The 45,785-nt window shown below is 66.0% G+C and carries 41 protein-coding genes; 13 read left to right on the top strand and 28 right to left on the bottom strand.

Annotated elements, in window-relative coordinates; genetic code table 11:
• Positions 1-190 precede the first annotated feature (190 nt).
• From lpdA to H8S47_RS14420, 11 genes are all read right to left on the bottom strand, one after another.
• The gene (gene lpdA, locus H8S47_RS14470; protein ID WP_187504532.1) at positions 191-1,585 is read right to left on the bottom strand and encodes a dihydrolipoyl dehydrogenase; all 1,395 of its coding nucleotides are present in this window, start codon (positions 1,583-1,585) and stop codon (positions 191-193) included.
• 95 nt (positions 1,586-1,680) lie between these two features.
• Positions 1,681-1,968: a GIY-YIG nuclease family protein gene (locus H8S47_RS14465; RefSeq protein WP_268933084.1), complete on the bottom strand. Its 288-nt coding sequence runs from the start codon at positions 1,966-1,968 to the stop codon at positions 1,681-1,683.
• Between the two features lie 94 nt (positions 1,969-2,062).
• Complete coding sequence (gene odhB / locus H8S47_RS14460) at positions 2,063-3,307, bottom strand: 2-oxoglutarate dehydrogenase complex dihydrolipoyllysine-residue succinyltransferase (RefSeq protein ID WP_187504531.1); 1,245 nt, start codon at positions 3,305-3,307, stop codon at positions 2,063-2,065.
• Between the two features lie 101 nt (positions 3,308-3,408).
• Positions 3,409-6,345, bottom strand: coding sequence for a 2-oxoglutarate dehydrogenase E1 component (locus tag H8S47_RS14455; RefSeq protein WP_187504530.1), 2,937 nt, complete (start codon positions 6,343-6,345; stop codon positions 3,409-3,411).
• A gap of 159 nt (positions 6,346-6,504) precedes the next feature.
• The gene (gene sucD, locus H8S47_RS14450; RefSeq protein ID WP_056047458.1) at positions 6,505-7,389 is read right to left on the bottom strand and encodes a succinate--CoA ligase subunit alpha; all 885 of its coding nucleotides are present in this window, start codon (positions 7,387-7,389) and stop codon (positions 6,505-6,507) included.
• A 34-nt stretch (positions 7,390-7,423) separates the two neighbouring features.
• On the bottom strand, positions 7,424-7,714 hold the full coding sequence (locus tag H8S47_RS14445) for a GIY-YIG nuclease family protein (RefSeq protein ID WP_328805554.1): 291 nt from the start codon (positions 7,712-7,714) through the stop codon (positions 7,424-7,426).
• A gap of 90 nt (positions 7,715-7,804) precedes the next feature.
• Entirely contained in the window at positions 7,805-8,767 is a 963-nt protein-coding gene (mdh, locus tag H8S47_RS14440; RefSeq protein WP_187504529.1) for a malate dehydrogenase, read from the bottom strand.
• A gap of 127 nt (positions 8,768-8,894) precedes the next feature.
• A complete protein-coding gene (gene zapE, locus H8S47_RS14435) occupies positions 8,895-9,986 on the bottom strand; it encodes a cell division protein ZapE (RefSeq protein ID WP_187504528.1) in 1,092 nt (363 codons plus the stop codon).
• 135 nt (positions 9,987-10,121) lie between these two features.
• On the bottom strand, positions 10,122-10,484 hold the full coding sequence (locus tag H8S47_RS14430; RefSeq protein WP_187504527.1) for a PaaI family thioesterase: 363 nt from the start codon (positions 10,482-10,484) through the stop codon (positions 10,122-10,124).
• Positions 10,485-10,708: 224 nt separating this feature from the next.
• The gene (locus H8S47_RS14425) at positions 10,709-11,491 is read right to left on the bottom strand and encodes a succinate dehydrogenase iron-sulfur subunit (protein ID WP_107952059.1); all 783 of its coding nucleotides are present in this window, start codon (positions 11,489-11,491) and stop codon (positions 10,709-10,711) included.
• A 133-nt stretch (positions 11,492-11,624) separates the two neighbouring features.
• The gene (locus H8S47_RS14420) at positions 11,625-12,206 is read right to left on the bottom strand and encodes a ClpP family protease (RefSeq protein ID WP_056484564.1); all 582 of its coding nucleotides are present in this window, start codon (positions 12,204-12,206) and stop codon (positions 11,625-11,627) included.
• A 129-nt stretch (positions 12,207-12,335) separates the two neighbouring features.
• Here H8S47_RS14420 and H8S47_RS14415 point away from each other — a divergent pair, with 129 nt between their 5' ends.
• Both H8S47_RS14415 and H8S47_RS14410 read left to right on the top strand, forming a co-directional pair.
• Positions 12,336-12,587 carry an AbrB/MazE/SpoVT family DNA-binding domain-containing protein gene (locus tag H8S47_RS14415; RefSeq protein WP_187504526.1) on the top strand — a complete coding sequence of 84 codons (252 nt, stop codon included), beginning with the start codon at positions 12,336-12,338 and terminating at the stop codon, positions 12,585-12,587.
• A 7-nt stretch (positions 12,588-12,594) separates the two neighbouring features.
• Complete coding sequence (locus tag H8S47_RS14410) at positions 12,595-12,912, top strand: type II toxin-antitoxin system PemK/MazF family toxin (RefSeq protein ID WP_187504525.1); 318 nt, start codon at positions 12,595-12,597, stop codon at positions 12,910-12,912.
• 101 nt (positions 12,913-13,013) lie between these two features.
• Here the strand turns inward: H8S47_RS14410 and H8S47_RS14405 are convergent, their stop codons facing one another.
• Genes H8S47_RS14405 through sdhC form a run of 4 tightly spaced genes read right to left on the bottom strand, consistent with a single transcriptional unit; the run spans position 13,014 to position 15,884 of the window.
• Entirely contained in the window at positions 13,014-13,286 is a 273-nt protein-coding gene (locus H8S47_RS14405; protein WP_187504524.1) for a hypothetical protein, read from the bottom strand.
• Positions 13,286-15,088, bottom strand: coding sequence for a succinate dehydrogenase flavoprotein subunit (sdhA, locus tag H8S47_RS14400; protein ID WP_187504523.1), 1,803 nt, complete (start codon positions 15,086-15,088; stop codon positions 13,286-13,288). The genes H8S47_RS14405 and sdhA overlap by 1 nt, the downstream gene beginning before the upstream one ends.
• A complete protein-coding gene (sdhD, locus tag H8S47_RS14395; RefSeq protein ID WP_187504522.1) occupies positions 15,088-15,474 on the bottom strand; it encodes a succinate dehydrogenase, hydrophobic membrane anchor protein in 387 nt (128 codons plus the stop codon). Before sdhD ends, sdhA begins: the two co-directional genes overlap by 1 nt.
• Positions 15,474-15,884 (bottom strand): succinate dehydrogenase, cytochrome b556 subunit, encoded by a 411-nt coding sequence (gene sdhC, locus H8S47_RS14390; RefSeq protein WP_187504521.1) that lies wholly within the window; start codon positions 15,882-15,884, stop codon positions 15,474-15,476. Before sdhC ends, sdhD begins: the two co-directional genes overlap by 1 nt.
• A gap of 285 nt (positions 15,885-16,169) precedes the next feature.
• Between sdhC and H8S47_RS14385 the strand changes: the two genes are divergently transcribed.
• The 4 genes from H8S47_RS14385 to H8S47_RS14370 all read left to right on the top strand — a co-directional run bounded on the left by H8S47_RS14385 (position 16,170) and on the right by H8S47_RS14370 (position 20,804).
• Positions 16,170-17,513, top strand: a complete 1,344-nt coding sequence (locus H8S47_RS14385; RefSeq protein ID WP_187504534.1) for a methyl-accepting chemotaxis protein — start codon at positions 16,170-16,172, stop codon at positions 17,511-17,513.
• 20 nt (positions 17,514-17,533) lie between these two features.
• Entirely contained in the window at positions 17,534-18,976 is a 1,443-nt protein-coding gene (locus H8S47_RS14380; protein WP_187504520.1) for a methyl-accepting chemotaxis protein, read from the top strand.
• Between the two features lie 201 nt (positions 18,977-19,177).
• The gene (locus H8S47_RS14375; protein ID WP_187504519.1) at positions 19,178-19,867 is read left to right on the top strand and encodes an SDR family NAD(P)-dependent oxidoreductase; all 690 of its coding nucleotides are present in this window, start codon (positions 19,178-19,180) and stop codon (positions 19,865-19,867) included.
• Positions 19,857-20,804: a 50S ribosomal protein L11 methyltransferase gene (locus H8S47_RS14370; RefSeq protein WP_187504518.1), complete on the top strand. Its 948-nt coding sequence runs from the start codon at positions 19,857-19,859 to the stop codon at positions 20,802-20,804. The genes H8S47_RS14375 and H8S47_RS14370 overlap by 11 nt, the downstream gene beginning before the upstream one ends.
• A gap of 123 nt (positions 20,805-20,927) precedes the next feature.
• Here H8S47_RS14370 and alaS read toward each other — a convergent pair whose 3' ends face one another.
• The 3 genes from alaS to H8S47_RS14355 all read right to left on the bottom strand — a co-directional run bounded on the left by alaS (position 20,928) and on the right by H8S47_RS14355 (position 25,635).
• Positions 20,928-23,579 carry an alanine--tRNA ligase gene (alaS, locus tag H8S47_RS14365; RefSeq protein WP_187504517.1) on the bottom strand — a complete coding sequence of 884 codons (2,652 nt, stop codon included), beginning with the start codon at positions 23,577-23,579 and terminating at the stop codon, positions 20,928-20,930.
• Positions 23,580-23,948: 369 nt separating this feature from the next.
• The gene (locus tag H8S47_RS14360; RefSeq protein WP_187504516.1) at positions 23,949-24,344 is read right to left on the bottom strand and encodes a hypothetical protein; all 396 of its coding nucleotides are present in this window, start codon (positions 24,342-24,344) and stop codon (positions 23,949-23,951) included.
• A 13-nt stretch (positions 24,345-24,357) separates the two neighbouring features.
• Complete coding sequence (locus tag H8S47_RS14355) at positions 24,358-25,635, bottom strand: M24 family metallopeptidase (RefSeq protein ID WP_187504515.1); 1,278 nt, start codon at positions 25,633-25,635, stop codon at positions 24,358-24,360.
• A gap of 71 nt (positions 25,636-25,706) precedes the next feature.
• On the opposite strand from H8S47_RS14355, the gene H8S47_RS14350 reads away from it, so the two are divergent.
• A complete protein-coding gene (locus tag H8S47_RS14350; RefSeq protein ID WP_187504514.1) occupies positions 25,707-27,044 on the top strand; it encodes a dicarboxylate/amino acid:cation symporter in 1,338 nt (445 codons plus the stop codon).
• A 229-nt stretch (positions 27,045-27,273) separates the two neighbouring features.
• Here H8S47_RS14350 and H8S47_RS14345 read toward each other — a convergent pair whose 3' ends face one another.
• From H8S47_RS14345 to H8S47_RS14320, 6 genes are all read right to left on the bottom strand, one after another.
• Positions 27,274-27,897: a glutathione S-transferase family protein gene (locus H8S47_RS14345; protein ID WP_187504513.1), complete on the bottom strand. Its 624-nt coding sequence runs from the start codon at positions 27,895-27,897 to the stop codon at positions 27,274-27,276.
• 19 nt (positions 27,898-27,916) lie between these two features.
• Complete coding sequence (locus H8S47_RS14340; protein ID WP_187504512.1) at positions 27,917-28,750, bottom strand: class I SAM-dependent methyltransferase; 834 nt, start codon at positions 28,748-28,750, stop codon at positions 27,917-27,919.
• A 522-nt stretch (positions 28,751-29,272) separates the two neighbouring features.
• Positions 29,273-30,346, bottom strand: coding sequence for a recombinase RecA (gene recA / locus H8S47_RS14335; RefSeq protein WP_187504511.1), 1,074 nt, complete (start codon positions 30,344-30,346; stop codon positions 29,273-29,275).
• A 357-nt stretch (positions 30,347-30,703) separates the two neighbouring features.
• Entirely contained in the window at positions 30,704-31,642 is a 939-nt protein-coding gene (locus H8S47_RS14330) for a 4-(cytidine 5'-diphospho)-2-C-methyl-D-erythritol kinase (RefSeq protein ID WP_187504510.1), read from the bottom strand.
• Between the two features lie 210 nt (positions 31,643-31,852).
• A complete protein-coding gene (locus H8S47_RS14325; protein WP_187504509.1) occupies positions 31,853-33,238 on the bottom strand; it encodes a tetratricopeptide repeat protein in 1,386 nt (461 codons plus the stop codon).
• 28 nt (positions 33,239-33,266) lie between these two features.
• Positions 33,267-34,928 (bottom strand): electron transfer flavoprotein-ubiquinone oxidoreductase, encoded by a 1,662-nt coding sequence (locus H8S47_RS14320; RefSeq protein ID WP_187504508.1) that lies wholly within the window; start codon positions 34,926-34,928, stop codon positions 33,267-33,269.
• Positions 34,929-35,081: 153 nt separating this feature from the next.
• Here H8S47_RS14320 and H8S47_RS14315 point away from each other — a divergent pair, with 153 nt between their 5' ends.
• The 4 genes from H8S47_RS14315 (at position 35,082) to H8S47_RS14300 (ending at position 38,842) form a co-directional block, all read left to right on the top strand.
• Positions 35,082-35,852 carry a uracil-DNA glycosylase gene (locus H8S47_RS14315; protein ID WP_187504507.1) on the top strand — a complete coding sequence of 257 codons (771 nt, stop codon included), beginning with the start codon at positions 35,082-35,084 and terminating at the stop codon, positions 35,850-35,852.
• A gap of 65 nt (positions 35,853-35,917) precedes the next feature.
• On the top strand, positions 35,918-37,717 hold the full coding sequence (locus tag H8S47_RS14310; RefSeq protein ID WP_187504506.1) for a lytic transglycosylase domain-containing protein: 1,800 nt from the start codon (positions 35,918-35,920) through the stop codon (positions 37,715-37,717).
• A gap of 5 nt (positions 37,718-37,722) precedes the next feature.
• On the top strand, positions 37,723-38,250 hold the full coding sequence (gene moaB, locus H8S47_RS14305; RefSeq protein WP_187504505.1) for a molybdenum cofactor biosynthesis protein B: 528 nt from the start codon (positions 37,723-37,725) through the stop codon (positions 38,248-38,250).
• 343 nt (positions 38,251-38,593) lie between these two features.
• Positions 38,594-38,842 carry a hypothetical protein gene (locus H8S47_RS14300; RefSeq protein ID WP_187504504.1) on the top strand — a complete coding sequence of 83 codons (249 nt, stop codon included), beginning with the start codon at positions 38,594-38,596 and terminating at the stop codon, positions 38,840-38,842.
• 67 nt (positions 38,843-38,909) lie between these two features.
• Here the strand turns inward: H8S47_RS14300 and H8S47_RS14295 are convergent, their stop codons facing one another.
• A complete protein-coding gene (locus H8S47_RS14295; protein ID WP_082445022.1) occupies positions 38,910-39,107 on the bottom strand; it encodes a hypothetical protein in 198 nt (65 codons plus the stop codon).
• Positions 39,108-39,281: 174 nt separating this feature from the next.
• Between H8S47_RS14295 and H8S47_RS14290 the strand changes: the two genes are divergently transcribed.
• Entirely contained in the window at positions 39,282-40,352 is a 1,071-nt protein-coding gene (locus H8S47_RS14290; RefSeq protein WP_187504503.1) for a PA0069 family radical SAM protein, read from the top strand.
• A 516-nt stretch (positions 40,353-40,868) separates the two neighbouring features.
• On the opposite strand, the gene H8S47_RS14285 is transcribed toward H8S47_RS14290, so the two are convergent.
• A complete protein-coding gene (locus H8S47_RS14285; RefSeq protein WP_187504502.1) occupies positions 40,869-42,404 on the bottom strand; it encodes an aminoacyl--tRNA ligase-related protein in 1,536 nt (511 codons plus the stop codon).
• A 203-nt stretch (positions 42,405-42,607) separates the two neighbouring features.
• Between H8S47_RS14285 and H8S47_RS14280 the strand changes: the two genes are divergently transcribed.
• Positions 42,608-43,504, top strand: a complete 897-nt coding sequence (locus H8S47_RS14280; RefSeq protein ID WP_187504501.1) for a DMT family transporter — start codon at positions 42,608-42,610, stop codon at positions 43,502-43,504.
• A gap of 153 nt (positions 43,505-43,657) precedes the next feature.
• On the opposite strand, the gene H8S47_RS14275 is transcribed toward H8S47_RS14280, so the two are convergent.
• Together H8S47_RS14275 and gcvPB are read right to left on the bottom strand one after the other, a co-directional pair.
• Positions 43,658-44,170: a CcdC protein domain-containing protein gene (locus tag H8S47_RS14275; protein ID WP_187504500.1), complete on the bottom strand. Its 513-nt coding sequence runs from the start codon at positions 44,168-44,170 to the stop codon at positions 43,658-43,660.
• Between the two features lie 151 nt (positions 44,171-44,321).
• A partial coding sequence (gcvPB, locus tag H8S47_RS14270; RefSeq protein WP_235982914.1) for an aminomethyl-transferring glycine dehydrogenase subunit GcvPB occupies positions 44,322-45,785 on the bottom strand: 1,464 nt, incomplete at its 5' end.

Here is a 45,785-nt window from a genome sequence, read left to right as displayed (position 1 = left end):
CATCCGCATTTTTTTATAACCCCCCCGCGGGGGCGGGGGTGTGAACCCCGGGCCCCCTCTCAAAATATCAGCTTAGGCTTGGCTTGGCCGGACAGGGGCAAAGCCCCTGTCGTCTGACGCGGCTTTTGGCCGCGCCGGCCGATCCGACCGCTGGAAGCTTGGCCGTAGCTTTCGCTACGGCCTTGCGCGGTCAGATATGGATGGGTTTGCCCTGTACCGCCATCGCGGCTTCCTTGATCGCCTCGGCATGCGTCGGATGCGCATGGCACGTGTAGGCGATGTCCTCGCTGGTCGCGCCGAATTCCATCGCGATGGCGGCTTCGGCGATCAGCGTTCCCGCCAGCGACGAGACGATCCAGACGCCGAGGACGCGGTCGGTCTTGGCGTCGGCGATGATCTTCACGAAGCCGTCGGTGTCGCGGTTGGTCTTGGCGCGGCTGTTCGCGGCGAACGGGAACTTGCCGACCTTGATCTCCGCCTTTTCCTTCGCGGCCTCTTCCGTCAGGCCGACGCCGGCGATCTCGGGCATCGTGTAGACGACGCTCGGGATGACGTCCTCGTTGACGATGCCGGTCTGGCCGGCGATGTTTTCGGCAACCGCGACGCCCTCGTCCTCGGCCTTGTGCGCGAGCATCAGGCCGGGGATGCAGTCACCGATCGCCCAGACGCCGTCGACCTTCGTGCGGAAGCTGTGGTCGGTTTCGATCTGGCCGCGCTTGTTGAGCTCGAGGCCAATGGCATCGAGGTTGAGGCCGTCGACGTTCGCTTTCCGCCCGATCGAGACGAGCACTGCGTCGGCGGTCAGCGTCTCGGATGCGCCGCCCGCGGCGGGCTCGACGGTGACGGTCGCGACGCCGTCGGCGACGGTGACGCCGGTGACCTTGGTCGAGAGCTTCAGCTCCATGCCCTGCTTCTTGAAGAGCTTGGCGGTCTCGCGGCGGACTTCGCCGTCGAAGCCGGGGAGGATCTGGTCGACGAACTCGACGACCGTGACCTTCGCGCCGAGACGACGCCAGACCGAGCCGAGTTCGAGGCCGATCACGCCGCCGCCGATGACGACCATGTGCTCGGGAACCTTGGGGATCTCGAGCGCGCCGGTGCTGTCGACGACGGTCTTCTGGTCGACTTCGACGCCGGGGAGCGGCATGACGCTCGAACCGGTGGCGATGACGATGTTCTTAGCGGTGACCTTCTGGCCCGCCACGTCGACCGTGTGTGCGTCCTGGAATGCGGCCTTGCCCTTGAGCCAGGTGACCTTGTTCTTCTTGAACAGAAATTCGACGCCGCCGGTGAGTTCCTTGACGGCCTTGGCCTTCTCGGCGTGCATCTGGTCGAGGTTCAGCGTGACGCCCTGAAAATCGATGCCGAACTTCGTCATGTGGCCGCCCTTGGCCTCCTCGTAGATCTCGGAGGCGTGGAGCAGCGCCTTCGACGGAATGCAGCCGACGTTGAGGCAGGTGCCGCCGAGCGTCTCGCGGGACTCGGCACAAGCGGTGCGCAGGCCGAGCTGCGCTGCACGGATCGCCGCGACGTAACCGCCGGGGCCCGCACCGATCACGAGGACGTCATAGTCGTAGTCAGCCATTCTTCATCTCCGTCGTTCTCCTGCGAACGCAGGAGCCCAGGGTTACGGGAGGCGCCGCTTGTTACCCTGGACTCCTGCGTTCGCAGGAGAACGGGTTAGAAGAGCGTCTCGTACAAATCCTTCCAGTGCGGGTTGGTCCGTTCGATCAGGTCGATCTTCCAGGCCCGCTTCCATTTCTTCATCTGCAGTTCGCGTTGCCGTGCAGATTGTATGTCGTCACTCGCCTCGAACCACACAAGGAGGATGCAGCCATGCTCCTTGGAGAAGCCGTCGATCAGGCGGTTGCGGTGTTGGTAGGCTCTGGCGAGCAGGTCGCTGGTGACGCCGAGGTAGAGCGTTCCGTTGCGGCTGCTCGCCATCAGGTAGACGAAACCGAGTCTCATGTTTTCCTGCGTACGCAGGAATCCAGGGTTACGGAGGGTGGTGTCCGTGACCCTGGGCTCCTGCGTTCGCAGGAGAACGAGGAGCCCTCGTGGGTCAGAGGTCGATCAGGATGCGCGTGGGATCTTCGATCGCGTTCTTGAGCGCCACCAGGAACGTCACGGCTTCGCGGCCGTCGATCAGGCGGTGGTCGTAGCTGAGCGCGAGGTACATCATCGGGCGGATGACGATCTGGCCGTCGACGACGACCGGGCGCTCCTCGATGCGGTGGAGGCCGAGCACCGCGGACTGGGGCGGGTTGATGATCGGGGTCGACATCAGCGAGCCGAACACGCCGCCGTTCGAGATCGTGAACGTGCCGCCCTTCATCTCGTCCATCTTGAGCGCGCCTTCCTTGGCGCGCTTGCCGAAGTCGCCGATCGTCTTCTCGATCGTCGCGACCGACATCTGGTCGGCATCGCGGATCACCGGGACGACCAAGCCGCCCGGCGACGATACCGCGACCGAGATGTCGGCGTAATCGTGATAGACGATGTCGTCGCCGTCGATCGACGCGTTGACCGACGGGATATCGCGTAGCGCCATCGTCGCGGCCTTCACGAAGAAGCCCATGAAGCCGAGGCGGACGCCGTGCTTCTTCTCGAACAGGTCCTTGTACTTGGCGCGCGCCTCGATCACCGCGGTCATGTCGACGTCGTTGAACGTCGTCAGCATCGCGGCGGTGTTCTGCGCTTCCTTGAGGCGCTTGGCGATCGTCTGGCGGAGGCGCGTCATGCGGACGCGCTCTTCGCCGCGGCCCGATGCGGCGGCGGGCGCTGCGGCCGGGGCGGGCGCTGCGGCCGGAGCAGGTGCGGGCTTGCTCGACGCGGCGGCGGTCACGTCTTCCTTGGTGATGCGACCGTCGCGGCCGGTACCCTTGACGGTGCCGGGGTCGACGCCGTGCTCGAGGACCGCGCGGCGGACCGACGGCGAGAGTGCGGCGGGGGAGTCACTGGTGCCGGCGCCGGGCTGGTCGCCATAGCCTGCGCCGGACTCGTCCTTGGCAGGAGCAGCGGCTGGCGTTGCCGTCGCGGCGGGTGCGGGCGCCGACGCGGCGGCGCCGTCACCGGAGTCGATCGTGGCGAGCATCGCGCCGACCTGCACGGTGTCGCCGACGGCGACCGCGTGCTGGCCCATGACGCCGGCGACGGGCGACGGGACCTCGACCGAGACCTTGTCGGTCTCGAGGCTGGCGATCGGCTCGTCGACCGCGACGGGATCGCCGGGCTGCTTCAGCCACTCGCCGAGGGTGGCTTCGGTGATCGATTCACCCAGGACGGGGACGGTGACTTCGGTTGCCATGTTTGCTTCTACCTTTTGTGCTCCTGCGGACGCAGGGGCCTAGGGTTACTCTGCCGGACCCTGGGTTCCTGCTTTCGCAGGAAAACAGGGTCCGGGTTCAATCAGTTTGCGCGGGTGCGGCGGATTTCGTCGCGGACGGAGTGGCCGAGCGCGTCGGCGACGAGCGCGCCCTGTTCGGCCTGGTGACGCTTCATCAGGCCGGTCGCGGGCGAGGCCGAGGCATTGCGCCCGGCGTAGCGCGCGCGCTTCACGCGAGAGTCGACCGTTGCCAGCGCCTCCTCGATCAGCGGCTCGACGAAGAACCAATAGCCGTTGTTCTTCGGCTCTTCCTGCGCCCAGACGATCTCTTCCAGGTTCGGCATCCGTGCGACGCGCTCGGCGATCGGGTTGCCGGGGAAGGGATAGAGCTGTTCGACGCGGACGATCTGCGTGTCGGTGTCGCCCGCCGCGTCGCGTGCCTCGATCAGGTCGTACGCGACCTTGCCGGTGCACAGGACCAGACGCTTCGTATCGACGTCGGCGGCCGGATTGGTATCCGACAACAGGCGGCGGAAGTGGCTGTCGCCCTGGAAATCCTCGGCATTCGAAACCGCCAGCTTGTGGCGCAGCAACGACTTCGGCGTCATCACGATCAGCGGCTTGCGGAAGTTGCGGTGCATCTGCCGGCGAAGCAGGTGGAAATAGTTCGCCGGGCTGGTGCAGTTCGCGACCTGGATATTGTCGTCCGCGCACGACTGGAGGAAACGCTCGGGACGTGCCGAGCTATGCTCTGGCCCCTGCCCTTCATAGCCGTGGGGGAGCAGCATCACGAGGCCGTTGGCGCGGAGCCACTTCGACTCGCCGCTCGTGATGAACTGATCGATCATGATCTGCGCGCCGTTGACGAAATCGCCGAACTGCGCCTCCCAGAGGACCAACGTCTTCGGGTCGGCGAGCGCATAGCCATATTCGAACCCAAGCACGCCGTATTCGCTGAGCGGGCTGTCGAGCACTTCGAAACGCCCGTGCTCGATCTCCTGCAACGGCACGTACTTGTGCTCGTCGGTCTGGTCGACCCAGACGGCATGGCGCTGCGAGAAGGTGCCGCGGCCCGAATCCTGGCCGGACAGGCGGACGCCGTAGCCTTCCGAGAGCAAGCCGCCGAACGCGAGTGCTTCGCCGGTCGCCCAGTCGAAGCCCTTGCCCGACTTGAACATCTCGCGCTTGGCATCGATCACGCGGTTGAGCGTCTTGTGGATCTTAACGCTGTCGGGGATCGTCGTCAGCGTGCGGCCGAGCGAGTCGAACAGCTTCTGGCTCAGGCCGGTCTCGACGTTGCGACGCGCGGAGCCGCCATCGGTCGGCGCGCTGAGGCCGGTCCAGCGACCGCCGAACCAGTCGGCGCGGTTGGGCTTGTACGACGCGCCCGCTTCGAACTCGCCTTCGAGACGGAGCGTGAACTGCTTCACGTTCTCGTCGACCCAGGCCTGGTCGATCACGCCTTCCTTGATCAGGCGATCACCATACACCGACGAGACGCCGGGGTGCTTGCGGATGATGTCGTACATCAGCGGCTGCGTGAAGGACGGCTCGTCGCCCTCGTTGTGACCGAAGCGGCGATAGCACCACATGTCGATGACGATGTCGCGGTGGAACTTCTGGCGGAATTCCATCGCCATCTTGGTTGCGAAGGTGACCGCCTCGGGATCGTCGCCATTGACGTGAAAGACCGGCGCCTGGACGCCCTTGGCGACGTCCGACGGGTAAGGCGACGAGCGCGCGAACTGCGGCGAGGTCGTGAAGCCGACCTGGTTGTTGATGATGAAGTGGACGCAACCGCCGGTGTTGTAGCCGCGGATGCCCGAGAAGCCGAGGCACTCCCAGACGATCCCCTGCCCCGCGAACGCCGCGTCGCCGTGGATCAGCACGGGCAAGCTCGCCACGTGGTCCTTCAGATCGTTGTTGAGCGTCTGGATCGCGCGCGTCTTGCCGAGCACGACCGGGTCGGCGGCTTCGAGATGCGACGGGTTGGCGACGAGGCTCATGTGAACCTTGTGGCCGTCGAACTCGCGATCGGTGCTGGTGCCGAGGTGATACTTCACGTCGCCCGAACCGCCGATGTCGTCGGGATTGGCCGAACCGCCGGCGAATTCGTGGAAGATCACGCGCAACGGCTTGGCCATCACGTTCGCCAGCACGTTGAGGCGACCGCGATGCGCCATGCCGATGACGAGCTCGCGCACGCCCATCTGGCCGCCATACTTGATGACGCTCTCAAGCGCGGGGATCATCGATTCGCCGCCGTCGAGCCCGAAGCGCTTCGTGCCGACATACTTCTTGCCGAGGAACTTCTCCCACTGCTCGGCCTGGATCACCTTGGTGAGGATCGCCTTCTTGCCGTCGGTGGAGAATTCGATCGCCTTGTCCTGGCCCTCCATGCGCTCCTGGAGGAAGCGGCGCTCCTCGACGTCGGAGATGTGCATGTATTCGAGGCCGACATTGCCGCAGTAATTCTTGCGCAACGTGTCGACGAGCTCGCGGATCGAGACCCATTCGAAGCCCATCGTGCCGCCGAGATAGACCTTACGGTCGATGTCGGCGTCGGAGAAGCCGTGATATTCGGTCTTCAGATCCTCGGGCATCTCGCGCTTCGAAAGGCCGAGCGGATCGAGGTTGGCGGCGAGGTGACCGCGGACGCGGTAGGTCCGGACGAGCAGCTGCGCGCGGATCGCGTCGGCCGCGGCCTTGGCGATCTCTTCCTTCGATACGGGAGCGGGTGCCGCTGCGGCGGGAGCGGGCTTGCCACCCTTGGCGGGCTTGGGCGCGGGCTCCATCTGGGTCGGATCGAGCGCGGCGGTCAGGTCGTCCGTGGTGGTGAGCGGCCAGCGGGCGCTCTCCCAGCTCGGGCCCTGCGCGGAACCTTCAAGACCCTCGAAGAACGCGCGCCAACCGGATTCGACCGAGGCCGGGTCCGCGTTGAACTTGGCGTAGAGCGTCTCCACGAACGCCGGGCTGACGCCGGCTGCGATATCGCTGAAATCCTGGCCTTCGTAGCCCATCGTTCTCGTCCTCAGTGTCCTTCTCCCCGCGGGGGAGAAGGAGGGGCCCGCCCGCACTTGCGGGTGGGAGGGTGAGGGCACGGGCGGTCACGTGCCCTCACCCTTCCGCTGCCAAGAGGCAGCTCCGTCCCTCTCCCCGAAGGGAGAGGGGTAGTCAGATCAACCCTTCAACACGCTCAGCAGCGTCTCGCCGAGCAGGCTGGGGCTTTCCGAGACCTTGATCCCGGCAGCTTCCATCGCCGCGATCTTGCTCTCCGCGTCGCCCTTGCCGCCCGACACGATCGCGCCGGCATGGCCCATGCGACGGCCCGGAGGCGCCGTACGGCCGGCGATGAAGCCTGCCATCGGCTTCGACCGACCGCGCTTGGCTTCGTCGCGGAGGAACTGTGCCGCCTGCTCTTCGGCGTCGCCGCCGATTTCGCCGATCATGATGATCGACTGGGTCTCGTCGTCGGCGAGGAACAGCTCGAGCACGTCGATGAAGTTCGTGCCGTTGACCGGATCGCCACCGATGCCGACCGCGGTCGTCTGACCGAGGCCTGCGTTCGACGTCTGGAACACGGCCTCATAAGTGAGCGTGCCTGAACGGCTGACAACGCCGACCGAGCCCTTCTTGAAGATCGAGCCGGGCATGATGCCGATCTTGCACTCGCCGGGGGTCAGCACGCCGGGGCAGTTCGGGCCGATGAGGCGCGACTTGGAGCCCGACAGCGCGCGCTTGACCTTGACCATGTCGAGGACGGGAATGCCCTCCGTGATCGCGACGATCAGCTCGATCTCGGCGTCGATCGCCTCGAGGATTGAATCGGCGGCGAAGGGAGGCGGCACGTAGATGACCGATGCGGTCGCGCCGGTCATCGCCTTGGCTTCGGCGACGGTGTTGTAGACGGGGAGGTCGAGGTGGGTCGTACCGCCCTTGCCGGGCGTGACGCCGCCGACCATCTGCGTGCCGTATTCCAGCGCCATCTTGGTGTGGAAGCTGCCGGTTTCGCCGGTCATGCCTTGCGTGATTACCTTGGTGTTCTTGTCGACGAGGATGCTCATCTAGTGCTCCTTGTGTCCCCGTTGGGGAACAGGATTAAAACAGTGACTCGAACAGGTCGTTCCAGTCGGGGTTCATTCGTTCGATCTCGGACAGTTTCCACTGCCGGTTCCACTTCTTCATCTGAAGTTCGCGCAAGCGCGCGTTGTCCAGATCGTCATGCACTTCATACCAAACTAGAAGTTTGCAGTGGTGCGTTTTCGTGAAACCGATGATCAGGCCGTTACGATGCTGGTAGGATCGTGCGGCGAGGTCGCTGGTGACACCGAGATAAATCGTTCCGTTGCGCCGGCTCGCCATCATGTAGACGTAGCCGGCTATGCTCACCGTCCGCTTCCTTGTTTCCCCGCGAAGGCAGGGACCCAGTCTGGGCACCCGCCTTCGCGGGTGAACAAGGAGGCAGGGCGGGAGGTCACCTTAGTTCAGCGAACCGTCGATACCCTTGCAGGCGACGATCAGCTCCTTGACCGCATCGACCGACACGGTGAGGTTCTGCTTGGCTTCATCATCAAGCTTGATCTCGACGATCTTCTCGACGCCGCCCGCCCCGATCACCACCGGCACGCCGACGTACAGATCGGTAAGGCCATACTCGCCCGAAACATACGCCGCCGCCGGAAGCACGCGCTTCTGGTCGTACAGATATGCCTCGGCCATCGCGATGCCGCTGGTCGCCGGCGCGTAATAGGCCGAGCCCGTCTTCAGCAGGGCGACGATCTCGCCGCCGCCGCCGCGCGTGCGCTTGACGATCGCGTCGATCTTTTCCTGGCTCGACATGCCCATCGCGATGAGATCCGGCACCGGGATGCCCGACACGGTCGAGTAGCTGATGACCGGGACCATCGTGTCGCCGTGGCCGCCGAGCACGAAGCTGGTGACGTCCTTGACCGAGACCTTGAACTCGTCGGCGAGGAAGTGGCTGAAGCGCGCCGAGTCGAGCACGCCGGCCATGCCGACGACCATGTGATGCGGCAGCCCGGAGAACTCACGCAGCGCCCACACCATCGCGTCGAGCGGGTTGGTGATGCAGATCACGAACGCGTTCGGGGCGTTATTCTTGATGCCCTCGCCGACGGCCTTCATGACCTTGAGGTTGATGCCGAGCAGGTCGTCGCGGCTCATGCCGGGCTTGCGGGCTACGCCTGCGGTGACGATGACGACGTCCGCGCCGGCGATGTCGGCGTAGTCGTTCGAGCCGGTGATCTGCGAGTCGAAGCCTTCGACCGGGCCACACTGCGACAGGTCGAGCGCCTTGCCCTGGGGGATGCCCTCGGCGACGTCGAACAGGACGATATCGCCAAGGCCCTTGAGTGCTGCGAGGTGCGCGAGCGTACCGCCGATGTTACCGGCGCCGATCAGCGCGATCTTCTTGCGAGCCATTCCAATCCGTCTCCGTCTGATGTGCGGGGTGATTGGTGACGCCGGTTACGCGCATTATCCCGCTACGGCAACCGCTAAAAGGACAAAAGCGGGTAGTTATTGCAAATCGTTCGCATGTGCAATAATCTTAGAGGTGCCCCTCCGCGAGATAGTCCTCGGACCGCATCTCTTCGAGGCGGCTGATCGTGCGGTCGAACTCGAACCTGCCATCGCCGCTTTCGTAGAGGTCGCCGGGTTGCGCATCGGCGGCTGCGAGGAGCTTCACCTTGTGCTCGTACAGCGCGTCGATCAGCGCGACGAAGCGCGCCGCCTCGTTGCGGTTCTCAGGGCCGAGCTTGGGGATACCGACGAGGATGATGGTGTGGAATTTGCGCGCGATGGCGAGGTAGTCGGCCACGCCGCGGGCTTCTCCGCACAGCTTCCTGAAGCTGAACACCGCGACGCCCTTGAGCGACTTGGGCACTCGGAGCGTGCGGCCCTGCACCACGAGGTCTTCGGCGGGGACGTGCTCGCTGTCGTCGGTCGAGAAGTCGGTGAGGCGGAAGAATGCGGCGGAGAGCTGCGCAGTCGCTTCGGGACCGTTGGGGACGAGCCAGGTGTCCTGGCTGCCGAGCCGGTCGCGGCGATAGTCGACCGGGCCATTGAGGGGGAGCACGTCCAGCCGCTGCTCGATGGTCGCGATGAAGGGCAGGAAATGCTCGCGGTTGAGGCCGTTCTTGTAGAGATCGGCGGGCAGGCGGTTGGAGGTGGTGACGATCGTCACGCCGGAATCGAGCAGCGAGGTGACGAGCCGCGAGAGGATCATCGCGTCGGGGCTGTTGGTGACCATCATCTCGTCGAACGCGAGCAGGCGCGTCTCGTCGGCGATCGCGGTGGCGACGGGGACGATCGGGTCGCCGACTTCCTTGCGACGTTCGGCGGCGATGCGCGCGTGGACCTCGAGCATGAACTCGCCGAAATGCACGCGGCGTTTCTTCTCGACGGGGGCGTTCGCGAAGAACAGGTCCATCAGCATCGACTTGCCGCGGCCTACGCCGCCCCAGAGGTAGACGCCTCGGGGGTCTGGTTTCTTGAAGAAGCGGGCGAAGAAGCCGGTGGATTTGGGGGTAGCGAGTTCGGTGGCGAGGGTGTTGAGGCGGGCGGCGGCGGCGGCCTGTTCGGGATCGGGGCGGAGTTCGCCCGAGCCTACGAGGGCTTCGTAGGCTTTTAGGACGGTCACTTCCCCACCTCTTTACCACCCCGGCGGAGGCCGGGGCCCAATATGAGAGGTTTCGATAACGGAGCGGGGCGCTTCAACACTGATCGTTTCCCAATTGGGCCCCGGCCTTCGCCGGGGTGGTGATAGCGGCCGGGGTCAGCCCTTCGGCGGCTTCGGCGACGGCTTGCGGATCGTGGCCGAGAAGGCGGCGATCTTGGTTTCGTCGTCCCCTTGCACCACGAGACCCCGCAGGAACAAGAGGCGGCCGGTTTCCTTGAGGACCTCGACCTGCGCCTCGATCGGTTCGCCTACTCGGCCGCCGCCGATGAATTGCGTGTTGAGATCGAGCGTGACCGCGGTGCCGGCGGTGATCAGGCCGAAGCCTCTGGCGGCTGCGAACAGGGCTACGTCGATGAACGCGAGGAGCGCGCCGCCGTGGACGTTGTTCTGGAGATTCGAGTGGCGATGCTCGGGGGTGATGCGGACGCGGACGGTGTGGCCGTCGACGCGGTAGAGCATGGGGCCGAGGAGAGTGTTGAAGCGGGTGGGGTCGGAGAGCGACCAGCTGCGCCAGCCTGGGTTGGCTGGGTCTTCTGCTTCTACGGAATGGGGGGTGGTCAACAACCTGTCCTTCGATACGCCGCTTCGACAAGCTCAGCAGCTACTCAGGACGAACGGAAATTTATACCCCCCGTTCGTCCTGAGTAGGGACTGAGCGAAGTCGAAGGCCCGTATCGAAGGGATCAGACGATCCGTTCGGCTTCCATCTTCTTGATCTCGGCGATCGCCTTGGCGGGGTTGAGGCCCTTGGGGCAGGCGTTCGCGCAGTTCATGATGGTGTGGCAGCGATACAGGCGGAACGGATCCTCGAGCTCGTCGAGGCGCTCGCCGGTCATTTCGTCGCGGCTGTCCGCGAGCCAGCGATAGGCCTGCAACAGGATCGCGGGGCCGAGGAACTTGTCGGCGTTCCACCAATAGCTCGGGCACGAGGTCGAGCAGCAGGCGCACAGGATGCACTCGTACAGGCCGTCGAGCTTCGAGCGGTCTTCCGGCGACTGGAGGCGTTCCTTGCCCGAGGGCGGCGGGGTGACGGTCTGCAGCCACGGCTTGATCGACGAATATTGCGCATAGAAATGCGTGAAGTCGGGGACCAGGTCCTTGATCACGTCCATGTGCGGCAGCGGCGTAATCTGGACCTCGCCCTTGCAATCCTCGATCGCGGTGGTGCAGGCGAGCCCGTTCTTGCCGTTGATGTTCATCGAGCACGAGCCGCAAATGCCCTCGCGGCACGACCGGCGGAAGGTGAGCGATGAATCCTGCTCGCTCTTCATCTTGATCAGCGCATCGAGCACCATCGGGCCGGTGTCGTCGAGATCGAGCGCGAACGTGTCGTAACGCGGGTTCTCGCCGCTATCGGGATCGTAGCGGTAGACCTTGAACGATTTGAGACGCTTACCCCCGCTGGTCGAGGCGTGCTTGACGCCCTTCTTGACGACGCTGTTTTTCGGGAGCGAGAATTCGGCCATTGCGAGCGGTCCGTCCGTGGTGTGATTATAGGTTGTCAGAGCCGATACATGACAGGGGCCCTCCCCGCAAATCCTTAGCTTCGCGGGTGCAACATGCGTCACACCCGCTGTCGCGTCGGCTGCTCGCGCTTGGTCAGATGATGTCGAGGACGAGCCCCAGGTCGCGGGCTTCCTCTGCCTCGATGTACCAGTTGGAGGGGGCCTTCTTCTTCAACTCCTCGAGCGACACCTTCGAACCCTCGACGATCGCGCGAAAACCTTCCTCCTGGATGTTGATCGAGTCCTCGATCTCGTGGAGCTTGGCCTTGAGCGTGTAGGAGAGCGTGTTGAGCGGGCCGTTCAGTTCGATCGTGCTCTGCATCTGGCGCTCGTGGATCATGATGCGGCTGTTGCGGGTGAGGAAGCGGCTATCGACGGGGAAGGCGGACATGAACGTCGCGCCGGCGGAGTAGACCGCGACCTTGCCGAGGAACAGCGTCTCGCGGCCGGTATATTCGCGGAGCAGGCGGATGTTGTCACCCATCGCGCGCGCGACTTCGGGATCGCCGCCGAGCGTGGTGATCGAGACGACCAGCGGGCCTTCGGTGGGCGCGGCGACGAGTTGCGACTTGAAATTGTCGTACATCGCATCGTCGACGGGGCCGTGGAGGTGGATGTGCGGGGCGGCCAGCAGCGGGTAGTTGCGGGCGTTCGAAGCGGGGGATGTGTCGGTCATGCCGCGGCAAACTTTTGCGGGGGCGGCGGGTTCCGGATGGGTTGCTGCATATCAGCACTTCAGCGCGCGTGTTCCAACATTGTTAGCACTCATCAACAATGGTATCTTCGTGGCGAAGAGGAACTGAAGATGCGGACGTCGTTGCGGAAGATGGGCAACTCCACTGGGATGATCGTGCCCCGATCGATCCTCGGGGCGATCGGCGCCACAACCGGGGCGGCAATGGATTTGCGCGTCGAGGATGGAAAGCTGATCGTGACGCCCGCCGAACGCGTTGCGCGCGATGGTTGGGCGGAGGCTGCGGCTGGGCTTGCGGCGACCGGTGAGGAACTGGAGTGGCTTGGGCTTGGCGTTGCCGACGACGCGAAACTGACGTGGTGACCGACGCGTGAAGCGCGGTGAGATCTGGCTGGCCGCGCTCGATCCTACGGTCGGGAGCGAGATCCAGAAGACGCGGCCTTGCCTGGTCGTTTCACCGGACGAGATGAACGATCACCTGCGGACCGCGATCGTCGCGCCGTTGACGACGGGGAGCCATCCGGCGCCGTTTCGGGTCGCCGTGACGTTCAAGGGGACGATCGGGCTGGTGTTGCCGGACCAGATGCGGACGATCGATCGGGGGCGGTTGATCAAGCGGATGGGGCGGATCGATGCGCGGACGCTTCGCGCGGTGCTGGATGTCTTGGGGGAGATGTTTGCGGTCTGACGTGTCCACGCCCGTTCTCCTGCGAACGCAGGAGTCTAGGATCACAAATGCCGCGTTCCGTAACCCTGGACTCCTGCGTTCGCAGGAGAACGGGAGGGCGTTCAGCTCGCCTTGCTCGCGCGCTTGTACTGGAGAATCCAGCCTACGAGGCCGCCGGGTACGCCGCCCACTAGGGAGAACAGCGCGTAGAAGGTGATTGCGATCTTCTGGGGTTCTTCGCCCACGCCGCGGGGTTCGATGGCAAAGACGTAGATCGCGATCAGTAGCGCGACGACCACTGGCCACAGGAAGCCGGCGATCATCGGCTGAAAGCGCGTCGTGAGCCCCACCGCGACCGGCACCAAGAATCCGATCGCGATGATGGCCCAGGTCATTAATATACCCGCTTCTTGGGCTTGATGTAGTCGATGTCGTCGGTGAGCGTGTAGTCATGGACCGGGCGGAAATCGATCTTGGTCCCGCCGCCCTTGCCGCCCCAGCCGTTGAAGGTGGTGATGGTGTGCTTCATCCAGTTCGCGTCGTCGCGCTCTGGGAAATCCTCGTGCATGTGCGCGCCGCGCGACTCGGTGCGGTTGGCCGCCGAGTTCATCGTCACGACCGCCTGGCCGATCAGATTGTCGAGCTCCATCGTCTCGACCAGATCGGTGTTCCAGATCATGCTGCGATCCTTCACGGCGACGTCGGTCATCCGGCTGTAGATCCCGGCCATCTTCTCGACGCCCTGGTTCAGCAGCTCGGTGTCGCGGAACACGGCGCAATGCTTCTGCATGGTCTGCTGCATGTCGAGACGGATCTGCGCGGTCGGCGAACCGCCGCTCGCGTTGCGGAAGTGGTCGAGACGCGTCAGCGCGAGGTCTTCCGACCCCTTCGGCAGCGGCGCGTGCGCCGTACCGGGCTTCAGCGTGTCCTTGATCCGCAGACCGGTCGCGCGGCCGAACACCACGAGATCGATCAGGCTGTTCGAGCCTAGGCGATTGGCGCCGTGGACCGAGACGCAGGCCGCTTCACCGACCGCGAACAGGCCGGGGACGACCGCGTCGGGGTTGCCGTCGACGAGGTTGACGACCTCGCCGTGGAAGTTGGTCGGGATGCCGCCCATGTTGTAGTGCACGGTCGGCGTGACGGGCAGCGGCTGGCGCGTGAGATCGACGCCGGCGAAGACCTTGCCGGTCTCGGTGATACCCGGCAGGCGCTCGGCGAGCACCTTGGGATCGATGTGATCGAGATGCAGGAAGATGTGGTCGCCGTTCTTGCCGACGCCGCGGCCTTCGCGCATTTCGAGCGCCATCGAGCGGCTGACGACGTCGCGCGAGGCGAGGTCCTTCGCCGACGGGGCATAACGCTCCATGAAGCGCTCGCCCTCGGAGTTGGTCAGGTAACCGCCCTCACCGCGTGCGCCCTCGGTGATGAGCACGCCCGCGCCGTAGATGCCGGTCGGGTGGAACTGGACGAACTCCATGTCCTGGAGCGGCAGGCCGGCGCGGAGCACCATCGCGTTGCCGTCGCCGGTGCAGGTGTGCGCCGAGGTCGCCGAGAAATAGACGCGGCCGTAACCGCCGGTGGCGAGCACAGTCTGGTGGCTGCGGAAACGGTGGATCGAGCCGTCTTCCATGCACAAAGCGATGACGCCGCGGCAGACGCCGTTCTCCATGATCAGGTCGAGCGCGAAATACTCGACGAAGAAGTCCGTGTTGTACTTCAGGCTCTGCTGATACAGCGCGTGGAGCATCGCGTGGCCGGTGCGATCGGCGGCGGCGGCGGTGCGCTGGACCGGAGGGCCCTCGCCCATGTTCTGCATGTGGCCGCCGAACGGACGCTGATAGATCGTGCCGTTCTCGTTACGGCTGAACGGCATGCCGGCGTGTTCGAGTTCGTAGACCGCCTGCGGGGCCTCGCGGCAGAGATACTCGATCGCGTCCTGGTCGCCGAGCCAGTCGGAACCCTTGACGGTGTCGAACATGTGCCAGGTCCAGTGATCCGGCGAGTTGTTGCCGAGCGACGCGGCGATGCCGCCCTGCGCTGCCACGGTGTGGCTGCGGGTCGGGAACACCTTGGTGATGCACGCGGTCTTCAGGCCGCTCTCGGCGATGCCCATCGTGGCGCGCAGGCCGGAGCCGCCGGCACCGACGACGACCGCATCATAGGTATGATCGATGATCTTGTAGGCAGCTGACATTACGCGGGGGCTCCGGAGAAGGCGACCTTCAGGATCGCGAACAGGGCGATGCCGCCCAGCGTGAAGGTGAACAGGTTGAGGAGGATCATCGTCACGACACGGCTCTCGCCATGCTGGTAATCCTCGATCACGACCTGAAGACCGAGACGGAAATGGTAGAATACCGACAGGATCAGCAATGCCATCGGCACCGCGACCCAGGCGGATTGCAGCCACATGTGGACCGCGGCGTAATCATAGCCGGGCATCCGCGCGACCGAGATCATCAGCCACAGCATGAGGAACAGGTTCGAGCCCGCCGTCAGGCGCTGCTGCCACCAGTGATGCGCGCCGTGTTTCGCGCTGCCGAGGCCGCGGACGCGACCGATTGCCGTACCGCTACCCATTACTTGATCCCCATGTAGAGCCAGAACACGATCGTCAGCGCGACCGATGCGACCATCGTCGCGAGCGCGCCCATCTTGTTGCGCTTCAGTTCGTAGCCCGCGCCGATATCGAGCACCATGTGGCGGATGCCGGTCATCATGTGCTGGAACAGCGACAGCGTCAGGCCGACCGCGACGATGTAGCCGAGAATGTTGAGGCCACCGGTGTCGGTGGTGAACACGTCGACGAAGGTCGCATAAGCCTGATCGCCCGCGGCGATCGCGGCGAGCCACCAGACGAGCAGCAGGCTGCCGACGGTCGCCATCCCGCTGCCGGTCACGCGGTGCAGGATCGAGACCAGCATGTGCGGGCCCCATTTATAGACCTGCAGATGGGGAGAGAGCGGGCGTGCCGGGTTGCGCGATGCCAAGGGCGGAGTCCTCGAACCAGAAGATGACGAACCAAAATTATCTTGGTTCACAATATATAGATCGGGCGACCTATTAGCCACCGCGTGCTGCGATGCAACCCATTGGGGGCGGTCCGATAACCCATGACACTGCCGAGTAACGCCCAACGATTAGGACGGTCCGGATGCGAAATGATTTTGGTGGAGGCGGTCGCACGGCCGATCCCTAACCCGCCCTTAAGACATACGCTGTAGCACAGGACACATATACCTGATCCGGAGTCCATCGTCTTGACCACTACCGACCTGCCGGTTCCCGGCGCGATTGCGGCCTCCGTCGACCTCGCGGCACGGCTGCGGGTCTTCGACTTCGATGGCAGCCTCGCCAATGCGGGCCGCGAAGTCTGGGCCGCGCTCGCCCCCGAGATCACGCATGTTTCGAAGGCGTATTGGGAGCAGTGGCTGCGGTGTTTCTCCGACGAACGGATCTGGGCTTCGCATGAAACCGAGCGGATGATCGAGGTCGGCTGCACGTTCCTGCGCAACCGGTTCCTGGACACCAGCGGCCGTGCATGGGTGGAATCGATCGAACGATCGGTCGCCGCAGCCTATGTCGCCGATGTTTCACCGATGGCGCTGCTGTCGATGATCAGCGCGAGCGATCGTGCAGCGCTCGAAGTGCTGATGCGGCGAGTCGACCGGTCGGATGCCAAGCTGCCGGTCTACATCGATACGCTGATGCGGCTGTCCGCGCTGGAAGGCGAGATCACCGTCGCGATCTATAATTCGTACAGCACACACTCGGCGCGAGTCGCCCGCGATACGCTGGCGGCGGAGTTTCGTGACGGGATTGCGGCGATGGTCGAGACGGCGACCGACGAGGGCCACATGCTGCGCGAGCAGGCGATGCGCAGTTCGGCATCGACGCGCGCGGTGCTGGGCAAGGCGAGCGAGGTCGCCGCCGCAGCCGAGCAGTCCGCAGTGGCGATGCGCGAGGCGGCACAGACCGCCGCCGGCTTGATCCGCGCGATCGAGGATGCACGCACCGAAGTGGAGGCGGCCGCCGAAATCGCCAACCGCGCATCGGCGCAGGCGGGCCAGGCGGTCGGCATGTCCGAGACGCTCAGCGATCATGCGAAGTCGATCGAGTCGATCCTGGGGCTGATCCGCGACATTGCCGGGCAGACCAACCTGCTGGCGCTGAACGCGACGATCGAGGCGGCGCGGGCGGGCGATGCCGGACGCGGCTTCGCGGTCGTTGCTCAAGAGGTGAAGAGCCTCGCCAACCAGACTGCGCGCGCGACCGACGATATCGCCGCGAAGATCGCCGCGATCCAGTCCGCGACACGATCGACCGTCGATACCAATGCCTCGATCAAGGCGACCGTGGCCGAGGTGCAGGAAAGCGCCGACCGGATCCGCTATGCGATGGAAGCCCAGGCGCAGACGGTGACCGCGATCACGGCGGCGGTCGACGAGACCGCGCTGGCGGCGGACTCGATGTCGACCACGATCGCCGCGATCCGCGAGGATACCGAGACGGTCGCGACCGAGATCGACGGCGTCGGCCGCGGCTTCGACGTGCTGGATACGCGACTGGGCAACCTCAAGAACAGCGCGGGCGATTTCGTTGCGAAGGTCGCTGCATAACGGACCTTCAGGAGGGGGCGATGATCGAGCATCAGGAGAGGATTTCCAGCCCACCCATCCAAGACGGGGGGCAGCCTGCCGGTTCCGAACGGACACGTGACGGCGCGCGCGTACCAGCCCGAAACTGGGGCGGCGACCAGCGGCCGCTGCGCGAACGCGTTCGTGACTATGACTGGGACGGGCTGATCGAGCCGGCCTGTGCCACGCTCAGCGCGCTGCTGGAACCCGAAGATCACCGCAAGATCGCCGAAACCTTCTGGCGGCATTACCTGTCGCTGGAATCGGCGCAGCATATCCGGCGTCATTTCACACCCGGCCTGCTCGAACAGCGGATCACGGCGAGCGGCAACTATGTCCGGCTGCAATATAGCGCGCCCACCGACGACGCCTGGAAGGCGATGGCGATCAGCCATGCGGAGGATTCGCATCGCTCGGGCATCCCCCTGCCCGCGCTGCTCTCGTCGCTGGCGTTTGCGCACAGCGTCACCCTGAACCTGATTGCCGACCGGCTGGGTGCGGACATGTCGGCGATGCGGACGCTGAGCGACGTGGTGCAGCGGCTGGCGCTGATCGAGGCGGACATCATGGCGTCGCATCTCGGCGCCAGCGATGCCGAGGCGGCGCGGGTCGAACGTCAGACGCGCGCAACCGAGTTCCGGGGCAGCATCGCGGCGTCGATCGAGCACACCGCTGCGCTGGGGGCACGGATCCGGGTGCAGGCGGCGGGGGCATCGGCCTCGACCCGCGGCATGCTGTGCAAGGCGAGCGAAGTCGCGGCGGCGGCGGAGCAGTCCGCAGTGGCGATGCGCGAGGCGGCGCAGACCACCGCCGGGCTGATCCGCGCGATCGAGGATGCGCGCACCGAAGTAGAGGCGGCGGCGGCCATCGCCGACCGCGCCTGTGCGCAGACCGGCGAGGCGGTCGGCGTATCGGAAGCGCTGAGCGAGCATGCCAAATCGATCGAATCGATCCTCGGGCTGATCCGCAGCATCGCCGGGCAGACCAACCTGCTCGCGCTGAACGCAACGATCGAGGCGGCGCGGGCGGGCGATGCCGGGCGCGGCTTCGCAGTGGTGGCGCAGGAAGTGAAATCGCTCGCCAGCCAGACCGCGCGGGCGACCGACGACATCGCCGCGAAGATCGCCGCGATCCAGTCGGCGACCGCGGCGACGGTCGCGACCAATGCGGGGATCAAGGCGACGGTGACCGAGGTGCAGCACAGCGCCGACCGGATCCGCCATGCGATGGAGGCGCAGGCGCGCACCGTCTCCGCGATCACCGCCGCGGTCGACGAGACGGCGCTTGCGGCGGACTCGATGTCTATGACGATCGCGACGATTCGGGCGGATACCGAGGCGGTGGCGGCGGAGATCGACCAGCTGGGCCACGCGTTCGGCGACGTCGACGACCAGCTCGGTGTGTTGCGCGGGGCGGCGGACGGGTTCTCGGCTAGCGTGGCTTGAGGGGGAGGCAGAGTAAGAAGGTTGGGTTCACGCGGAGGCGCGGAGACGCGGAGGCTTTAGCGGAACCGGAGGTTCTTCGAAACCTCGGCATTACCCGCCCCGCGCCCAAATGCGCACCATCTCCGCGCCTCCGCGTCTCCGCGTGAACCATTCCTTCTTCGGCGTGATGACGGACACGGCCTGCGGCGCTAGAGCGTGCGGATGACCATTCTTCTTACCGGCTCAAGCCGCGGTATCGGCGCGGCTATTCAGGCGGCGCTGACCGACGCGGGCGCTTCCGTTATCGGACATGGGACCGCTAGCGGTATCCCGGCCGACTTCAGCGATCCTGCGGGGCCGACTGCGTTGTGGAACGCTGCGCTGGAGCAGGCTGGCGGCGCTATCGATGTGCTCGTTAACAATGCTGGCGTGTTCGAGGCATCGCCGCTCGCCGATGACGACTGGACTGCGCAGTGGGAGCGGACGATGCGCATCAACCTGACCGCGTCGGCCGAGCTTTGCCGGTTGGCGGTGTTGCATTGGCAGGCTCGGGGTGTTGGTGGTCGGATCGTCAATATCGCCAGCCGGGCTGCGTATCGCGGCGATTCGCCAGCGCATTGGCATTATGCCGCGTCGAAGGCGGGGATGGTGGCGATGACCAAGACGATCGCCCGGGGCTATGCTCGCGAGGGGATTCTGGCGTTTGCGGTGTGCCCGGGGTTCACGATGACCGGGATGGCGGAGGATTATCTGTCGAGCCGGGGGGGGGATGCGTTGTTGGCGGATATTCCGCTCGGCAAGGTTGCGGATCCGGCGGAGGTCGCGTCGGTCGCCCGCTATTGCGCGCTCGAGGCGCCGGCTTCGATGACCGGATCGGTGATCGACGTGAATGGGGCGAGCTATGTCCGATAGTTGGAAGCTCACCCTCCCCTGCACGCGGGCGGAGGCCGAGGCGATCGATGCGAGTGGCGATCTGGGTGACGCGATTCCGGGCGACGCCGTGCTGATGACGACCGAGGAGATCGAGGATGACGTCGAGTCGTGGCGGCTCGATGCGTATTTCGAGCATGAGCCGGCGGCGGACACGGTCGCTGCGGTGCGCGCGCTGGTGCCGAGTGCGGCGGGGGCGACAATCGCGGTCGAGCGGCTGGGCGATGCGGACTGGGTGATGATGAGCCAGGCCGGGCTCGAGCCTTTGTCGGTCGGGCGGTTCTTCGTGCATACCGGGGCGCATGCGGGCGCGGTGCCGGCGGACAAGCGGGCGTTCCTGATCGAGGCTAGCCGGGCGTTCGGGACGGGGCACCACGAGACGACCAGCGGGTGTCTGGCGATGCTCGACGGGTTGGGGGACGCCGAGTTTTCGAATGTCGTCGATATCGGGACTGGGACGGGCCTGCTTGCGTTCGCGGCCGCGCACCTTTGGCCCGCGGCGGCGGTGATGGGGACGGATATCGATCCGGTCTCGATCGATGTGACGGCTGAGAATGCGGCGCTCAACGGGGTCGGGGGGATCGATCTGGTGGTGGCCGATGGCACACTGAACGATGCGATCGTGGCGCGGGCGCCGTATGATCTGGTTATCGCGAATATCCTGGCGGGGCCGCTGGTGTCGATGGCGCCGGAGATCGCTTCGATTTCGGATGTGTGGGCGACGATCGTGCTGGCCGGGTTGCTGGAGACGCAGCGGGCTGGGGTCGTGGCGGCGTATGAGGCTTGCGGGTGCTCGCTCGAGGCTGTCGACCGGCGGGGGGATTGGAGTGTGCTTCGGTTGCGCGCTGGGGCGGTGAGGTTCGTGGCGGAGGGGCCGTTCGATCCTAAGGGGCGTGATGGGTGGGCTTTGGATATCTAGCGTAGAAGGTTGTTCCCCCGCGAAGGCGGGGGGCCAGGAGCCACGTACGCTGACGGTATTTAGCTGGGCCCCCGCGTCCGCGGGGGAACACTGCTTGGGGTTAGCGTATGACGGCGGCGTGTTTCAGGCGCCCGCCGCCTCGAGCTTAGCCCGCACTGCAGCCACTGCCTCTGCCGCCTTATCCCCGTCAGGACCACCACCCTGCGCCATGTCGGGACGGCCGCCCCCGCCCTGCCCGCCTAGCGTGGCCACCGCGATCTTGAGCAGGTCGACGGCGTTGTGGCTCGCCACCAAATCCGCCGTCACACCGACCGCGACCGAGGCGCGGCCGTCGTTGATCGCTACCATCACGGCGATGCCGGACCCCAGGCGCTGCTTGGCCTCGTCGACTGCGCCGCGCAAACCCTTGGCTTCGAAGTCGTTGAGCACCTGCCCGATGAACGCGACGCCGCCGACCTGTTCGGGGCCGGCCGCTTCGCCCGAACCACCACCGCCTAGCGCCAGCGCCTTCTTCGCGTCGGCGAGTTCGCGTTCGAGGCGGCGGCGGTCTTCGAGGAGGGACGCAACACGTGCTGGGACCTCGTCGGGGGTGGACTTCAGGACTGCGGCGGCCTCGCGGAGGCGGTCGTCACGGCTGGTCAAATAGGCGCGCGCCGCTTCGCCGGTGAGCGCCTCGACACGGCGGATGCCGCTCGAGACCGCACCTTCGCCGACGACCTTGAACAGGCCGATGTCGCCGAGCGCGTTGACGTGCGTGCCACCGCACAGCTCGATCGAGTAGGTGCCGTCCTCCGTCGAGCCCATCGACACGACGCGGACCTCGTCGCCGTATTTCTCGCCGAACAGCGCCATCGCGCCCATCGCGATCGCGTCGTCGGGGGTCATCAGCAGCGTCGTCACCGCGCCGTTGCCGCGGACTTGCGCGTTTACGTCGGCCTCGACCTGCGCGATGTCGGCGGGGGTCATCGCGACCGGCTGCGAGAAGTCGAAGCGCAGGCGATCGGGCGCGACGAGGCTCCCCTTCTGCGCGACGTGCGTGCCGAGACGTTCGCGCAAGGCCTCGTGCAGGAGGTGCGTCGCGGAATGGTTGGCGCGGATCTGCGCGCGGCGGGCGACGTCGATCTGGAGCTTGACCGGGTCGCCGACCTTGATCTCGCCCGCGTCGACGATCGCGTGATGGACGAACACGCGGCCGAGCTGCTTCGACGTCTCGGTGACGTTCGCGCGCAGGCCGCTGTCGTTCGAAATGTGGCCCGCATCGCCGACCTGGCCGCCGCTTTCGCCGTAGAAGGGCGTCTGGTTGACGACGATCGCGACCGTATCGCCGGTGGTGGCGTGGTCGACGCGTGCGCCATCCTTGACCAGTGCGACAACTTCACCCTCGCCCGTATCCGATGCGTAGCCGAGGAATTCGGTGCCGCCGGTCTGCTCGACGATGTCGAACCAGATGTCGTCCGAGGCCTTTGCGCCCGAGCCCTTCCAAGCGGCGCGGGCGGCGCGTTTCTGCTCGGCCATCGCGGTGTCGAAGCCTTCGCGGTCGACCGCGATGTTGCGTTCGCGCAGCGCGTCCTCGGTCAGATCGTATGGGAAGCCGTAGGTGTCGTAGAGCTTGAACGCGACGTCGCCCGCCAGCGTGCCGTCGGTCATCCCGGTGGTCGCTTCGTCGAGCAGCTTCAGCCCCTTGTCGAGCGTCTGGCGGAAGCGCGTTTCCTCCTGCTGGAGGGTCGCCTCGATCAGCGGGCGTGCGCGCGACAGTTCGGGATAGGCGGCGCCCATCTCGGTGACGAGCGCGGGGACCAGCCGGTGCATCAGCGGCTGCTTGGCGCCGAGGATGTGCGCGTGGCGCATTGCGCGGCGCATGATCCGGCGCAGGACATAGCCGCGGCCCTCGCTCGCGGGCAGCACGCCGTCCGCGATCAGGAAGCCGGCGGTGCGCAGGTGATCGGCGATCACGCGGTGGCTGGCGGTGTTGGCGCCGTCGGTCGCCGTATGCGTCAGCGCGCCCGACGCCGCGATCAGCGCCTTGAAGGTGTCGGTGTCGTAATTGTCGGTGACGCCCTGCATGACCGCGGCGATGCGCTCGAGCCCCATGCCGGTGTCGATCGAGGGCTTGGGCAGGTTGCCGACGATCTCGGCATCCTCCTGCTCATATTGCATGAACACGAGGTTCCATATCTCGACGAAACGATCGCCGTCCTCGTCGGGGCTGCCGGGAGGACCGCCGAAGATGTGGTCGCCGTGGTCGTAGAAGATTTCCGAGCATGGCCCGCATGGTCCGTTGTCGCCCATCGACCAGAAATTGTCCTTGGTCGGGATGCGGATGATGCGGTGATCGGGGAGGCCGGCGACCTTCTTCCAGAGATCGAACGCCTCGTCGTCGGTGTGGTAGACCGTTGCCGTCAATTTATCGGGCGACAGGCCCCATTCGCGCGTGAGCAGCGTCCAGGCGTGGACGATCGCCTGCTCCTTGAAATAATCGCCGAACGAAAAATTGCCGAGCATTTCGAAGAAAGTATGGTGGCGCGCGGTGTAGCCGACATTGTCGAGATCGTTGTGCTTGCCGCCTGCGCGGACACATTTCTGCGACGAGGTGGCGGTGGTGTAGGGACGCGATTCGAGGCCGGTGAAGACGTTCTTGAACGGCACCATCCCGGCGTTGACGAACATCAGCGTCGGGTCGTTCTGCGGCACGAGCGGCGCGCTGGGCACGATCTGGTGCCCCTGCGATCCGAAATAGTCGAGGAAGCCGCGGCGGATGTCGTTCGTCGATGTCATGCGCGGGGACTTAGGCGAGCGGCGCGGTTCGCTCAAGTGGAGGTGTTGGGTGTGGCCAAGGCATCCCGTTGAACCGCAAGCAGCATGTCTCCCCGCGAAGGCGGGGATCCAGTCTGGGCTCCCGCCTTCGCGGGAGAACGAGGGAGTGATGCCGTCGCCGCCGTTCACACCCACTACCCCGCACTCCACCACCCCGGCGAAGGCCGGGGCCCAATTGGAAAGGTGGAAATAACGGAGCGCCGTGCTTCGTTATGCTCGTCACCCCATTGGGCCCCGGCCTTCGCCGGGGTGGTTGAGATTGGTCGGGGTGGTGGAGATTGGTCGGGGCGGTGGAGATTGGTAGGGCGGTGGAGAGCGGCGGGTAGCCGATCATGCACCGCCGCACATGTGCTCCGCATCGGGCAGCGTCCAAGACTCGTCGGTGCGCAGATTGGTGGTCGTGTACCACTTGCCGCGCTGGTCGCCCGGCGGGCAGTGCGTCGGCAGCTTGGCGAGGCAGGTCATCACCCGGTCGCCGACGCGCGAATGCTGGACCGCCGCGACCTGATCGTAGGAGACGCCGTAGACGCCGTTCTTCAGGGTGATGCTCGATCCGGAGCCGGGGACTGGACGACCATTGTCTTCAAGTCGCTGAGTCACGACGCCTACCGTCGTGAAGGCACACGTGCCGACACGGATCGGCGGCCGCGTCGACGTCGCCTTCGGACCGGGCGGCGCACTCGCCCCGAGCAGCAGGATCATCGCGATGGCGGCGTGCGGTTTCATGTCGTCCCCTTCCTCAGAGCGGTGCGTCGATCGACTTGGGTGGTTCGCTGAACCATTTCGGGCCGGCGTCGGTCATGTGGAAGCAATCCTCGATGCGGACGCCGTATTTGCCGGGGATGTAGATACCCGGCTCATCGGAAAAGCACATCCCGGCCGCGAGCTTCGTTGTCTCGCCGCGGACGAGATTGACGGGTTCGTGGCCGTCCATGCCGATGCCATGGCCGGTGCGGTGCGACAGGCCGGGAAGCTTGTAGCCGGGGCCGTAGCCGAGCGTTTCGTAATGTCGGCGGACCGCGTCATCGACGCTGCCCGCTGTCGCGCCGATCTTCGCCGCGGCGAACGCGATCTGCTGGCCGCGGGCGACCTGGTCCCAGGTTTTGCGCTGGTCGGCCGTCGCGGTGCCGTGGACCCAGGTCCGCGAGATGTCGGACTGATAGCCCTGCACGGTGCAGCCGCAGTCCATCAGGACGACCTGACCGTCGGCGACGCGGTGGATCTCGCGGCTGCCGTGCGGATAGGCCGATGCCTCGCCGATCAGCGCCAGCGCGAATTCGGGTGCGCCGCCAAGCTTGCGGGTCGCGGCATTCATCAGCGCGCCGATCTCGGGGCCGGTCATGCCCTTCTCGACCCGCGCGTAGGTCCAGCGATAGGCGGCGAGCGTGACCTCGGTCGCCGCCTGCATCAGCGCGATCTCTGCGGGCGTCTTGATCATCCGGCAGGCGCGGACGACCGGGTCGGCGGAGACGATCTTCGCCTCGGGAAGCACGCGCTGGAGGCCGGCATAGGCGAAATAGCGCACTTCCGCCTCCAGCCCGATCGGCCGCGTGGCGAGCTTGCGGTCGCGCAGGAAACCCGCGACCACGGCGAGCGGGTTCTCGTCCTCCTGCCAGACGCGCACCTCGGCGGGGACGGCGAGCGTTTCGCGCACCGACGGCTCCTCGAAAAACGGCGTGACGATGCACGGCTCCCCCTCGACCGGCAGGACCGCCAGCGTCAGCCGCTCGCTCGTGTGCCAGCGAACGCCGGTGAAGTAGATCATCGACGATCCCGGCTCGATCAGCACCGCGCCGATGCCGGCCGCCTTCATCAGCGATTGCGCGCGGGCCAGCCTTGCGGTGCGTTCGGCGGCATCGATCGGCCTGCTCGCGCCGGTGATGTCGGACAGCGCCGACAGGTCCGGCTCGGCGGCGCGAAGGATCGCGGGGATCGACAGCAGCGGGGCCGCCATCACAAGGCTCAGCAGGTCGCGGCGCGAGGGACCGACGGCGGATTTACGGGGGGTGGTCGACATCGCCGGACGATAGGGTCCTTGACCCGGGCGCCGCAATCCCCTTCCCTGTCGCCAAGTCTCGGGAGCGATTAATGGCCAAGCGGCTAACCTATTACATCTTGTTCGGCCTCGTCGCGGGGATGGTCGTCGGCTGGGTTCTGAACGCGACGATCGACGACGGCACGGCCGAGTCCGCCGCGCAATTGAAGGACATCGCCGGGTATTTCTCGATCGTGACGTCGCTGTTCCTGCGGCTGATCAAGATGATCATCGCGCCGCTGGTGTTCTCCACGCTGGTGGTCGGGATCGCGCATATGGGGGATACCGGCGCGCTCGGGCGGGTCGGATTGCGCAGCCTCGGCTGGTTCATCTGCGCGAGCCTGTTGTCGCTCACCCTGGGCATGATCCTGGTCAATGTGTTGCAGCCGGGCGTCGGGCTGGAACTCGCGATCCCGCCGGCGACCGCGTCGAGCGGAGTCGATGCCGCGGCGTTCGATCTCGCCAAATTCATCTCGCATATCGTGCCGGATTCGATGATCGCGGCGATGGCGAGCAACGAAATCTTGCAGATCGTCGTGTTCTCGGTGTTCGTGGGCGTCGCGATTACCGCGGTAGGGGAGAAAGCGGCGCCGCTCGTGAAGGCGATCGAGGCGCTGGTCGCGGTGATGCTCCAGATCACCAACTACGTGATGCGGTTCGCGCCGTTCGCGGTGTTTGCGGCGGTAACCGCGACGCTCGCCGAGCGGGGGCCGACCATCCTCGGCCAGCTCGGCTATTTCATGCTGACTTTCTATATCGGGCTGGCGCTGTTGTGGGCGATGCTGATCGGGATCGCGTTCCTGCTGATCGGACCGCGGACGCGGTTGCTAGTGCGGTATATTCGCGATCCGTTGATCCTGGCGTTCTCGGCGGCGTCGTCCGAGGCAGCGTATCCGCGGACGCTGGAGGCGCTCGACCGGTTCGGCGTGCCGCCGCGGATCGCGAGCTTCGTGCTGCCGCTCGGCTATTCGTTCAATCTCGACGGGTCGATGATGTACATGACGTTCGCGTCGCTGTTCATCGCGCAGGCCTACGGCATCCACATGCCGATCGGGCAGCAGATCGCGATGCTGCTGGTGCTGATGGTGACGTCGAAGGGCATCGCGGGGGTGCCGCGCGCGTCGCTGGTGGTGATCGCGGGGACGCTGTCGATGTTCAAGATCCCGGAGGCTGGGATCTTGCTGATCCTGGCGGTGGATCATTTCCTCGATATGGGGCGGTCTGCGACGAACGTCATTGGCAATGCCGTGGCGGCGACCGTGGTGGCGAAATGGGAAGGCGGGCTCGACGAGCGTGAGCCGGCCGACCGTGATCCGCCGGTGGCGCCGACCGGGCATGGGCCGAAGGTGAATGTGGACAGCTACGAGAAGATCGGGCCGGGGCAGGTTTGAAGTTGGACGGCGATGTTGAACCGATGACATCTCAAGGATGCCCCTTTTAGCTGGCGGACCAATGACGAAGTACCGCCCCGGCGGAGGCCGGGGTCCAGTTGGGAGACGCGAATCGTGACCGCCGCGCCTCGTTACTCCAACCTTTCCACCTGGGCCCCGCCCTTCGCCGGAGAGGTATATAGGGGAAGGTTGCGTTCTCAGCCTCGGCTCGGTTCCTGATCTGCAGCCCTCAAGCGTAGGCGTACGGCCCGCCCTTCTTCAGCCCTGCCTGATACGCCGGACGGGCGTGGACCTTCGCGAGCCAAGCGATCGTCGCGGGGCGGGACTCGTTCAGGCCGCCGCGGCTGCGGGCGGCTTCCAAGGGAAAGCTCATCGTGATATCGGCAGCGGTCATCTCTGCGCCCGCGAACCAGGGGCGTTGCGACAGTTCGGATTCGACATAGTCGAGGTGGACGTCGATCATTGGCTGGATTTTCTTGACCGCGACCTTGCCCATGATCGGGATGCGCGCGAGGACCAGTTTCAGCAGCAACGGCGGCATCATCGAGCCTTCCGCATAATGTAGCCAGAAACGGTAGCGTAGCGCGTCGGTACGGTTCGCGGGGGCGCCGAGCTTCCCGTCCGCCTTGTCGACGAGATATTCGACGATCGCGCCGGTCTCGGCGATCACTTGGCCGTCATCCTCGATCACCGGCGACTTGCCGAGCGGATGGACCTTCTTGAGTTCTGGCGGGGCCAGCATGGTCTGCTTGTTCCGCTCGTAGCGCTTGATTTCGTAAGGGAGGCCGAGCTCCTCGAGCATCCACAAAATGCGCTGCGATCGCGAGTTTTCGAGGTGGTGGACGATAATCATGTTGGCTCCGCCTGTTTTTCTAAATCGCTGATTTGTGCGCGGTCCAGATCCAGGCGACCGCGGGAAATTCCACCGTGTCGCCATCGCTGTGACGTGCGCAGACGTCTGTGAGACGCGCGATGTGGCGCTCGCGTTCCTCGGAGGCGGCGTCGCGGATGGCGGAGGCGGCCGGGCCTATGCGGCGGAAATAGTCGACGGCGTCGGCCACGGGATCGGTGCCCTCGCCTGCGCGGTAGGCAAAGTCGAGGCGCTGGGGTGGAGCGACACGCCAGCCTGCGGTTGCTAGGATTCCGGCGACATATGCCGGATCGGCGAACGCGAAGGGGCCGGGTGCGGTGCTGGCAGGAGCGTCGGAATCGCCGCCGGTCGCAGCGACGGTCTCGGTGGCCCAGCGATTGGCGGCGCGTTCGGCGAAACAGGAGAAGACGAGCGAGGCGTCGGCAGCGGCGGTTTCGGCGAGCGTGGCGAAGGCGGCGATGGGGTCGGCGAAGAACATGACGCCGTGGCGTGAGACGTAGAGGTCTGTCGGGGCGTGGTCCGCGGCGGCGACGGTGATGTCGGCGCATTCGAAGCGAGCGTTGGCCTGGGTTTCGGCGCGGTGTCTGGCGATCTCGATCAGGGTCGGCGAGAGATCTATGCCGGTTACGGTCGCGTTCGGGAGGGCTTGCGCGAGGGCGAGCGTGGTTGCTCCGGCACCGCAGCCTATGTCAATGATCTTGCGGGTTTGGGGGGTGGCGGCGAGGATTGCTGCGTTGAGGTGCGGCGTTAGATTGGTGAAGCTGCGGTCGGTTCGGCGCCATTCCGCGGCCCAGACGTCGCCTATTCGGCCGGTCCAGTCGTAGGCGGTGGTCATGGGTCGGGGGCCTCATGGTCGGATCGGGGGGCGGCGGTTTGGGGTGAAGTATGGGAAGTATAGACGCTCGCGTGGGTTTGGCGCTGGGTATTTGGCGGCTTCATTAAGCCCGTTAAATGGCTTCGCGGGGTCTGCACTCAATGCGGCGGTCTGCGCCTCCTTGTTTCCCCGCGAAGGCGGGGACCCAGACTGGGCTCCCGCCTTCGCGGGAGAACAAGGGGGCGGGTGCTGCCGTTGGGTGAGAGCAGCCTCCCCGGCGGACGTCGGGGCCAAGTAGGGGGACGGTCGTAACGAAAGATCGCGCTTCGTTATTGCCACCTTTCCAATTGGGCCCCGGCCTTCGCCTGGGTGAAGTGTTGGGGGAGCGGCGGTGCGATGCCTACGTAGAAATCCGACGCCGGCGCAAAGCCGATGCAAGCCCAATGCCGCCACGCTCCTGCACGATCAACCGCGTGCCCTCACCCTCCCATTGCGAGAGCAATGGGCCCCTCCCTCTCCCCGGAGGGAGAGGGAAGAAGAGCCTTATACGCCGTCTTCTGCGTCGGGGCCGGCCATCATTTCCTCGGCGACCTTGTCGGTGCGCGCGCGGATCTGCTTTTCGAGGCGGTCGGCGGTTTCGGGGTTGTCCTTGAGGAAGGTCTTCGAGTTCTCGCGACCCTGGCCGAGACGCACGCTGTCGTAGCTGAACCACGCACCCGACTTCTCGACGAGGCCAGCCTTCACGCCGAGATCGAGGATCTCGCCGAGCTTGGAGACGCCCTGCCCGTACATGATGTCGAACTCGACCTGCTTGAACGGCGGCGCGACCTTGTTCTTGACGACCTTCACGCGGGTCTGGTTGCCGGTGACTTCCTCGCCCGCCTTGATCGCGCCGATGCGGCGGATGTCGAGGCGGACCGAGGCGTAGAACTTCAGTGCGTTGCCGCCCGTCGTCGTTTCCGGGTTACCGTACATGACGCCGATCTTCATGCGGAGCTGGTTGATGAAGATCACCATGCAACGCGAGCGGCTGATCGAGCCGGTGAGTTTCCGGAGCGACTGCGACATGAGGCGGGCCTGGAGGCCGACATGGCTGTCGCCCATCTCGCCCTCGATTTCCGCACGCGGCACGAGCGCCGCGACCGAGTCAACGACGAGCACGTCGATCGCGTTCGAGCGGACGAGCGTGTCGACGATCTCGAGCGCCTGCTCGCCGGTGTCGGGCTGCGACACGATCAGCTCGTCGATGTTGACGCCGAGCTTCTTGGCATAGACCGGGTCGAGCGCGTGCTCGGCATCGACGAACGCCGCGGTGCCGCCGCCCTTCTGCGCTTCGGCGATGACGTGGAGCGCGAGCGTGGTCTTGCCCGAGCTTTCCGGACCATAGATCTCGATCACGCGGCCGCGCGGCAGGCCGCCGACGCCGAGCGCGATGTCGAGCCCGAGCGAGCCGGTCGAGATGACCTCGACCTGCATGGTTTCCTTCGAGCCCAGGCGCATCGCCGAGCCCTTGCCGAACGCGCGGTCGATCTGCGCGAGTGCGGCGTCGAGCGCCTTCTGGCGGTCGTTGGTTGCGGTTGCCATGCCGGTGTCGATCACTTTCAGATTAGCGGCCATTGATAAGCTCCCATCGCTAAAGCAAGCGCGCGTGCCATTCAACGCGTCAAACACCATGTATTCTCTTTGTTCTTCTGGAACAAGTAGTGAACGTTGGATTTGTGCGGAAAAGGGTTGGGGTTTGGTTGCGGGCGCGCCAGCCCTCTACGCGGCACCGCAAGATTTGGCCGCATCGATATGTGACCGGTTGTCATCCCCGCGCAGGCGTGGATCTATAAACTCAAGGCTAGCGATCCTGTTGCGACGCCAGCCGATATGGGTTCCCGCTTCCGCGGGAATGACGGGAGAGGCGGCGATCTTTGATCGAGATCCGCTCAGTCTTTATTGGGGATCGGGCTTATTCGGGGTTGGGTTTAATCAGGCGAGCATGGTTGCGAGGGTCCACCAGCCGTGGGCTCGGGTGCCGGTGGCGGCGTCGTCTCTGGCTTCAAGGGTTTCGAACAGGGCGAAGCAGGTGGCGCCGGAGCCGGACATTCTGGCCAGGAGGACTCCGTGCGCCGCGTCGAGAAGGGTGCGCACTTCCGCAATTTCGGGGGCGAGCGCTAGCGCGGGCAGCTCAAGGTCGTTGCGGCCTCCGAGGGCGCGCGCGAGGAGGTCGCCTTCAGGGATCGGGCCTCGGTCCTGGCCGTCCCAGGTCTTGAAGACGGCGGCTGTGGAGACCGCGACGCCGGGATTTATCAGGAGAAGTGGGGTGCCCGATAGGCCTTCGAGATTGGTAAGGGTGTCGCCCTTGCCGGTGCCGAGCGTGGTGCGGTTGGCGAGGCAGGCGGGGACGTCGGCGCCGAGCTTTGCGGCGATTTCGTGAAGGCGGGGGTGGCTTGACGGGACGCCGTGAAGGCAAGCCAGCGCGCGGAGCGTGGCGGCGGCGTCGGCTGATCCTCCGCCTATGCCCGAGGCGATGGGGAGGTGCTTTTCGAGGGTTATGGCGTGGTAGGTGCCTAGGGCGAACGCGGCGGTGAAGGCGTCGGCTGCCGCGGTTACTAGGTTGCCGTTCCAAGGGGCGTGGCTTGGGGCGGCGTTGAGCGAGCCGTACGCGTCTTCATTGTCCGCTCCCAACTGGGTCCCGGCCTTCGCCGCGGTGGTATAGGGGGTTGAGTTTGAGACTGGCAGGAGCGCTGCGGCGAAGGGGCCGGTTATGGTCAGGGTGTTGGTTTGGGCTGCTTCTACCGTGATCAGGTCGCCGTCGGTAGCGAAGGCGAAGAGCGTTTCGAGGTCGTGATAGCCGTCGGGGCGGCGGCGGCGGACGTGGAGCGCCAGGTTGATCTTTGCGGGCGCGGGTTCGGTGATGGCGGACATTGCGGGTCTCGGGGTTTTGGCTGCTGGGCCGGCGTTCGGCATTGTGCGTCGGCTTAGCCACAAAACATCCGTCATCCCAGCGGAGGCTGGTCTCGTGGTTTGGCAGACGGCGCGTCCCTCGTGGGATACCCCAGCTTTCGCTGGGGTGACGGATATTGGCGGCACGAGCCCCTCCCCTCTCCCCTTCCCTTTCCCCGGTGGCAGAGGGACTTAGCGTCTGGCTTTTGGGGGGAGGCCGTTGGCGATCTTTGCGGTCAAGCGTGCGGTTTCGGTGGGTTCGGCGGTTAGGAGCGCGGCGCGCCAGGCGTAGCGGGCTTCGTATTGGCGGCCGACGGACCAATAGGCGTCGCCGAGGTGGTCGCCGATCTCGGTATTGGCGGGTTCGCCCTGCGCGGCGCGCTCGAGCAGGGGGAGCGCGCGCGCGGTGTCGCCGGAGAGGTGGTAGGCCCAGCCTAGCGAGTCGGTGATCGAGGCGTTGGTCGGGTCGAGGCGGCTGGCGCGTTCTAGCAACCGGATCGAAGCGGGGATGTCGTCGCCGTGCTCGACCTGCGCGAAGCCGAGATAGTTGAGCGCGAGCGGTTGCGCGGGGCCGCGGGCGACGGCTTTTTCGAGCGCATCGCGCGCTTCGGGCCAGCGGCCGGCTTGGTCGAGCGCGCCGCCATATTGGAGCCAGGCGCCCCAGCTGCCGCCGGACTTGCCGTCCGCGGCGATGATGCGCTGGTACCACGTGGCGGCTTCGGCGGGGTTGCCGGTGGTCAGGAGGAGGTCGGCATAGCGCTGCCAGTCCGCCGCGTCCGCGCCCGGCTGATCGACGCGGTTCTTGGCGGCGGCGAGCGCTTCGCCGTCGCGGTCGGCATTGGCGAGGATGTCGATCCGTTCGGCGGCCGCGGCGACCGCGAACGGGCTTTTCGGCCCGACCTGATCGAGGACGACGAGCGCGCGATCGACCAGTGCATTGCGGGCCAGCGCATGGGCGAGGAGGATGCGGGCGCGATCGTAGCTTGGATCGGCGCGCAGCGATGCCTGAGCCAATGCGATTGACAGCGGCGAGGGTTCGCCGAGCGCGAGGTCGCTGGCGAGGTGCGCGAGCAGGCGCGAGATGCCGATCGCGAGCGGCTGCCGAGCGGGCGCCTTGGCGATCAGGTCGCGGGTTTCGGTGGCGAATCGATTGGCGACCGGGTCCTTCGCGGCGGTGGCGAGCGCGGGGCCGGGATCGCGGCCTTCGGCGTGGGCTACCCAAGCGTAGAGCGAGGGTGCGAGGACCACCAGCGGCCCGGTGGCGAGCGTGCCGATCGCCGCGTCGGCAGCCTTGGTGTCGTTCGCGTGCGCGGCATCGGCGAGTGGCAGAAGCGCGGCGTCGGCGGGGGCAACGCCCGCCTTGTTCAGCACGGCGACGGCGCGGGTGGCGAGCGGCATGTCGCCCGCCTCCAGCGCCTCGCGGTAGGCGCGGATCGCGACGACGGGATCGTCGGGCGATGCCGCCAGCACCTTGGCATAGCTGGCGGCGGCAAGGTCCGGCCTGCCCGCGGCGTCGGCGGCGCGGGCCTTCAGATAGGCGGAGAGATCACCCGTTCCCGCCGAGGCGGGAGCCGCCACGGCGAGACCTAGTGCGAGAAACAGACGCTTACATGTTGGGATAATTGGGGCCTCCGCCGCCCTCGGGTACGACCCAGTTGATGTTCTGGGTGGGGTCCTTGATGTCGCAGGTCTTGCAGTGGACGCAGTTCTGCGCGTTGATGACGAACTTCGGGTCGCCGGTCTCCTCGCCGACCACCTCGTAAACGCCGGCCGGGCAATAGCGTTGCGCGGGCTCGTCGTACATCGGTAGGTTGTATTCGATCGGTACCGCCGGGTCCTTGAGCGTCAGGTGGACCGGCTGGTCCTCCTCGTGGTTGGTGTTCGAGATGAACACCGACGAGAGGCGATCGAACGTTAGGACACCATCGGCCTTGGGATAGGCGATCGGCTTGACGAGGTCCTTACGCCACAGGCTCTCATGGTCGGGATGGTGGTGCATCGTGAAGGGCACCTTGATCCCCAGATGCTCGAGCCACATCGTGATGCCGGCGAGGCCCGAGCCGATCAGGTCGCCGAACTTCTTGACCAGCGGCACGACGTTGCGGACGACCGACAGCTCCTTCTTGACCCACGACCGGTCGAACGCCTCGGGATAGGCGGCGAGTTCGTCGTGGCCGCGCTGCGAGACGATCGCCTCGACCGCGGCCTCGGCGGCCATCATGCCGGACTTCATCGCGGTATGCGTGCCCTTGATGCGCGGCACGTTGAGGAAGCCGGCGCTGTCGCCGATCAGCGCGGCGCCGGGCATGACGAGCTTGGGGATCGACTGCAGCCCGCCGTCGCTGATCGCGCGCGCGCCGTAGCTGACGCGCTTGGCGCCCTTCAGCAGCGCGGCGATCTCGGGGTGGGTCTTCCAGCGCTGCATCTCGTGGAACGGCGAGAGATGCGGGTTGGTGTAGTTCAGCCACGTGACAAAGCCGATCGAGACCTGGCCGTTCGCCTGGTGATAGATCCAGCCGCCGCCGTTCGAGCCTTCGGTTTCGGACAACGGCCAGCCCTGCGTGTGGATCACGCGGCCGGGGACGTGGAGCTCGGGATCGATGTCCCAGAGCTCCTTGATGCCGAGGCCGTAGACCTGCGGATCGCTGTCCTTGTCGAGCGCGAACTTGGCGATCAGCTGCTTGGTCAGGTGCCCGCGGCACCCTTCCGAGAAGAACGTGTACTTCGCGTGGAGTTCGAGGCCGGGGGTGTAGTCGCCCTTATGCGTGCCGTCGCGCGCGACGCCCATGTCGCCGGTCGCGACGCCCTTCACCGAGCCGTCGTCGTTGAACAGAATTTCGGCGGCGGCGAAGCCCGGGAAGATCTCGACACCGAGCTCTTCCGCCTTGCCCGCGAGCCAGCGGCACAGATTGCCGAGCGAGCCGGTGTACGTGCCCTTGTTGTGCAGGAAAGACGGCGTGACGAAGTGCGGCATCTCGCTCTTCTTCGTCTTGCTCAGAATCCAGTGATGGTTCTCGGTAACCGGAACCTCGACGAGCGGACAGCCGTCCTCGCGCCAGGTCGGCAGGAGCTCGTCGAGGCTCTTCGGATCGATGACCGCGCCGGAGAGGATGTGCGCGCCGACTTCCGAGCCCTTTTCGAGCACGCAGACGCTGATCTCGGCGTCCTTCTCGGCGGCCAGCTGTTTGAGACGGATCGCTGCCGAGAGACCGGCCGGGCCTGCGCCGACGATCACAACGTCATAGGGCATCGATTCACGTGTCGTCATCATCGTCTCCCGGGGATCTCCCCTTATTGCCTAGCTTTGGGGCCAAGCGCTTGATGCCCCGCCCTTCGTTCGGGCTCGGGCCGGCACCATCTTGTCCAATATGGCGATTGCGCGAGTTGACCGCCACGTCAACCGTGCAGCATAGGTTACCCTGTGGGGGCGGATCAAACCATCGATTGGCGAAACGCCGCGGCGAGTGCGCTCGACTGGTGGCACGAGGCCGGCGTCGACACGCTGGTCGACGACGTTCCGCGCGACTGGTTCGCGGCGCCGGAACCGCTTGTCGCGCCCGCCGCGGCACCGGTTGCGTCGGTTGCCGCACCGTCCGCGATGCCGGTTTCACTCGCCGAATTCCTCAACTGGCGAAGCGGTGCGGAGGTTCCCGAGGCGGACTGGAGCGGGGTTTCGCTGGCAGCGGTCGGCCCGGCTGACGCTACGGTCATGGTGCTTGTCGACTGTCCCGATCGCGACGACGGCGACGCCGGCGCCCTGCTGAGTGGCGCATCGGGTCGGTTGCTCGACAAGATGCTTGCGGCGATCGGGCTGACCCGTGACGAGGTGCACCTCGCGGCGGTCTGCGCGAAGCGGCCGACGGCGGGGCGGATCCAAAGCGAGATCGAAGCGCGCCTCTCCGAAATCGCCAAGCATCACATCGGCCTGGTCGCGCCCAAGCGGTTGCTGCTGCTGGGCAATGCGGCGAGCCGTGCGATCCTCGGGACGGAATTACAGGCGGCGCGCGGGCGTTTACATGGGTTTAACCATAAGACCGCACAAACAGGGGTCGGTGACGCGTCGCATATGACGAGCGTGGTCGCGAGCTTTCATCCGCGGTTTCTGATCGAGAAGCCAGCGGCCAAGGCCGAGGCCTGGAAGGATTTGCAGATGCTGATGCGCGAACAGATATCGCAAGAGGGCGTGAGATGATTCGGATTCGGTCTGTATCGCGGGCGGCCATCGCTCTGGGGCTCGGCGCTCTTCCCCTTCCGGCTATGGCGGCGACCGTCGCGGGCGAGCCGGGTGGCGATATGCGGCTCGGTTCGACGCAGTTGGTCGGCGCACCGACGCTGGAGCAGATCCCGGACCAGCTCGATGCGGGTCAGCGCGAGGCGTACAAGACGGTGTTCGCGGCGATCCGCGACGGCAAGTGGACCGACGCGCAGATCCAGCTCGACACGATGAAGCCCGGCCCGCTGCACGCGATCGCGCGCGCCGAGATGTACACCGCGAAAGGCTCGCCGCGGATCGAGATGGAGCCGCTCGTCGCATTGCTCAACGAAGCGCCCGAACTGCCCGAAGCCGAACAGATTTCCCGGCTGGCCAAAGTGCGTGGGGCGGTCGACCTGCCCCCCCTGCCCGCCGCGCAACGACTGATCTGGCAGGACGGCGCACCGCGTCGGGTGCGCGCGAAGAGCCTGCAGGGCGACATGATCGCCGCCGATCTCGCGCTGAAGATGCAGCCCTACGTGAAGGCGGACATGGGCCGCGAGGCGCAGTCGCTGCTCGACAGCACGCCGGGGCTGACCCCGGAGGCGCTGACCGAGTGGCAGCAGAAGATCGCGTGGATCTATTTCCTACAGGGCGACGATGCGAACGCGCGGGTGATGGCCGCGAAGGCGCAGGACGGAGTCGGCGACTGGGCGGTGCAGGGCCGCTGGGTCGGCGCGCTGTCGGCATGGCGTCAGAATGATTGTGCGAATGCCGAATCCGGGTTCGAGGGTGTCGCGGCGCGGGCCGGCGACGTCGATCTTCGCGCGGCGGCGCTATACTGGGCGTCGCGTGCGGACATGGTGTGCTCGCGCCCCGACAAGATCGAGGGTCGGCTGAAGGCGGCGGCGCAGTTCGGCGAGAGCTTCTACGGCCAGCTCGCGCGTCAGCAACTGGCGATGAAGGACAAGGGAACGTCGGTCGGCGGCCTGGTCGCCAGCGATTGGCAGGTCGTCGGCAAGCGTCCGAACGTGCGCGTCGCGGCGGCGCTGGTCGAGGTCGGCGAGACCGATCTGGCCGATACGGTGATCCGCCAGCAGGCCAAGATCGGCGATCCGCGCGAGTTCGCCAACTTGGTCCGCGTGGCGGAAGCATTGAGCCTGCCCGCGACCACCGTGTGGCTCGCACATAATTGCCCGCAGGGTGTGACGTCGACCGCCGAGGCGCGCTATCCGACGCCGAACTGGACGCCGGACAGCGGCTGGCACATCGACAAGGCGCTGGTCTATGCGCACACGCTGGAGGAGTCGCGGTTCCGCAACACCGTGAAGAGCCCGGCCGGCGCGTATGGCCTGATGCAGATCATGCCTGCCGCCGCGACCGATTTCGCGCGCGAACGCGGCACGTCGATCGACATGAAGGCGCTGACCAAGCCGTCGACCAACATGGATATCGGCCAGCGCCATCTGGAGCGGCTGCGGGACATGGCGGGCGTTACCGGTGGGCTGCTGCCCAAGGTGATCGCGGCGTATAATGCGGGGCCGCGTCCGGTCGGCGACTGGAACGCGATCGTCCGCGATAACGGCGATCCGCTGCTGTATATCGAGAGCATCCCGTATTGGGAGACGCGTGGCTATGTGACCACCGTGCTGCGCAATTACTGGATGTACGAGGCGCAGGGCGGCAAGAAGGCGTCGGTCAGCCGTAATGCGCTTGCGCAGGGCATGTGGCCGCGCTTCCCCGGCCTGCCGGGTGCGACCGCGGTGCGGATGAACGCCCGGCCGAACGCGCGGGCAAGCGCCAGCACGGTTGCGGTGAACGCCAGCGTCGGGCCGCAATCCTCTACCATCACGCGCGCGGACTGAGTTTCATGCCGATCGACGAAAGCCGGATTTTCCTGCCGGTGCGGATCGCCGTGCTGACGGTGTCGGACACGCGTGGACTGGCGGAGGATCGCTCGGGCGACACGCTCGTCGCGCGTCTGACCGAGGCGGGGCATGTGCTCGCCGATCGCCGGATCGAGAAGGACGATGTCGAAACGATCGTCGCGCGGCTGCATGCGTGGATCGGCGATCCAGAAGTCGATTGCATCATCACCACTGGTGGCACCGGCGTGACGGGGCGCGACGTGACCCCGGAGGCGATCGAGCAGGTTGCGGAGAAAATGATCCCGGGCTTCGGCGAACTCTTCCGTATGCTCAGCTACCAGACGATCGGGACGTCGACGGTGCAGTCGCGCGCGTGTGCGTGCGTGTCGAAGGGCACGTATATCTTCGCGCTGCCGGGCTCGACCGGGGCGGTGAAGGATGGCTGGGACGGGATCCTGCGCGATCAGCTCGACAGCCGCCATCGGCCCTGCAATTTCGTCGAGCTCATGCCGCGGTTGCTGGAGCGCTGAGGCTTTTCCGGGTGAGGTGGCTTCACCCACTTTAACTGCGCGTGCCCTCACCCTTCCCACGGCCGAGTGGCCGCGGGCCCCTTCCCTCTCCCCGATGGGAGAGGGAGCGACGTTTTTAGCCAGCGTGACGATGGCTCGCACCAATTCGCTGCGGTTTTCGCCAGACTGTGGTGTGTCTTGCGATCGAGGATTCACGCGGACAGTTTAGCTATTCGGTGAAAAAACCTCGCTGTTCGAACATCTTAACCGCCGTGTAGCACTGTATTACCTAACTGGCACGCTAGATGCATTGGTCGGGATGCCGCCCCACCGGGCGCCTCATACCAACATAAGGATGCCTGCCATGACCCCGACCTTTCTGAAGAGCCTCGTTGCCGTCGCTGCGCTGGCGATCAGCGTTCCGGCCTTCGCTGCTCCTTCGACTTCGACGCCGAAGACGGTGCTGAAGTATGATGCCAAGACGCAGAAATACTGCACGGTCGAGCCGGCCGTGACCGGCTCGCGGATCGATCGGATGATCTGCAAGACGTCCGCCGAATGGTCTGCTGCCGGGCTGAACATGCCGAAGGCGGTGATGCTGGCGCAGAAGTGAGGCTGCACGGTTCGGTCGGACGCGTGCGCGTGTCTCGACCGAACCGCCGCCGCGTCAGGCCGCCGCGTCAGGCCAGCGCGGACCCGCCGCGGGCCGCGTGGATCAGGTCGACGAGCTGCTTGTTGATCGACGCGCCATGCAGATGGAGGTGGACCGCGTCATACCCCTCACGCCGCAACCGCTGGCGCAGCGCGTTGACCGACTCGCACTCGCCCGAGCGTGCCAGTTCGAAAGCCCGTTCCACCGTTGTGATCTGTCCCGTCATCGCTTCGCCCTACGCGCAATCGCCACACGCGGCGAGCGCTCATTCGTACCACGGGCAAGTCGCTAGAAACTCGCCATTATTTCTCTAATGTAGATCAAGATTAGCCCGGAGCAACTGCGCGACGCAGGGAATTATGTTCTATATTTGTTCTGGAATCGCGCCTATCGATTGCCGATGAAGACCACTCGACCAGTTCGCGGGGCGACGCGCAACGACGAGAGCCGGCGGTTCAACCTGCCGCAGACCGAGGCGGACGGCGACTGGCTCGACATGCGCGAGGGGATCGACGGGATCGCACCGAAGCTCCGGACGACGGTGACGGTCGAGACGCCGCGGACGATCATCAGCCGCAACGCATCGCCCGACGTGCCGTTCGACCGCTCGATCAATCCGTACCGGGGGTGCGAGCATGGCTGCATCTACTGTTTCGCGCGGCCGAGCCATGCGTTCCACGACCTGTCGCCGGGACTGGATTTCGAGAGCAAGCTGTTCGCCAAGCCTTCCGCCGCGGCGTTGTTGCGCGCGGAATTGTCGAAGCCGGGCTATGTGGTCGCGCCGATGGCGTTGGGGACGAACACCGATCCGTACCAGCCGATCGAGACCGACTGGCGGATCACGCGCGGGATCATCGCGGTGCTGAGCGAGACGGATCATCCGCTGACGATCACTACAAAGTCGGACCGCGTGGTGCGCGATCTCGACCTGCTGGCGCCGATGGCGGCGAAGGGACTGGCGGCGGTGGCGATGTCGATCACGTCCTTGGATCCGAAGGTGGCGTCGACCGTCGAGCCGCGCGCGCCGCATCCGGAACGGCGGCTGGCGGCAGTGCGGAAGCTCGCCGATGCCGGAGTGCCGGTGTACGTGTCGATCGCGCCGGTCATCCCGGCGATCACCGACCATGAGATCGAGCACCTGATCGCGCGCGCGGCGGAGGCTGGGGCGACGCGGGCGTTCTTTATCCCGGTCAGGTTGCCGCATGAGGTGGCGCCGCTGTTCCGGGCCTGGCTCGACGAGCATTTCCCCGACCGCGCGGGGAAGGTGATGGCGACGATCGCATCGCTGCGCGGGGGCAAGGATAACGATCCGAACTTCTTCACGCGGATGCAGGGGCGAGGGCCATGGGCGGATTTGCTGGGAACGCGGTTCCGGATCGCCTGCGCGAAGCATGGGTTGAACCGCGAGCGGGTCGCGTTGCGGAGCGACCTGTTCCGGGCGCCGAGGGGGCCTCAAGGGGAGTTGTTTTGAGGGGCTTGGCGGAGGCTTGGCGAGTGGCGCGGCGGATGACTCAGCTGGCGACCCCCGCCCTAGCCCATACGAATCAGACCTGCCATCCTGCTCCCCTCCCTGAAAGGGAGGGGTTGGGGGTGGGTCGGCTTCCGCCCATCCGAACTGTCGTGGCTTAAATGGGCCAACCCACCCCCGGCCCCTCCCTTTCAGGGAGGGGTGAAGTTCTGCCGTCGGGAGTGGCGAGACTTCGGAGACCCTTCCACGCTCCGCCGCTGCTCATTGGACCAAATTAAGTCCGCGTCGTCACGAAACATCCTCCGGCTGCCAGAGCTCGATCGGGCTGCCTTTCGGATGTTAGATGCGCGCAAAGCGGCCGAAGTCGATGCGACGATACCAGACGGGGAACCGCGACGGAGCCGACAGACCGGTCGGTTTCGGTTGCTCCGACCACTGGGTATCCGGGCCGCTTCGGCACCCCGCCCCCGACTCCGGGCGAGCCCTGGACGTGGCGCCAGCCGCAGCCGATCGGCGCGCCTAGTAGGCGCGGCCGATCAGAATGCGTTCGACCGCGGGTTCGCCGGTGAAGATGCATGCGCCGTCGTCGCAGCCGGTCTGGCCCATCGGTGCGTTGCGGATGGTGAGCTTCAGCGCCTTCAACCGCTCCACGACCTTGTCGAGCGCAGGCCCGGTCGGCTTCGACCAGCGGACGTCGACCCAGCCGGGGTTCTTCACGCCCTCTGCAAAATGCGCTTCGACCGCGGCGAAGTCTGCGGCGGGGACGATATTGCCCTTCACGCGGTTCATCGATTCGACATGGAGTGTCGCCTGCACGTCGTGCAGCATGCCCGAGACCTCCTCGACGAACGTGTCGCGCCCGACGGCGTTGCTGTCGAGCTTGCCGTCCTCGCGGTAGAGGCGGTCGCGGCGGATCACCGTGACGTTGGCACCGGCTACATCACGGCCGCCGACCTCGATCACGATCGGTGCGCCCTTCTTGACCCAGCCCCAGCGCTTCGTCGCGGCCTTGGCGGGCTTGAGGTCGAGCAGTGCGCGGACCGGTTCGCCGAGCGCGGATTGCTTGGCGAGTTCGGCCTGGAGCGACTTGCAATAGTCGACGATCGCCGCGTCCTCGGGGACGTCGCGCAGCATGGGGACGATCACGACCTGCCACGGGGCGATCATCGGTGGCACGCGCAGGCCGTCGTCGTCGCCGTGGACCATGATGACCGCGCCGATCATCCGCGTCGACACGCCCCAGCTGGTGGTGTTGCACAGCTCGAACTCGCCGCCGGCATTCTGGAAGCGGATGTTCTGCGCCGAGGCGAAATTGGTGCCGAGGAAATGCGAGGTGCCGGCTTGCAGCGCCTTGCCGTCCTGCATCATCGCCTCGATCGAATAAGTCGCGACCGCGCCGGGGAAGCGCTCGTTCTCGGGCTTCTCGCCGGCGATGACGTGGACGCCGAGGCATTCCTCCGCGAAGTCGCGATAGACTTCGAGCATCTTAAGCGTCTCGTCGCGCGCCTCTTCGGGCGTGGAATGCGCGGTGTGGCCTTCCTGCCAGAGGAACTCGCTGGTGCGCAGGAACATGCGGGTGCGCATTTCCCAGCGGACGACGTTCGCCCATTGGTTGATCAGCACCGGCAGGTCGCGCCACGACTGGACCCAGCGTGCGAACGCCGCGCCGATCACCATTTCGGAGGTCGGGCGGACGACGAGCGGCTCCTCGAGCTTGGCCTCGGGATCGGGGATCAGGCGACCATAGCCGTCGGCCTTGAGGCGGTGGTGCGTGACAACGGCCATTTCCTTGGCGAACCCGTCGACGTGCTCGGCCTCCTTCTCGAAATACGAGAGCGGGATGAAGAGCGGGAAATAGCAGTTCTCGTGGCCGGTCGCCTTGATCCGGTCGTCGAGCAGGCGCTGGATCCGCTCCCAGATGCCGTAGCCCCAGGGGCGGATGACCATGCAGCCGCGGACGCCGGATTCCTCGGCGAGGTCGGCCTCGGAGATGACGGCCTGGTACCAGGCGGAGAAATCCGCCTCGCGGGTGACGGGGAGTGCGCGCTTTATCATGGGGTGCGGATAGCGGGTGCGCAGGGGTTCGTCATCTCCTTCCCGTCATCCTGACGAAAGTCAGGACCCAGGATACCACCCACACCGCCCGTGGCTCTGGGTCCTGACTTTCGTCAGGATGACGGGAGGTTTGTGACTGGATGACGGAGGCTTTGCGGACGTTCGGGGTGGGATGCCCGGCTTGCTCTCGCTAGGAGGGGGCCATGCCAACCGACCGCATCCTTCCCGCCATCGGCATGCGGTTGCTGTCGGTCGTGATCTTCGCGCTGATGAATACCGCGATCAAGCTGGCCGAGCGGTACGGCGCGAGCGTGTCGGAGATCCTGTTCTTTCGGCAGTTCGGCGCATGCTTGCTGGTGTCGGGGGTGATCGCCGCCGGTCCGGGCCTGCCTTCGGTGAAGACGAAGCGGTTGCCGGCGCATGTCGTGCGCGCGATCGTGGGGCTGTCGGCGATGGCGTTCACGTTCAACGGGATCGTCGCGCTGCCGCTCGCCGAGGCGACGACGATCGGGTTCACCGTTCCCATCTTCGCGACGATCCTGGGGGCGCTGGTATTGCGCGAGCCGACCGGGTGGCATCGCTGGGGTGCCGTCGCAGCCGGGTTCGCGGGCGTGCTGATCGTGGCGCAACCGGGGAGCGGCGATCACTTTCCGTTATGGGGTGCGGGATGTGCGCTGGCGGGGGCGTTCGGGACCGCGAGCGTGTCGATCCTGTTGCGGCAGATCGGCAAGACCGAAAGCGCGCTGACGACGGTGTTCTGGTTCTCGGCGCTGTCGTTGATCCCGTTGTCGCTGTTCTATGCGCAGGCGGCGCAGTCGCATGATCTCTTCGCCTGGGTGTGCCTGGCAAGCGTCGGGATTTTCGGCGGGCTGGCGCAGATCGCGATGACGACGTCGTTGCGGCTCGGGCCAGTGTCGGTGGTGGTGCCGATGGATTATTCCAGCCTGTTGTGGGCGACTTTGCTGGGGTGGCTGGTGTTCGACACGCTGCCGGCGGAGGCGACGTGGCTCGGGGCGCCGGTCATTGTGGCGAGCGGGTTATATATCGTCTGGCGCGAGCATGTCCGGCGGCGAGAAGAGACGGACCGCGCGATTGCTTGATGCCACCCCTTAATCCTCCCCCGCCAGGGGGAGGTGTCGCCGAAGGTGGCGGAGGGGGAGGACACGGAACAGAGGTTTTCCTTACCTCCCCCTCCGTCTGGCAAGTGCCAGCCACCTCCCCCTTGCGGGGGAGGATCAGCACGTAGCGGCGGGTTAGCGGACGCGGGCCGTTTCGAGCATCCGCTTGGCGCAGAGGTACATTTCGATGCGTTGGGTGGTGAACAAGCCTAGCGCCAACGCGACCAGCATGTCGGTGATCGCGAAGGCGTCTAGATGGAGGGCTTGGCCGTCGCCGATGACGGCGCGCGCGCCGGTGCGGACTGCGACGATCGCGACGATGAACAGGACCGCTGCTGGGGAGGACGTCGTGTTGAGCGCGTGGCTGTCGGGATCGATCGTGATCCGCATGAGCTTGCCGCGTTGCCAGCCGAGCGCTGCGCCCATGACCAAGGCCAGTGCGCAGAACAGCCAGGCGAGGCCGTGTGGCGGGTACATCACGAACATGTACAGCGCGACGGCGGCGTAGAGCGCGGGGAATATCCAGAGGCGTTCGAGTTTCAGCGGCTTCACCACACTCATGCGACGCCAGCGGATCGCGAAGACGATACCGATGATGACCGCCGTGACCGCGTAGCTGATCCAGCCTTGTGCGTCTTGCGCCTGCATTGTTCCGAGCCCCCACCCTGTTGGGGTGGAGGCTAGATCGGTTGCGGTGCCCCGGGCAATCCGTTTTCCTGCGGACGCAGGAATCCAGGGTTACGGGCGGCGGCATCCGTAACCCTGGGCTCCTGCGTTCGCAGGAGAACGGAGCCGCGATTTACTCCGCCGCCTGCGCCAGCGGAGCCGGGTCCTTCCAGACCAGTACCGGTTTGCGCGCCGCGAGCGTCTCGTCGAGGCGCGCGCGGGGGGCGAAGTGCGGGGCGGTCTTGAGGCTGGGGTCGCCGGCCTTGGCGCGTTCGGCGACCGAGCGGAGTGCGGCGATGAACTGGTCGAGTGCCGCCTTCGATTCGGTCTCGGTCGGTTCGACCAGCATCGCGCCGTGGACGACGAGCGGGAAATACATCGTCATCGGGTGGAAGCCCTCGTCGATCAGGCCCTTGGCGATGTCGATCGTCGAGAAGCCGGTGGCGAGACCCGAATCCGAGAACAGAGCCTCGTGCATGCACGGACCCGACGGGCCGAACGGCGCGTCGAGCGTGTCGTCGAGGCTGCGGAGGATGTAGTTCGCGTTGAGCACCGCATCCTCCGACACCTGGCGAAGACCGTCCGCGCCGTGGCTGAGGATGTAAGTCAGCGCGCGCGTGAACATGCCCATCTGGCCGTGAAACGCGACCATGCGGCCGAAGCTGCCGGCATGATGCTCGTCGGCGTTTTCCTCCTCGATCAGGACAAACTGGTCGCCCTGCTTTTCGACGAACGGGAGTGGCGCGTAGGGCGTGAGGGCCGCGGAGAACACCACCGGACCCGAGCCCGGCCCGCCGCCGCCGTGCGGCGTCGAGAAGGTCTTGTGCAGGTTGATGTGCATCGCATCGATGCCGAGATCGCCGGGCCGAACGCGGCCGACGATCGCGTTGAAGTTCGCGCCGTCGCAATAGACGAAGCCGCCCGCCGCGTGCACCGCGTCGGAGATCTCGCGCATGTCGCGCTCGAACAGTCCGCACGTGTTGGGGTTGGTGATCATCACGCCGGCGACGTCGGGGCCGAGCCGGGCCTTCAGCGCGGCGGTGTCGACGCGACCTTCGGCGGTGGCGGGGATGTCCTCGACGCTGTAGCCGGCGAACGCGGCGGTGGCGGGGTTGGTGCCGTGTGCGCTCTCCGGCACCAGGATGATCTTGCGCGCGCCTTCGCCCTTGGCTTCGAGTGCGGCGCGGATCGCGAGGATGCCGCAGAGCTCGCCGTGCGCGCCAGCCTTGGGGCTCATCGCGACCGAGGTCATGCCGGTGAGCGTGACGAGCCAGTGCGCGAGCTGGTGGATGACTTCCAACGCGCCCTGCACCGTGTCGACCGGCTGGAGCGGGTGGACGTCGGAGAACCCGGGGAGCCGCGCCATCTTCTCGTTGAGGCGCGGGTTGTGCTTCATCGTGCAGCTGCCGAGCGGAAAGAAGCCGAGGTCGATGCCGTAGTTCTGGCGCGACAGGCGCGTGTAGTGGCGGACGGTTTCGGGTTCGGAGAGGCCTGGGAGACCGATGGGTGCGGTGCGCGACAGGTTGCCGAGGCGCGATAGCCCTCTCCCCTGCGGGGAGAGGGTTGGGTGAGGGGTCGTACCGGGTGCAGCATTGCT

The sequence above is a fragment of the Sphingomonas albertensis genome, assembly GCF_014358075.1.
GTDB lineage: Bacteria > Pseudomonadota > Alphaproteobacteria > Sphingomonadales > Sphingomonadaceae > Sphingomonas > Sphingomonas albertensis.
The sequence above is the reverse complement of the archived record's forward strand: the minus strand, read 5'-3'. Positions and strand labels throughout refer to the sequence as shown.

Excerpts from the sequence above, each read along its gene's own strand:
- sdhA (WP_187504523.1), bottom strand. The coding sequence starts at position 15,088 with ATGTCAGCTGCCTACAAGATCATCGATCATACCTATGATGCGGTCGTC.
- H8S47_RS14380 (WP_187504520.1), top strand. The coding sequence starts at position 17,534 with ATGATCGAGCATCAGGAGAGGATTTCCAGCCCACCCATCCAAGACGGG.
- H8S47_RS14375 (WP_187504519.1), top strand. The coding sequence starts at position 19,178 with ATGACCATTCTTCTTACCGGCTCAAGCCGCGGTATCGGCGCGGCTATT.
- H8S47_RS14330 (WP_187504510.1), bottom strand. The coding sequence starts at position 31,642 with ATGTCCGCCATCACCGAACCCGCGCCCGCAAAGATCAACCTGGCGCTC.
- H8S47_RS14370 (WP_187504518.1), top strand. The coding sequence starts at position 19,857 with ATGTCCGATAGTTGGAAGCTCACCCTCCCCTGCACGCGGGCGGAGGCC.
- H8S47_RS14355 (WP_187504515.1), bottom strand. The coding sequence starts at position 25,635 with ATGTCGACCACCCCCCGTAAATCCGCCGTCGGTCCCTCGCGCCGCGAC.
- H8S47_RS14415 (WP_187504526.1), top strand. The coding sequence starts at position 12,336 with ATGCGGACGTCGTTGCGGAAGATGGGCAACTCCACTGGGATGATCGTG.
- moaB (WP_187504505.1), top strand. The coding sequence starts at position 37,723 with ATGCCGATCGACGAAAGCCGGATTTTCCTGCCGGTGCGGATCGCCGTG.
- H8S47_RS14425 (WP_107952059.1), bottom strand. The coding sequence starts at position 11,491 with ATGGCCGAATTCTCGCTCCCGAAAAACAGCGTCGTCAAGAAGGGCGTC.
- H8S47_RS14420 (WP_056484564.1), bottom strand. The coding sequence starts at position 12,206 with ATGACCGACACATCCCCCGCTTCGAACGCCCGCAACTACCCGCTGCTG.
- sucD (WP_056047458.1), bottom strand. The coding sequence starts at position 7,389 with ATGAGCATCCTCGTCGACAAGAACACCAAGGTAATCACGCAAGGCATG.
- H8S47_RS14285 (WP_187504502.1), bottom strand. The coding sequence starts at position 42,404 with ATGATAAAGCGCGCACTCCCCGTCACCCGCGAGGCGGATTTCTCCGCC.
- H8S47_RS14430 (WP_187504527.1), bottom strand. The coding sequence starts at position 10,484 with ATGCTCTACCGCGTCGACGGCCACACCGTCCGCGTCCGCATCACCCCC.
- H8S47_RS14455 (WP_187504530.1), bottom strand. The coding sequence starts at position 6,345 with ATGGGCTACGAAGGCCAGGATTTCAGCGATATCGCAGCCGGCGTCAGC.
- H8S47_RS14350 (WP_187504514.1), top strand. The coding sequence starts at position 25,707 with ATGGCCAAGCGGCTAACCTATTACATCTTGTTCGGCCTCGTCGCGGGG.
- H8S47_RS14465 (WP_268933084.1), bottom strand. The coding sequence starts at position 1,968 with ATGAGACTCGGTTTCGTCTACCTGATGGCGAGCAGCCGCAACGGAACG.
- H8S47_RS14300 (WP_187504504.1), top strand. The coding sequence starts at position 38,594 with ATGACCCCGACCTTTCTGAAGAGCCTCGTTGCCGTCGCTGCGCTGGCG.
- recA (WP_187504511.1), bottom strand. The coding sequence starts at position 30,346 with ATGGCCGCTAATCTGAAAGTGATCGACACCGGCATGGCAACCGCAACC.
- H8S47_RS14290 (WP_187504503.1), top strand. The coding sequence starts at position 39,282 with ATGAAGACCACTCGACCAGTTCGCGGGGCGACGCGCAACGACGAGAGC.
- odhB (WP_187504531.1), bottom strand. The coding sequence starts at position 3,307 with ATGGCAACCGAAGTCACCGTCCCCGTCCTGGGTGAATCGATCACCGAA.
- H8S47_RS14310 (WP_187504506.1), top strand. The coding sequence starts at position 35,918 with ATGGCGGCGACCGTCGCGGGCGAGCCGGGTGGCGATATGCGGCTCGGT.
- alaS (WP_187504517.1), bottom strand. The coding sequence starts at position 23,579 with ATGACATCGACGAACGACATCCGCCGCGGCTTCCTCGACTATTTCGGA.
- H8S47_RS14345 (WP_187504513.1), bottom strand. The coding sequence starts at position 27,897 with ATGATTATCGTCCACCACCTCGAAAACTCGCGATCGCAGCGCATTTTG.
- H8S47_RS14280 (WP_187504501.1), top strand. The coding sequence starts at position 42,608 with ATGCCAACCGACCGCATCCTTCCCGCCATCGGCATGCGGTTGCTGTCG.
- H8S47_RS14360 (WP_187504516.1), bottom strand. The coding sequence starts at position 24,344 with ATGAAACCGCACGCCGCCATCGCGATGATCCTGCTGCTCGGGGCGAGT.
- H8S47_RS14320 (WP_187504508.1), bottom strand. The coding sequence starts at position 34,928 with ATGACGACACGTGAATCGATGCCCTATGACGTTGTGATCGTCGGCGCA.
- H8S47_RS14275 (WP_187504500.1), bottom strand. The coding sequence starts at position 44,170 with ATGCAGGCGCAAGACGCACAAGGCTGGATCAGCTACGCGGTCACGGCG.
- H8S47_RS14405 (WP_187504524.1), bottom strand. The coding sequence starts at position 13,286 with ATGACCTGGGCCATCATCGCGATCGGATTCTTGGTGCCGGTCGCGGTG.
- mdh (WP_187504529.1), bottom strand. The coding sequence starts at position 8,767 with ATGGCTCGCAAGAAGATCGCGCTGATCGGCGCCGGTAACATCGGCGGT.
- lpdA (WP_187504532.1), bottom strand. The coding sequence starts at position 1,585 with ATGGCTGACTACGACTATGACGTCCTCGTGATCGGTGCGGGCCCCGGC.
- H8S47_RS14340 (WP_187504512.1), bottom strand. The coding sequence starts at position 28,750 with ATGACCACCGCCTACGACTGGACCGGCCGAATAGGCGACGTCTGGGCC.
- sdhD (WP_187504522.1), bottom strand. The coding sequence starts at position 15,474 with ATGGGTAGCGGTACGGCAATCGGTCGCGTCCGCGGCCTCGGCAGCGCG.
- H8S47_RS14295 (WP_082445022.1), bottom strand. The coding sequence starts at position 39,107 with ATGACGGGACAGATCACAACGGTGGAACGGGCTTTCGAACTGGCACGC.